This window comes from Pantoea sp. RSPAM1 (assembly GCF_038816185.1).
Classification (GTDB): Bacteria; Pseudomonadota; Gammaproteobacteria; order Enterobacterales; family Enterobacteriaceae; genus Pantoea; species Pantoea ananatis.
This window is the reverse complement of the sequence record NZ_CP046137.1, coordinates 4,083,893-4,141,563: the sequence shown is the minus strand read 5'-3', so window position 1 is coordinate 4,141,563 and position 57,671 is coordinate 4,083,893. Positions and strand designations below refer to the sequence as shown.

54 protein-coding genes, 2 tRNA genes and 1 pseudogene (2 of these 57 running past the window's edge) are annotated in these 57,671 nt (G+C 53.5%); 35 read left to right on the top strand and 22 right to left on the bottom strand.

Annotation, left to right across the window (positions count from 1 at the left end):
• The 3 genes from degS to zapG form a co-directional block, all read right to left on the bottom strand.
• Positions 1-855, bottom strand: partial view of an outer membrane-stress sensor serine endopeptidase DegS gene (gene degS, locus GKC68_RS19865; RefSeq protein ID WP_247101236.1) — the 5' portion only. It extends 207 nt beyond the left edge of the window; only the first 855 of its 1,062 coding nucleotides appear in the window; its start codon is at positions 853-855; the stop codon falls past the left edge of the window.
• Between the two features lie 89 nt (positions 856-944).
• A complete protein-coding gene (gene degQ / locus GKC68_RS19860) occupies positions 945-2,327 on the bottom strand; it encodes a serine endoprotease DegQ (RefSeq protein ID WP_047714756.1) in 1,383 nt (460 codons plus the stop codon).
• Between the two features lie 109 nt (positions 2,328-2,436).
• A complete protein-coding gene (gene zapG, locus GKC68_RS19855; RefSeq protein WP_006121720.1) occupies positions 2,437-2,838 on the bottom strand; it encodes a Z-ring associated protein ZapG in 402 nt (133 codons plus the stop codon).
• Positions 2,839-3,015: 177 nt separating this feature from the next.
• Here zapG and zapE point away from each other — a divergent pair, with 177 nt between their 5' ends.
• The 5 genes from zapE (at position 3,016) to sspB (ending at position 6,652) form a co-directional block, all read left to right on the top strand.
• Complete coding sequence (gene zapE, locus GKC68_RS19850; protein ID WP_047714755.1) at positions 3,016-4,143, top strand: cell division protein ZapE; 1,128 nt, start codon at positions 3,016-3,018, stop codon at positions 4,141-4,143.
• Positions 4,144-4,368: 225 nt separating this feature from the next.
• Entirely contained in the window at positions 4,369-4,797 is a 429-nt protein-coding gene (gene rplM / locus GKC68_RS19845) for a 50S ribosomal protein L13 (protein ID WP_006121722.1), read from the top strand.
• Positions 4,798-4,812: 15 nt separating this feature from the next.
• On the top strand, positions 4,813-5,205 hold the full coding sequence (gene rpsI, locus GKC68_RS19840; RefSeq protein WP_006121723.1) for a 30S ribosomal protein S9: 393 nt from the start codon (positions 4,813-4,815) through the stop codon (positions 5,203-5,205).
• A gap of 316 nt (positions 5,206-5,521) precedes the next feature.
• Positions 5,522-6,163, top strand: a complete 642-nt coding sequence (gene sspA / locus GKC68_RS19835; protein ID WP_013024313.1) for a stringent starvation protein SspA — start codon at positions 5,522-5,524, stop codon at positions 6,161-6,163.
• A gap of 3 nt (positions 6,164-6,166) precedes the next feature.
• Positions 6,167-6,652: a ClpXP protease specificity-enhancing factor gene (gene sspB, locus GKC68_RS19830; protein ID WP_028723623.1), complete on the top strand. Its 486-nt coding sequence runs from the start codon at positions 6,167-6,169 to the stop codon at positions 6,650-6,652.
• Between the two features lie 112 nt (positions 6,653-6,764).
• On the opposite strand, the gene GKC68_RS19825 is transcribed toward sspB, so the two are convergent.
• Both GKC68_RS19825 and GKC68_RS19820 read right to left on the bottom strand, forming a co-directional pair.
• Positions 6,765-8,522 carry a sulfite reductase subunit alpha gene (locus GKC68_RS19825; protein WP_028723624.1) on the bottom strand — a complete coding sequence of 586 codons (1,758 nt, stop codon included), beginning with the start codon at positions 8,520-8,522 and terminating at the stop codon, positions 6,765-6,767.
• A 177-nt stretch (positions 8,523-8,699) separates the two neighbouring features.
• Positions 8,700-14,231 carry a glutamate synthase-related protein gene (locus GKC68_RS19820; protein ID WP_342656447.1) on the bottom strand — a complete coding sequence of 1,844 codons (5,532 nt, stop codon included), beginning with the start codon at positions 14,229-14,231 and terminating at the stop codon, positions 8,700-8,702.
• 563 nt (positions 14,232-14,794) lie between these two features.
• Between GKC68_RS19820 and GKC68_RS19815 the strand changes: the two genes are divergently transcribed.
• From GKC68_RS19815 to mtgA, 3 genes and pseudogenes are all read left to right on the top strand, one after another.
• Positions 14,795-15,031 (top strand): hypothetical protein, encoded by a 237-nt coding sequence (locus tag GKC68_RS19815; protein ID WP_155276922.1) that lies wholly within the window; start codon positions 14,795-14,797, stop codon positions 15,029-15,031.
• A 90-nt stretch (positions 15,032-15,121) separates the two neighbouring features.
• A pseudogene (gene arcB / locus GKC68_RS19810) lies at positions 15,122-17,541 on the top strand (aerobic respiration two-component sensor histidine kinase ArcB).
• Between the two features lie 796 nt (positions 17,542-18,337).
• Entirely contained in the window at positions 18,338-19,057 is a 720-nt protein-coding gene (gene mtgA / locus GKC68_RS19805) for a monofunctional biosynthetic peptidoglycan transglycosylase (protein WP_342656446.1), read from the top strand.
• 2 nt (positions 19,058-19,059) lie between these two features.
• Here mtgA and npr read toward each other — a convergent pair whose 3' ends face one another.
• The 11 genes from npr to GKC68_RS19750 form a co-directional block, all read right to left on the bottom strand.
• Complete coding sequence (gene npr / locus GKC68_RS19800) at positions 19,060-19,332, bottom strand: PTS phosphocarrier protein NPr (RefSeq protein WP_028723629.1); 273 nt, start codon at positions 19,330-19,332, stop codon at positions 19,060-19,062.
• Positions 19,329-20,183: an RNase adapter RapZ gene (rapZ, locus tag GKC68_RS19795; protein WP_342656445.1), complete on the bottom strand. Its 855-nt coding sequence runs from the start codon at positions 20,181-20,183 to the stop codon at positions 19,329-19,331. Before rapZ ends, npr begins: the two co-directional genes overlap by 4 nt.
• 49 nt (positions 20,184-20,232) lie before the next feature.
• Positions 20,233-20,712 carry a PTS IIA-like nitrogen regulatory protein PtsN gene (ptsN, locus tag GKC68_RS19790; RefSeq protein WP_013024321.1) on the bottom strand — a complete coding sequence of 160 codons (480 nt, stop codon included), beginning with the start codon at positions 20,710-20,712 and terminating at the stop codon, positions 20,233-20,235.
• 152 nt (positions 20,713-20,864) lie between these two features.
• Positions 20,865-21,152: a ribosome hibernation promoting factor gene (hpf, locus tag GKC68_RS19785; RefSeq protein WP_028723630.1), complete on the bottom strand. Its 288-nt coding sequence runs from the start codon at positions 21,150-21,152 to the stop codon at positions 20,865-20,867.
• 21 nt (positions 21,153-21,173) lie between these two features.
• A complete protein-coding gene (rpoN, locus tag GKC68_RS19780; protein ID WP_047714832.1) occupies positions 21,174-22,610 on the bottom strand; it encodes an RNA polymerase factor sigma-54 in 1,437 nt (478 codons plus the stop codon).
• A gap of 48 nt (positions 22,611-22,658) precedes the next feature.
• Complete coding sequence (gene lptB, locus GKC68_RS19775; RefSeq protein ID WP_013024324.1) at positions 22,659-23,384, bottom strand: LPS export ABC transporter ATP-binding protein; 726 nt, start codon at positions 23,382-23,384, stop codon at positions 22,659-22,661.
• A gap of 5 nt (positions 23,385-23,389) precedes the next feature.
• Complete coding sequence (gene lptA, locus GKC68_RS19770) at positions 23,390-23,944, bottom strand: lipopolysaccharide ABC transporter substrate-binding protein LptA (RefSeq protein ID WP_028723632.1); 555 nt, start codon at positions 23,942-23,944, stop codon at positions 23,390-23,392.
• Positions 23,913-24,494, bottom strand: a complete 582-nt coding sequence (gene lptC / locus GKC68_RS19765) for an LPS export ABC transporter periplasmic protein LptC (protein WP_014606755.1) — start codon at positions 24,492-24,494, stop codon at positions 23,913-23,915. The genes lptA and lptC overlap by 32 nt, the downstream gene beginning before the upstream one ends.
• The gene (gene kdsC / locus GKC68_RS19760) at positions 24,491-25,057 is read right to left on the bottom strand and encodes a 3-deoxy-manno-octulosonate-8-phosphatase KdsC (protein WP_028723633.1); all 567 of its coding nucleotides are present in this window, start codon (positions 25,055-25,057) and stop codon (positions 24,491-24,493) included. The genes lptC and kdsC overlap by 4 nt, the downstream gene beginning before the upstream one ends.
• 13 nt (positions 25,058-25,070) lie before the next feature.
• Positions 25,071-26,057, bottom strand: a complete 987-nt coding sequence (gene kdsD / locus GKC68_RS19755; protein WP_047714830.1) for an arabinose-5-phosphate isomerase KdsD — start codon at positions 26,055-26,057, stop codon at positions 25,071-25,073.
• Positions 26,058-26,073: 16 nt separating this feature from the next.
• On the bottom strand, positions 26,074-27,054 hold the full coding sequence (locus GKC68_RS19750) for a calcium/sodium antiporter (RefSeq protein ID WP_028723635.1): 981 nt from the start codon (positions 27,052-27,054) through the stop codon (positions 26,074-26,076).
• Positions 27,055-27,265: 211 nt separating this feature from the next.
• Here GKC68_RS19750 and mlaF point away from each other — a divergent pair, with 211 nt between their 5' ends.
• From mlaF to murA, 7 genes are all read left to right on the top strand, one after another.
• On the top strand, positions 27,266-28,081 hold the full coding sequence (gene mlaF, locus GKC68_RS19745) for a phospholipid ABC transporter ATP-binding protein MlaF (RefSeq protein WP_028723636.1): 816 nt from the start codon (positions 27,266-27,268) through the stop codon (positions 28,079-28,081).
• 4 nt (positions 28,082-28,085) lie between these two features.
• Positions 28,086-28,868 (top strand): lipid asymmetry maintenance ABC transporter permease subunit MlaE, encoded by a 783-nt coding sequence (gene mlaE, locus GKC68_RS19740; RefSeq protein ID WP_028723637.1) that lies wholly within the window; start codon positions 28,086-28,088, stop codon positions 28,866-28,868.
• Between the two features lie 4 nt (positions 28,869-28,872).
• Positions 28,873-29,427: an outer membrane lipid asymmetry maintenance protein MlaD gene (mlaD, locus tag GKC68_RS19735; RefSeq protein WP_047714837.1), complete on the top strand. Its 555-nt coding sequence runs from the start codon at positions 28,873-28,875 to the stop codon at positions 29,425-29,427.
• A gap of 16 nt (positions 29,428-29,443) precedes the next feature.
• Positions 29,444-30,076, top strand: a complete 633-nt coding sequence (mlaC, locus tag GKC68_RS19730) for a phospholipid-binding protein MlaC (protein ID WP_028723639.1) — start codon at positions 29,444-29,446, stop codon at positions 30,074-30,076.
• The gene (gene mlaB, locus GKC68_RS19725; RefSeq protein WP_028723640.1) at positions 30,076-30,372 is read left to right on the top strand and encodes a lipid asymmetry maintenance protein MlaB; all 297 of its coding nucleotides are present in this window, start codon (positions 30,076-30,078) and stop codon (positions 30,370-30,372) included. Before mlaC ends, mlaB begins: the two co-directional genes overlap by 1 nt.
• 122 nt (positions 30,373-30,494) lie before the next feature.
• Complete coding sequence (gene ibaG / locus GKC68_RS19720; protein WP_010251880.1) at positions 30,495-30,752, top strand: BolA family iron metabolism protein IbaG; 258 nt, start codon at positions 30,495-30,497, stop codon at positions 30,750-30,752.
• A gap of 64 nt (positions 30,753-30,816) precedes the next feature.
• Complete coding sequence (gene murA, locus GKC68_RS19715; RefSeq protein ID WP_028723641.1) at positions 30,817-32,076, top strand: UDP-N-acetylglucosamine 1-carboxyvinyltransferase; 1,260 nt, start codon at positions 30,817-30,819, stop codon at positions 32,074-32,076.
• Between the two features lie 73 nt (positions 32,077-32,149).
• Here the strand turns inward: murA and GKC68_RS19710 are convergent, their stop codons facing one another.
• Together GKC68_RS19710 and ispB are read right to left on the bottom strand one after the other, a co-directional pair.
• Entirely contained in the window at positions 32,150-32,431 is a 282-nt protein-coding gene (locus GKC68_RS19710) for a helix-turn-helix transcriptional regulator (RefSeq protein ID WP_013024337.1), read from the bottom strand.
• Positions 32,432-32,663: 232 nt separating this feature from the next.
• Positions 32,664-33,635 carry an octaprenyl diphosphate synthase gene (ispB, locus tag GKC68_RS19705; protein WP_013024338.1) on the bottom strand — a complete coding sequence of 324 codons (972 nt, stop codon included), beginning with the start codon at positions 33,633-33,635 and terminating at the stop codon, positions 32,664-32,666.
• Between the two features lie 255 nt (positions 33,636-33,890).
• Between ispB and rplU the strand changes: the two genes are divergently transcribed.
• From rplU to cgtA, 3 genes are all read left to right on the top strand, one after another.
• Positions 33,891-34,202 carry a 50S ribosomal protein L21 gene (gene rplU / locus GKC68_RS19700; RefSeq protein ID WP_013024339.1) on the top strand — a complete coding sequence of 104 codons (312 nt, stop codon included), beginning with the start codon at positions 33,891-33,893 and terminating at the stop codon, positions 34,200-34,202.
• A 15-nt stretch (positions 34,203-34,217) separates the two neighbouring features.
• Complete coding sequence (rpmA, locus tag GKC68_RS19695) at positions 34,218-34,475, top strand: 50S ribosomal protein L27 (RefSeq protein ID WP_006121751.1); 258 nt, start codon at positions 34,218-34,220, stop codon at positions 34,473-34,475.
• Between the two features lie 241 nt (positions 34,476-34,716).
• Entirely contained in the window at positions 34,717-35,889 is a 1,173-nt protein-coding gene (gene cgtA, locus GKC68_RS19690) for an Obg family GTPase CgtA (protein ID WP_047714828.1), read from the top strand.
• A gap of 47 nt (positions 35,890-35,936) precedes the next feature.
• Here the strand turns inward: cgtA and GKC68_RS19685 are convergent, their stop codons facing one another.
• Together GKC68_RS19685 and dacB are read right to left on the bottom strand one after the other, a co-directional pair.
• Positions 35,937-36,362, bottom strand: a complete 426-nt coding sequence (locus tag GKC68_RS19685) for a hotdog fold thioesterase (RefSeq protein ID WP_342656444.1) — start codon at positions 36,360-36,362, stop codon at positions 35,937-35,939.
• A 476-nt stretch (positions 36,363-36,838) separates the two neighbouring features.
• Positions 36,839-38,272 carry a serine-type D-Ala-D-Ala carboxypeptidase gene (gene dacB / locus GKC68_RS19680; RefSeq protein ID WP_047714836.1) on the bottom strand — a complete coding sequence of 478 codons (1,434 nt, stop codon included), beginning with the start codon at positions 38,270-38,272 and terminating at the stop codon, positions 36,839-36,841.
• Positions 38,273-38,518: 246 nt separating this feature from the next.
• Between dacB and greA the strand changes: the two genes are divergently transcribed.
• Positions 38,519-38,995 carry a transcription elongation factor GreA gene (gene greA / locus GKC68_RS19675; protein WP_006121754.1) on the top strand — a complete coding sequence of 159 codons (477 nt, stop codon included), beginning with the start codon at positions 38,519-38,521 and terminating at the stop codon, positions 38,993-38,995.
• A 106-nt stretch (positions 38,996-39,101) separates the two neighbouring features.
• Here greA and yhbY read toward each other — a convergent pair whose 3' ends face one another.
• Positions 39,102-39,395 carry a ribosome assembly RNA-binding protein YhbY gene (yhbY, locus tag GKC68_RS19670; protein ID WP_013024345.1) on the bottom strand — a complete coding sequence of 98 codons (294 nt, stop codon included), beginning with the start codon at positions 39,393-39,395 and terminating at the stop codon, positions 39,102-39,104.
• 126 nt (positions 39,396-39,521) lie between these two features.
• On the opposite strand from yhbY, the gene rlmE reads away from it, so the two are divergent.
• From rlmE to GKC68_RS19590, 16 genes are all read left to right on the top strand, one after another.
• Complete coding sequence (gene rlmE / locus GKC68_RS19665) at positions 39,522-40,151, top strand: 23S rRNA (uridine(2552)-2'-O)-methyltransferase RlmE (RefSeq protein ID WP_014595159.1); 630 nt, start codon at positions 39,522-39,524, stop codon at positions 40,149-40,151.
• A gap of 113 nt (positions 40,152-40,264) precedes the next feature.
• Positions 40,265-42,196 (top strand): ATP-dependent zinc metalloprotease FtsH, encoded by a 1,932-nt coding sequence (ftsH, locus tag GKC68_RS19660; RefSeq protein WP_015701098.1) that lies wholly within the window; start codon positions 40,265-40,267, stop codon positions 42,194-42,196.
• Between the two features lie 80 nt (positions 42,197-42,276).
• On the top strand, positions 42,277-43,110 hold the full coding sequence (gene folP / locus GKC68_RS19655) for a dihydropteroate synthase (protein WP_028723646.1): 834 nt from the start codon (positions 42,277-42,279) through the stop codon (positions 43,108-43,110).
• Between the two features lie 6 nt (positions 43,111-43,116).
• Positions 43,117-44,451: a phosphoglucosamine mutase gene (glmM, locus tag GKC68_RS19650; RefSeq protein ID WP_014606750.1), complete on the top strand. Its 1,335-nt coding sequence runs from the start codon at positions 43,117-43,119 to the stop codon at positions 44,449-44,451.
• 218 nt (positions 44,452-44,669) lie between these two features.
• Positions 44,670-45,005: a preprotein translocase subunit SecG gene (secG, locus tag GKC68_RS19645; protein ID WP_014606749.1), complete on the top strand. Its 336-nt coding sequence runs from the start codon at positions 44,670-44,672 to the stop codon at positions 45,003-45,005.
• A gap of 56 nt (positions 45,006-45,061) precedes the next feature.
• Positions 45,062-45,148, top strand: a tRNA-Leu gene (locus GKC68_RS19640).
• 59 nt (positions 45,149-45,207) lie between these two features.
• Positions 45,208-45,284, top strand: a tRNA-Met gene (locus GKC68_RS19635).
• A 211-nt stretch (positions 45,285-45,495) separates the two neighbouring features.
• Entirely contained in the window at positions 45,496-45,948 is a 453-nt protein-coding gene (gene rimP, locus GKC68_RS19630) for a ribosome maturation factor RimP (RefSeq protein ID WP_006121761.1), read from the top strand.
• A 24-nt stretch (positions 45,949-45,972) separates the two neighbouring features.
• On the top strand, positions 45,973-47,460 hold the full coding sequence (gene nusA, locus GKC68_RS19625) for a transcription termination factor NusA (RefSeq protein ID WP_028723647.1): 1,488 nt from the start codon (positions 45,973-45,975) through the stop codon (positions 47,458-47,460).
• A gap of 17 nt (positions 47,461-47,477) precedes the next feature.
• Positions 47,478-50,162, top strand: a complete 2,685-nt coding sequence (gene infB / locus GKC68_RS19620) for a translation initiation factor IF-2 (protein ID WP_028723648.1) — start codon at positions 47,478-47,480, stop codon at positions 50,160-50,162.
• Between the two features lie 65 nt (positions 50,163-50,227).
• On the top strand, positions 50,228-50,635 hold the full coding sequence (gene rbfA / locus GKC68_RS19615) for a 30S ribosome-binding factor RbfA (RefSeq protein WP_028723649.1): 408 nt from the start codon (positions 50,228-50,230) through the stop codon (positions 50,633-50,635).
• Positions 50,635-51,579 (top strand): tRNA pseudouridine(55) synthase TruB, encoded by a 945-nt coding sequence (truB, locus tag GKC68_RS19610; RefSeq protein ID WP_206115452.1) that lies wholly within the window; start codon positions 50,635-50,637, stop codon positions 51,577-51,579. Before rbfA ends, truB begins: the two co-directional genes overlap by 1 nt.
• Before the next feature lie 123 nt (positions 51,580-51,702).
• On the top strand, positions 51,703-51,972 hold the full coding sequence (rpsO, locus tag GKC68_RS19605) for a 30S ribosomal protein S15 (RefSeq protein WP_006121766.1): 270 nt from the start codon (positions 51,703-51,705) through the stop codon (positions 51,970-51,972).
• Between the two features lie 306 nt (positions 51,973-52,278).
• Positions 52,279-54,408 carry a polyribonucleotide nucleotidyltransferase gene (gene pnp, locus GKC68_RS19600; protein ID WP_028723651.1) on the top strand — a complete coding sequence of 710 codons (2,130 nt, stop codon included), beginning with the start codon at positions 52,279-52,281 and terminating at the stop codon, positions 54,406-54,408.
• Between the two features lie 129 nt (positions 54,409-54,537).
• Positions 54,538-55,422: a lipoprotein NlpI gene (nlpI, locus tag GKC68_RS19595; protein WP_013024357.1), complete on the top strand. Its 885-nt coding sequence runs from the start codon at positions 54,538-54,540 to the stop codon at positions 55,420-55,422.
• A 177-nt stretch (positions 55,423-55,599) separates the two neighbouring features.
• A complete protein-coding gene (locus GKC68_RS19590) occupies positions 55,600-57,480 on the top strand; it encodes a DEAD/DEAH family ATP-dependent RNA helicase (RefSeq protein WP_028723652.1) in 1,881 nt (626 codons plus the stop codon).
• Between the two features lie 91 nt (positions 57,481-57,571).
• Here the strand turns inward: GKC68_RS19590 and GKC68_RS19585 are convergent, their stop codons facing one another.
• Positions 57,572-57,671, bottom strand: the end of a protein-coding gene (locus GKC68_RS19585; RefSeq protein ID WP_028723071.1) for a luciferase-like monooxygenase. The gene runs 911 nt beyond the window's last position; only the last 100 of its 1,011 coding nucleotides appear in the window; the start codon falls outside the window, past its right edge — the gene reads right to left on this strand; it ends in the stop codon at positions 57,572-57,574.

Here is a 57,671-nt window from a genome sequence, read left to right as displayed (position 1 = left end):
CGTCACCACGCTGACGATAATGCCCTGAACCCGATCAAGACTGTTGCCCTGGCCGTGAAGCGGCGGCACTTCGCGGGCGGTAATGCCGATATAGCCGCGAATGACCCGACCATCACGGATGAGCTTATCCATAATTTTGGATGCCAGCGCGGTAGGGATAGCAAAACCAATGCCTTCGGGCGTTTCGCCATCGCTGCTTTTATCAAACGTCAGAGTATTGATGCCCATGAGTTCGCCCAGCGAGTTAATCAGTGCGCCACCGGAGTTCCCCTGATTAATTGATGCATCCGTTTGCAGGAAGTTCTGGCGGCCTGACGAGCTGAGTCCGACGCGGCCCGTTGCGCTGATAATGCCCTGCGTGACCGTTTGTCCCAGGTTATAGGGGTTGCCGATGGCCATCACCACATCGCCAATGTGTGCGACGCGTTTGGGATTAATCGGGATAACCGGCAGGTTTGACGCGGTAATTTTTAGCACGGCCAAATCGGTCATGGCATCCGAACCCACCAGCGTGGCTTCAAAAAAACGGCCATCCTGCAGGGCGACGATGATCTGATCGGCATTATTGATAACGTGCTTGTTGGTCAGGATATAACCCCGGTTATTCATAATCACGCCTGAGCCCAGCGTGGTAATACCGCGGTTGTTGTTCCCATGCGCGCTGCGGTTGTAAACATTCACAACCGCAGGCACGGCGCGCCTCACCCCTTGATTAAAGCCAAAGGGCGTTTCATCGTTAATGTCATTTTGACTATACAGGGCAGCACCGCCCAAACGCAGTGCGGGCAGCGCTGCGAGCAAGATGCCCGCAACAATCAGTCCCAACACCACTGAACGCAAGAGTTTAAGAAACATGGTGTTAAATCACGTCAGGGGAGAACGTTGGGGAGAATAACATGAGAGCGGCGGACACACACGTGCTTGTGTCCGCCATCGTGCGGGGTTTATCTCAATAACAGATAGATACTTTCCTCACCACGAACCACATTCAGCGCCATCACCGGCGGTTTGGCTTCCAGCACTTTGCGCATTTCGGCAATATTCTGAATTCGCGTGCGGTTAACGCCAACGATCACGTCATCTTTTTGCAGGCCGACCTGTTCAGCCGGGGTGCCTTTTTCGATGGCATCAATCTTCACGCCTTTATCACCGGTTTTGGTCTGACCATCGCTCAGGGTCGCGCCCTGCAGGGCGGGAGAAAGCAGCTGTGCGCTGGCCGTCGTCTGGGCGCTTTGCTCAAGGGTGACATCAACACTCACCGGTTTACCTTCACGCAGCAGGCCAAGCTTCACTTTCTCACCCGGCGCCGTCGTGCCGATCTTCACCCGCAGTTCTGCGAAGCTGGTAATCGGTTTATCATTGACTGAAACAATGATATCGCCCGACTTGATACCGGCTTTTTGCGCCGCTGACTGCGGCAGCACTTCAGAAACGAACGCGCCGCGCTGGGCGTCAACGTTAAACGCTTTTGCGATGTCTGCGGTCATCTCGGTACCTTTGATACCCAACTGACCCCGTTTGACTTCGCCGTACTTAATCAACTGGTCGGCCAGGTTCATGGCCATATCGCTCGGAATCGCAAAGCCAATGCCGATATTGCCGCCACTGGAGGCCAGAATGGCGGTATTAATCCCGATCAGCTCGCCGTTCAAATTAACCAGCGCGCCGCCTGAGTTACCCCGGTTAATGGCGGCATCGGTCTGGATAAAGTTTTCCAGCCCTTCGAGATTCAGGCCGCTGCGGCCCAGTGCCGAAATAATTCCGGAGGTCGCTGTCTGGCCAAGGCCAAAAGGATTACCGATGGCCACGGCAAAATCACCGACTTTAAGCTGATCAGAATCCGCGACTTTTATCTGCGTCAGGTTTTTCGCGCCCTGAATCTGTATCAGGGCAATATCGGTCTGCTCATCGTGACCAATCAGTTTGGCATCATATTCGCTGCCATCGCCGAGCTGGACGTTGATCTTATCCGCGCCGTTGACCACGTGGTTATTGGTCAGAACATAGCCTTTGGCGGCATCAATGATGACACCGGACCCCAGCCCCTCAAAGGGTTGAGGCTGGCTTGGGGCGCCACCGGGCAACTGGCCAAAGAAACGCTTAAGCGGCTCGGGAATATCCTGTGTCTGGGCCTGGGCATCAGACTGGGTGCCTTCAACGTGCACGCTGACCACAGCAGGCAACACTTTTTCCAGCATCGGTGCCAGGCTGGGAAGCGGCTGGCTCTGGATCTGTGCAGGTAGCGTCGCCATCGCGCCGGGCGCAGCGGCAAGACTCATTCCAATGCTCAAGGCTAATGCGCTTAACAGTCGTGCTTGTTTTTTCATTGTTATAACGCTCTCGCTGCAAAAAAGGGGGGAGTAAATCAATGAGACAGCCGTTTGCGGCCGGGGTTCGCAAAAACAGCGGGCACAGCGTCACTGTGCCCGATCATGCTTAGTCGCGGACGGCGCGTTCACCACGCAGTAAGCCAGAGGCGCCTTCAGAGTAATCACGCGGCATTTGCACCGGTGCCTGATCGTTATCCGCTTCGGCTTCGGTCAGTTGCCATGCAAAGGGGTTTTTGTCCCCAGGCATGTTCGGCAGCAGGTCGTTGGACCCTTTCGCCATGTGTTGATAGAGCTGACGGTAATCACGCGCCATGTTATCCAGCAGCTCTGCGCTCTGCGCAAAGTGGTTGGTCAGTTCTTCGCGATAATCTGCCAGCTCGGCTTTCGTCTTATCCAGTTCGTACTGCATGCTGCGCTGCTCGCGCAGCTTCCGGTTGCCAAAACGCATGGCGACTGCGCCGACAATAATACCTACCACTAAACCAATTAGCCCGTATTCCCAGGTCATAATGACTCCCGTGTTATTTCCGTTGTTCCGTAGGGCGTTGCACCACTTAATAATAGTCACTATACCCGTTAATCTTATGGATGTGGAACTCTGGAGCGCCATGCCTTAGTGTAGAGCGGCCTTTTTTTCGACAAACGACGTTTGAATAAGACAAAATTCAGGGACACTGAGCGAACCATGCAAACCTCATCTCCGCTTGCCCGCTATGAGCAGGCGCTATCACAGGGCGATTTCAAGCCCGACGACGTACAGCGTGAAGCGATTACCCGCTTAGATGCTATCCAGCAAGGGCTGATCGCGCGTCAGCACTCCACCGATCTCCCCTCGCAAGGGCTGTTAGGTCGTCTGTCGAAGCTGATGGGAAAAGAAAAGTCGCAGCCCAAAGCGCCCGTCCGTGGCTTGTATATGTGGGGCGGCGTTGGACGGGGTAAAACCTGGGTCATGGATCTGTTTTTTCAGTCTATTCCTGGCGACCGCAAACTGCGCTTACACTTTCACCGTTTCATGCTGCGCGTGCATGAAGAGCTGACCGAACTGCAGGGGCACAGCGATCCGTTACTGATCATCGCCGACCGCTTTAAAGCAGAAACCGATATTCTCTGTTTTGATGAGTTTTTTGTGTCTGACATCACGGATGCCATGCTGCTGGGCACGCTGATGGAAGCCCTGTTTGCGCGCGGCATCAGCCTGGTTGCGACCTCGAATATTCCGCCTGATAACTTGTACAAAAATGGCCTGCAGCGTGCGCGTTTTCTGCCCGCCATCGAGCAGATTAAGCAGCACTGTGAGGTCATGAATGTCGATGCGGGCATTGATTACCGTCTGCGTACGCTGACGTCCGCGCATTTGTGGACGTTTCCTCTGGGGCCGGAAACCTACGCCGAGATGGACCGCATGTTCCTGGCATTGTCAGGCGAAAAGCGCAACAGCGCACCGGTGCTGGAGATCAATCACCGTAAAATGCCGACCCTGGGCGTGGCAGAAGGGGTGATTGCGATTGATTTTAAAACCCTGTGTGGAGAAGGGCGCAGCCAGCATGATTATATTGAGCTGTCACGCCGCTTTCACAGCGTCCTGCTGTTCGATGTGCCGGTCATGATCTACAAAACGGAAGATCAGGCGCGGCGTTTTCTGGCGTTGGTGGATGAGTTTTACGAGCGCCATGTCAAACTGGTTGTCGCGGCAGAAACCTCCTTGTTCGAAATTTATCAGGGCACGCGCCTGAAATTTGAATATCAGCGCTGTCTGTCCCGTTTGCAGGAAATGCAGAGCGAAGAGTACCTGCGGCTGGCGCATTTACCGTAAGATTCCGGGTAATAAATGAAAATAGGGTTCGATTTTTGTAATCGACTTCTCTATAATCTTGCGACCCCACGTTACAGCACAGGATTTTTTTCCCAAATCCTCTGCGTTCCGGTAACGCTATCCGAAGGGGTGGCTTGCTGGTCAAAATGGTCGTGTGAGCCTCATTCGTTTACTTAAGCGTTTGGGATTTCACCAACGTGTAACTTAATTTGGGTAAGCTTTTCGATGAAAACTTTTACAGCTAAACCAGAAACCGTCCAACGTGACTGGTATGTTGTTGACGCAACTGGCAAAACCTTGGGTCGCCTGGCGACTGAACTGGCGCGCCGTCTGCGTGGTAAGCATAAAGCGGAATACACTCCGCACGTTGATACTGGTGATTACATCATCGTTCTGAACGCTGAGAAAGTTGCTGTCACCGGCAACAAGCGTTCTGACAAGATTTACTATCACCACACTGGTCACATCGGTGGTATCAAACAGGCGACCTTTGAAGAGATGATTGCTCGCCGTCCTGAGCGCGTGATTGAGATCGCGGTTAAAGGCATGCTGCCGAAGGGCCCGCTGGGTCGTGCTATGTACCGTAAACTGAAAGTTTACGCAGGTAACGAGCACAACCATGCGGCACAGCAACCGCAAGTTCTTGACATTTAATCGGGATTAAAGGCAATGGCTGAAACTCAAAACTACGGCACTGGTCGCCGCAAAAGCTCATCCGCACGCGTCTTCATCAAGCCGGGTAGCGGTAACATCGTAATCAACCAACGCTCTCTGGAGCAGTATTTCGGTCGCGAGACTGCACGCATGGTCGTGCGTCAGCCTCTGGAACTGGTTGATATGGTTGGTAAACTGGACCTGTACATCACCGTTAAAGGTGGTGGTATCTCTGGTCAGGCAGGCGCGATCCGTCATGGTATCACCCGCGCGCTGATGGAGTATGATGAGTCACTGCGTGGCGAACTGCGTAAAGCAGGCTTCGTTACTCGTGATGCTCGTCAGGTTGAACGTAAGAAAGTCGGCCTGCGTAAAGCACGTCGTCGTCCTCAGTTCTCCAAGCGTTAATTGTTGCTGCTTCGGCAGACACAGTTGGCACAAAAAACCCGCTCCGGCGGGTTTTTTATTTTTATTTTCAGGTCATCCTGTCCTGTAAAACCACAATACTGTTCGCATTTTACCCGCAAAAATGCATTCCCCCACCCACAAGCTGCCTAAAATCTGGTAAACTCTGTGTCACTTTGCGCCCGCAAGCTGGCGCGTTATGCGCCTGGCATTCGTCGGGGGTGGTTAGCGCGGATTGCGAGCGAGTTCTATGAGCAGGTGAGTCGCCGTGTGGTTGGCCATTCGCAGTAACTTTTTGTGAACAAACTGGGAGGTTTTCATGGCTGTCGCTGCCAACAAACGTTCGGTAATGACGCTGTTTTCTGGTCCTACTGACATTTTTAGCCATCAGGTACGTATTGTGCTTGCCGAGAAAGGTGTCAGCGTAGAGATCGAGCAGGTCGAAATGGATAACCTGCCGCAGGATCTGATTGACCTCAATCCGTACCGCACTGTGCCGACGCTGGTAGATCGCGAACTGACGCTGTACGAATCACGCATCATCATGGAATATCTGGATGAGCGTTTTCCCCACCCACCCTTGATGCCTGTCTATCCGGTTGCACGTGGCGAAAGCCGTTTAATGATGCACCGTATTGAGCAAGACTGGTACAGCCTGATGAGAAAGGTTGAGAACAGTAGCGGTCAGGAAGCTGAGGCGGCGCGTAAGCAGCTGCGTGAAGAGCTGCTGGCTATCGCTCCTCTGTTTGGGCGTACGCCATTCTTTATGAGCGACGAGTTCAGCCTGGTAGACTGCTATCTGGCTCCGCTGTTGTGGCGTTTACCGTCAATGGGGATCGATCTGCTCGGGTCGGGCTCTAAAGAGCTGAAAGGCTACATGAACCGCGTATTTGAGCGTGACTCCTTCCTTGCTTCACTGACTGAAGCTGAACGTGAAATGCGCCTGCAAGCCCGGGGCTAATGTATGGAAATGTCACAACTCACAGCCCGCCGACCTTATTTGCTGCGTGCTTTTTATGACTGGTTACTGGATAACCAGCTTACACCGCATCTGGTCGTCGACATCAACCTGCCTGGCGTCCAGGTTCCACTGGAATATGCCCGCGATGGTCAGATCGTACTGAACATTGCGCCGCGTGCCGTGGGCAACCTTGAACTGGGCAACGACGAAGTCTCGTTTAACGCACGTTTTGGTGGCGTTCCACGTCAGGTGAACGTCCCAATGGCGGCCGTACTCGCCATCTATGCGCGTGAAAACGGCGCAGGCACGATGTTTGAACCTGAACCGGCCTATGAAGGCGGCACACAGGACTATGCTGAGAATCAGGAAGAGACGGTCATGTCAGTGATTGACGGCGACCGCCCTGATGATGCCAGCGATGACGATAATTCACCGGATGACGATCCCCCGCCACGTGGTGGCCGTCCCGCACTGCGCGTGGTGAAGTAACACAGAATACCCGTCACCTGACGGGTATTTTTTTGCCTGTCTGCCAGCCGGTAACAGGCATAAAAAATCCGGGAACACAGGTTGCCCGGATTTTTGCTTTCTGCCACAGCGATCAGTAAACGTCGCGCAGGTAGCGTTTCTCTTTCTTCAGCTGATCGATGTAGTCAGCAGCCCGTTCACTGGAGAGCCCGCCAAACTGACGTACGATTTCATACAGCGCATTATCCACGTCTTTGGCCATGCGTGATGCATCACCACAGACGTAGAAATATCCACCTTCCTGCAGCCAGGCGTAGAGTTCTGCACCCTGTTCCAGCATCCGGTTTTGCACGTAGATTTTCTTGTCCTGATCGCGTGAGAACGCCAGATCGAGACGCGTGAGCAGACCGCTTTCCTGCCAGGCCGTCAGTTCTTCACGATAAATGAAGTCGTGTTCCTGATGCTGATCGCCAAAAAACAGCCAGTTTTTGCCCTGAGCGCCTGTTGCCTGACGCTCCTGCAAAAAGGCGCGGAACGGGGCGATACCGGTGCCGGGGCCGACCATAATCAGCGGGGCGTTGCCGTTTGCCGGCACGCGAAAGGCTTTGTTGGGTGAGATGAAGATCGCGGGCTTTTCACCACGGCGTACGCGCTCAGCCAGATAGGTAGAGCACACGCCGCTGCGGTTGCGGCCACCGCTGTGATAGCGCACTGAGGCGATGGTCAGGTGAACCTGATTCGGGTGCGCTTTTGAGCTGGACGAGATGGAGTAGGCGCGATGCTGCAACGGGCGCAGCAGGGCGACGAACTCGGGTACGCTCAGGTTACGCGTCAGTTCGAGCTGCAGCAGATCCAGCGTATCTTTGCCCCATAGCCAGACACCGAGCGCGTCTTTATCGTCGTGCTGAAGCACGTGACGCAGCTCCTGGTTGGTGGTGTTTTGGCCCACCCACTCGATCAGCTTGCGTGATGGCTCAGAAATTTCAAACTGGTAGGTCAGCAGATCGCCAAGACTTCTGTCGAAGCCAGGCACCGGCGTCTGATAATCGGCGTTCAGCTGTGTCAGCAGCAGGCTGACCAGCGACGGTTCGTTCACGGGGATCACACCCAGCGCATCGCCCGCTTCGTACTTCAGACCGCTGTCAGTCAGATCAAATTCGAAATGGCGAATGTCTTTCGCAGACTGCTCACTCGACAGGCGCTTGTTGGTGATGAGTGCTGCGGCATAGGGATTGGATTTGTTGCTGCCAGGAATAACCGGCGCTTCCGGAGCGCTCTCCAGCACCGTGCCGCTGCTGCCTGCGCTGCTGGCAAACTGGGGCATCGTGCTGTTAATCCACTCATTTGACGGCTCTTCGTAATCGATATCGCAGTCGATACGATCAACAACACGTTTGGCACCCAGCTGTTCCAGGCGCATATCCAGGAATTTACCTGCCTGACAGAATCCGTCATAGCCGGTATCGCCAATGGCCAGCACGGCGAAGTGCATCTGCTCCAGACGTGGCGCAGTGCTGGCGGAAATTGCGTCCCAAAACAGCTGGGCGTTGTCAGGCATTTCACCTTCACCGTAGGTCGAAGTGACAATCAACACGTGGCGCATGGTGGCGAACACGTCCAGATCCACATCGCCTAATGCCTGAACGACCGGCACCAGACCTTTGGCACGGGCTGATTTGGCGGCAGACTGCGCTAATGCCTCAGCGTTACCGGTCTGAGAACCATAAAGAATGTGCAGCTGGGTCGTTGTCGCAGCGGCGTTACCTGCGGCAGGCTGCTGTTTGTCTTCTAAGACCAACAAACGGGAGTGCAGGCCAGCCAGAAAGCCCGCCAGCCAGTATTTCTGATCACCATTAAAAGGTGCATCTTCAGGAATATATGGAATTTTCATGGATACCTTTACTCAATCCCGCTCTTACCGTCATGCGTCGCGCTATCGCCAGTGTGGTTGTATCCGTCCTCTCAGTGACAGCCTGCCACAGAGAGGAGCGGGGTTGACCTACGCCCGGTACCGCGAACACATCCGGTTAATCATGATTAAACACAGTTCAGTTTACAGTCATGGCTGTCAGGCCAGTTTGCCTACCGCCGCCGCAATTTCAGGTAATGCCGCACGCGCAAACAACTCTTCAAAATCAGGCAGGCGACCGAGAATGTCACGGTTGCAGGCATCCTGATACATGATCCAGCCGTAAGTGGCCAGGCTGTCCATTGAGCGGATATTACGTTGCGTCAGTGCCGCTTTGTAATCGGACATGCGTTTTGAACCGATCAGGCTGGCCAACTCGCTGTCGCTATAGCTTTCAATCGCTGCTCGCGCATGGCGTTGCAGCTTACTCACCAGTGAAAAGTCTTCGGTCATCAGCAAATTACGCACTGCTTTCTCGACGGCAGGATCCTCAACAGGGGTCCCTTTTGGTAATTTGCCGAGGGCCAGCTGCTGCGCGAAGCTCAATACGGTGTAGTTGTTAAGTAACACAAACATTTCTACCGTATCCGTCGCGCCATAAGCGGGCACGGCACCATCAGCAATGGTTTTTCCTTCGCGCCACGCGGCTTTGAATTTCGCCACCTGGTGCGCTGCCAGGGCCGTTGAGAGTTCTTCCAGCAAATCTTTACGGGATTTCGCTTTCAGGATCTCACCGCCATCCTGATACAGCAGCAGGGAGCGCGGCATCACATAGACGAAGTGCTGACACTCGGTTTCCCAGTGCTCCAGCAGCCAGGCGGCACGCGGAGACTGCGTGGCCTCCAGGTGCCAGTTCAGCATGGTCAGAACCGCCTGCTTGTGAATCTGTGCCAGCTCATCCGGGTCAGCGATTGAGCCAAACAGCACGGAGTCGCCCGCCGCATGGCTCGCCAGTGAACCATAGGGATCGTACTGATAAGCAAAGCCGCCGCTCATGCCGTTACCAAAGCCTTTACCAAAGGTCCCCAGGTTCAGCACCGCACCGTTAGTCATGTATTCGCAGCAGAAGTCACCGACGCCTTCCACCACCGCAGTGGCACCGGAGTTACGCACCGCGAAGCGATCGCCGGCCTGGCCCTGAACGAACAGACGGCCGCCGGTGGCGCCAAACAGAGCGAAGTTGCCGATCAGAACGTTGCCATCGCTGTCCTGCGCGCCGCCGCCCGGTGAGAGCACGACCAGTTCGCCGCCGCACTGACCTTTGCCAACGCCGTCATTGCAGGTACCACGATGCTGCATCAGCATGCCATCATTACAGAAAGCCCCGAAGGACTGACCTGCTGAACCGGTCGTGCTGATTTGCACGGTGGCCGGGGCCAGATAGCGACGACCGCGATCGTCCTGCAGCACGGCGGGCATCGCCTGCAATTGCGCTGCTGTCAGCGTGTGATTCAGCATGCGCTCAATATCGATCGCTAACTGACCGCCAACGCTTTTATTGCGGTTGTTCAGAACGACATCGTGACCTAACTGCAGTGCGGTTTTGCCCTCTGTCACCAGCTGCTGGTTGAGTTCTTCCACCCAGACATCATCCAGCTCAAAATCTTTTTCCAGATAAACCGGCTTGTCGATTTTCAGTTCCGGCACGACGGTGAGCATGGCACGCAGGTCCAGCTTACCGACTTCCAACGGGTGGTCCATTAAATGGAGCAGATCGGCGCGGCCACGGGCTTCACGCAGCGAGCGCAGGCCCATGCGTGCCAGAATTTCGCGCACTTCATGCGCCACGTTCAGGAAGTACTGCGCCAGCTGGCGTGGATCGCCATCAAAAGCTTCGGCGTTAGTGGTTAATCCCGCCGGGCATTTAACGTTACAGTTCTTCGCCATTACGCACTTCAGCATCATCAGCGCGGTGGTACCAAACTCAAAGCTGTCGCCGCCCAGCAGTGCGGATTTCACCACGTCGCTGCCGGTTTGCTGTGCGCCTGAGCAACGCAGCAGGACTTTGTCGCGCAGGCCGTTTGCACACAGCGCCTGGTGGACTTCGGCGATACCGATTTCGGCAACGCGTCCGGTATATTTCAGGCTGGTGACCGAGGCAGCGCCTGTACCACCCGTGTTTCCGGCGACGTTGATGACGTCAGCACCGGCTTTCGCCACGCCCACGGCAATGGTGCCAATCCCTTCAGAGGACACCAGCTTCACAATGACGCGCACGCGGGCCGCTTTACAGTCGTGAATCAGCTGCGCCAAATCCTCGATAGAGTAGGTATCGTGGTGCGGCGGCGGGGAAACCAGCTCAACGCCTGGCGTGCCGCCGCGCGCGGCGGCAATCTCTACAGTAACTTTTGCCGCCGGAAGCTGGCCGCCTTCACCGGGCTTGGCGCCCTGGCCGATTTTGATCTCCAGCTCTTCCAGCATTGGATCGGCCAGGTATGCCGCCCAGACGCCGAAGCGGCCTGACGCCAGCTGTTTGATGCGGGACGCCCGGATGGTGCCGTGACGGGAGTAGTGCTCACCGCCTTCTCCACAGTTACTCATGCCCCCGACCATGTTGGTGCCATGCGCGACGGCTTCATGCGCCGGTGCGACCAGCGCACCGTGACTCATCGCGCCAGACGCGAAAGTGCGGGTAATTTCGCTCGCGGGCTGAATATCGCTCAACGGCAGCGACGGCAGCGCCGTGAAAATGCGTGACAGGTAGTCCGACGCTTTGCCGCTGGCGGTGACTTTCAGGCCGCCAGCAACCACTTCTGCGGTTTCAATCTCGTCGTTAAAACGGGCTTTCAGCGCACGTGACAGGTTGAGCAGGCGTTCACTTTCTGGTTTCAGTCCGGCAATGGCATCGGTCAGACGCAACATAAAGGCATTCTGGCTGCCCTCAATGGCGTCACAGACCAGGCCGCGGGTGGCAAAACCATTGTTAGTCAGCGAGTAGCGACCCAGCTTACGCCGGAATTCGGCCTCACTGTCGATATGGGTGAGATCCGCCGGGAAGGCCAGAATATCGCGCAGCGCGGCTGGGCGGCGCTTGCGCTCTTCGTACATCAGGCTGGAGAACTGACGATAATCGGCCGTAATGGCAAAATCATTCATCACCTCATCCGGGATGCGCTCAAAGCTGCTGTCTTTAAATGTCTCCGGCTTGATGCCAAAGGCATTGTCCAGACGGGCCAGCGTCATCAGACGAATAAAGTTATCCTCTTCACGCGCTTTGTCCGCGAAGCGAATCGGCTCTTCCGTCATATCAATAAAGGTGCGTACGGCAATGGTGCCGTACGAGTGGCCTGCGCCCTCCGCACGTTCTTTAAACAGGCCTAACAGCGGCACTTCAGACTCGCCCTGAATTTTCAGTGCGCTCTGATGCCAGTCCACCGCCATTTGAGCGATGGTGGCAAAGCCCGCGCCGCCCACAGGCGTTTTGATGTTTGGAAAATACTTTCTCAGTACCGGATCATCGGTATTCAGGAAGTTAGGCTCGAAGAACTCGCCGCTGCTGTAGCTCTCAACGGTACACAGCCCCACTTTACCCATGGTTTTCATCAGGGCTTTTTCGGCCGCTTTAGCGTAGCGTTTAAAGGCTTTGTTGCCTTCTTCGCCTTCACCAAATTTTTCCTCAGCACGCATTTGCACGCCGAGCGGATAAACGGCTGACGCGCCAAAGCCCAGCGTAGCCGCAATATGGTGAGAAGAGATGATCTGTCCGCTCTCCACCACCAGCGACACATCCAGGCGTAAACCTTCCTGTACCAGACGCTGGTTAACGGCAGAAATGACCAGCAGCATGGGCAATGCGGCCTGGGTCGAAGAGATATGGCGATCGGTCAGTACGGCAATGCCGCCCTCTGAGCGGGCAAAATCCACTACCTGCTGTGCCAGATCGTCAATTGCTTTTTCCAGCGCGCTGGCGTTCGCTGTTCGGCTTAGCAGATCTTTGCCGGTGACCGGCTCGTAAAGCATTTCGAAGCGAGCGTAAGGGGCCACGTTTTGCTCGCGCAGTTGCAGCATGTCCAGATGGGTCAGAATCGGGGTTGGCACAATGATCTGCCGACCTTTACTGCGGCCCAGATGCGGTTTAGCGCCCAGCGCCACGCGCAGCGTCATGCCATCCGCTTCGCGAATGGAGTCCAGCGGTGGATTGGTCACCTGGGCAAAGCGCTGCGAGAAGTAGTGCGCCATGCCGCCTTCATGATCGGAGAGGCCGTTAATCGCATTGCCGTAACCCATCGCAGAGATTTTCTCGGCGCCGGTGTTCAGCATCGGATCCATCATGAACTTAAAGCTTTCCTGGTTGTAATAGTACGCCACGAAGCGCTGATAGGTTTTCAGATCGCCGCGATAGCGCAGGGGAGAACCCTGTTGTTCAGCAGGAATAACCGGCAGCTCTCGTAAATCGACACGCGACTTGCCGAGCAAGGCCGCATAGTCTTTTTCAGCAGCCAGCTTCTCCAGCGCCTGGTGCGTGGTGTAACTGCGCTTTTCGCGATGGTCAAAATACAGCATGCCGCCGGCTTCAATACGGCCACGGCGCAGCACGCTTTCAGGGGGAAAGGCAATTTGTCCCGCTTCGGACATGGCACCGATGTATTCCGCCGTTTCGATTGAACGCAGCGGACGCAGCCCCAGGCGATCAAGACGCGCACCGATCACCTCGCCGTTACCAAAGATTAAGGCGGCCGGGCCATCGTTTTTCTCTTCGTAGAGCGAAAAGTATTCCAGCATGTCGCGCACGGCAGGGGAGAGCGCCGTATCGTTTTCCCAGGCAGGCGGCATCATCGACACCACCGCGGTGATCAGGTCCAGATCGTCTTCCATCAGGCGGCTGTGAATGCTCTGATCCAGTCGCGAACTGTCTGACTGGCCTTTTGGACGCACAATGGTTTTGCCACGGGCGGAAGCCAACGCAGATTCGGCGATGCGGTTTTTACGGTCGGTATTCAGCTCACCGTTGTGGGCCATCAACCGGAAAGGCTGTGCCATGGTGGTGTGCGGATCGGTATTGGTTGAGAAGCGAGTATGGAAAAACAGTCCGCGTACGTGATGATCGGGATCGGTCAGATCTTTGAAGTAAGGGATCACTTCATTCGAATTCAGGCGCGCTTTAAAGACCTGGGTGCGCGACGACAATGACAGTGGATATAACCCGCCAAATTCGGTTTGGGTAAAGGCTTGTGCCTCGATCGTCAGCAGGGCGCGATAAATCAGTTTTTCGAAATCGCTTTGATTACTGATGTCCTGAGGTGCGGCAAAAATCCACTGCACAATGGGAAGCTGGAACTGCATGGCAGCCGGGCGCGTGACGCTGTTATCCAGCGGCATTTCACGCTTCAGGATAACTGGCAGATTAAAGCGATTTAGCGTTTCTTCGACTAAACGTTCGGCATTGGCGCGCAGTTCCGTATCTTTCGGCACGAAGAAGTTACCCACACCAAAGCGACCGGCCTCAAGGGCCTGGCCGGTAATCTTACGGAAAAAATGCAGGGAAAGATCGACGTTAACCCCGGCGCCATCACCCACGCCTTCGGCGGACATACCGCCACGGTGGGGAACCGTACAGAGTGCGCTATGCGCCATGCGCAGAATTTCATGAGTCTGCTCGCCGTCCTTACGGGTAATGAAACCTACACCACAGCTGTCACTTCCTGCTGCTGGGTCATACAAGCCATAGGAATCAGGTTTTTTACTGGACATTGAGGGTCTCCTTAAAACTGCTTTAGACATTACCTGCATTGTTTCAGGCACTGAGTTCAACTGCACATTTCCCAGCGCAAATTCTTTCATTTCCGCGCCTGACAGCCTGCGCGATTGGGTATTACGCACTTTTCATCGCCGGGAAAAAGGTCCCTTGAGGCGTTACGCTTGATTTTTCCGTTCTCGAAAGGAGATGACTCAAACCATGTGGGCGTCATGTTGCATAGATATGCCGTGACACGTATCCATCATGAAAGCTTTCAGCGGAATTCCAACTTATCGGGAAAGCGAATCGAGGTCAAATAGTGATACTGACACAGTTTAATCCCGTTTTTGTGTCCTTAACTAAATGAATTTATTATTTTTTTATGTCTAAACTGTGTCAGTTTGCCATTCAGGTATCGGGGATGAAATGTGAACTGTATCACTGTGCAGAAGGCGTGAAATCACTGAAGTATGCTGGCGATAAGGGACTAAACAGCATCAAATGCTGCTGCAGGCAGTGTAAGCACAGGATGTATCTGTTTTTCTTATAGCACCAAATTTGAATGAATAAGGGCATCGTGATTAGCAAAATTAATCACACCAGTTTGCTTAAAACTGCAATTTATATGAATGAGTATGCATGGAAAGCAGGGCGTTGCGACAATATGAGGTCATTTGGCGGAAAAGCAGAGGCAAAAATAGCCCGCCTTGCAAACTGGCGGTCTTACAGATTCATTGAGTTAGCACAATTAGTCAAGGGTTTTAGCATTAAGGGGCTGAACGTCGGCGAAGAGACCGGCTTTTGCACCTTATAAGTGCATCCGCGCGGCGATCTTACCTTATGCACTGCGACGACAGCGAAATAAATACGCTATCATGTGGCTGTTCTCATCCAGGGAGTGTTTATGAAACAGATTCGCCTGCTGGCGCAATATTATGTTGATTTAATGGTCAAGCTTGGCCTGATACGTTTCTCGCTGCTGCTGGCCTCCGCGCTGGTCGTGCTGGCGATGATTGTGCAGATGGCGGTCACCATGGTATTGCGTGGCCATGTCGAAAGTATCGATATGGTGCGCTCGGTCTTTTTTGGCCTCTTAATCACGCCCTGGGCGGTCTACTTCCTTTCTGTGGTGGTTGACCAGCTGGAAGAGTCACGTCAGCGTCTGGCAAGGCTGGTGGATAAGCTTGAAGAGATGCGCACGCGCGATCTCGAACTCAATCAGCAGATGAAAGAGACCATCTCACAGCTTAATAATGAAATCGCCGATCGTAAAAAAGCCGAGGAGGCACGTGAGCAGGTGATGGCGAAGCTGCGTGAAGAGGTGGCGCGCCGCGAGCAGGCGCAAATTGAGCTGGAGCAACAGTCTTCCTTTCTGCGTTCGTTCCTGGATGCCTCACCGGATCTGGTCTTTTACCGCAATATCGACAAACAGTTTTCGGGCTGTAACCGGGCCATGGAACTGCTAACCGGCAAAAGTGAAAAACAGCTTATTGGTCTGACGCCTCGCGACATCTATGACAACGATACGGCCACCAAGGTACTGGAGACCGACGAAAAAGTCTTCCGACATAACGTCTCGCTGACCTATGAGCAGTGGCTGCAGTATCCCGATGGCCGCAAAGCCTGTTTTGAGATCCGGAAAGTGCCCTATTATGACCGCGTGGGTAAGCGCAGTGGGCTGATGGGCTTCGGACGCGATATCACCGAGCGTAAACGCTACCAGGACGCGCTGGAGAGTGCCAGCCGGGAGAAGACCACCTTTATCTCAACGATCAGCCACGAGCTTCGTACGCCGCTTAACGGCATTGTCGGGCTAAGTCGCATCTTACTGGATACCGATCTGAACCAGGAGCAGCTCAAGTACCTGAAAACGATCCACGTTTCCGCGATTACGTTGGGCAACATTTTCAATGACGTCATTGAAGTCGATAAGATCGAACGCCGCAAGGTTCAGTTGGATAACCAGCCGGTCGACTTCACCAGTTTCCTGGCCGATCTGGAAAATCTCTCAGGCCTGCTGGCTCAGCCAAAGGGGTTGAAGTTTGTCATGGCGCCGCAACTCCCGCTGCCGCATAAGATCTCGACTGATGGCACGCGCCTGCGGCAGATTCTGTGGAATCTGATTGGTAACGCGGTGAAATTCACCCAACAGGGAGAGATCGTCGTACGCGTCGCGTACGAGCAGGATGAAACGCTGCGTTTTGAGGTTCAGGACTCAGGGCAGGGGATTCGCGAGGAAGAGCAGGATAAAATTTTTGCGATGTATTATCAGGTTACCGATCAACACGGCGGGAAGCCGGCAACCGGAACCGGTATTGGTCTGGCCGTATCACGCCGTTTGGCACAGGCCATGGGCGGGGATATCAGCGTAAACAGCGCACCGGGGCAGGGTTCCTGCTTTACCGTTGTGATAAAAGCGCCACGCATTGCAGAAGAAGTGGAAGATGAAGGCGTGGACGACTCGCTTCCGCTCCCGGCTTTGCACGTCCTGCTGGTGGAAGATATTGAGCTAAATGTCGTGGTGGCACGCTCGGTACTGGAAAAACTCGGATGCAGCGTAGAAGTGGCGATGACCGGCAAGGCGGCACTGGAGATGTTTGATCCGCTTGAGTTTGATCTGGTGCTGTTAGATATCCAGCTGCCGGACATGACCGGGATGGATGTGTCACGCGCCATCCGTCAGCAGTATCCAGACGCTAACCTGCCGCCGTTGGTTGCGTTGACGGCCAACGTGCTGAAAGACAAAAAAGAGTACTTCGACGCGGGCATGGACGACGTGCTCAGTAAGCCGCTTGCCGTGCCCGCGTTAACGGCCATCATTAAAAAGTTTTGGGACTATCAGTCTGAGAGCGATGTGCAGCCGGCTATGTTCGTTGATCACAGTAAAACCGATGCAATACTGGACGTTCCTATGCTCGAACAATATCTGGATCTGGTGGGGCCGAAGCTGATTACGCAAAGCCTGACGATGTTTGAACAGATGATGCCGGGTTATCTTGAGGTGCTGGATTCCAACATGATGGCGCGTGACCAAAAGGGCATTGCTGAGGAAGGGCATAAAATCAAGGGGGCAGCAGGCTCGGTAGGGTTACAGCATCTTCAGCAGGTGGCAAAGCAGATTCAAAGCCCTGAACTACCGGCATGGTGGGACAACGTTGGCGAATGGGTCGAAGAACTAAAGCGTGAATGGCAACACGATGTGCAGGTACTGCGCGAGTGGGTTGCTGAAAAACAGCGTTGATACAAAAAAATGACCCCAGCCGAGGCCGGGGTGCGCTAATACTGCGCCAACACCAGGGAAAAAGACGCTGCTGCTATGCTTAATGTTATTCATGCAACAGCGGGGTATTGGTTAACACTTGCAACACCTTAGCAAATTCGAATTACCTTGTGACAAGATTCATTAAAATTTGTGATGTTGAACCGCGTTTAAATACAGGAAACATTAATTCGACAACATAGTCAAGCAATGAATCAGTTTTACCGTCACATTGGTTTTTTTTTAAGCAAATCTTCTGTTTTTTGTACGCGCTTAACCCAAATTTGTTAACAAAACCCGTGTTGCGCGCGTTAACTAAAATTTTTTGCCGTCTCTTGCGAATAAAACATGTATAAGCTTATGATAATAAAGAATAATGAAGAAAGCAGGTTGATTGGACCCAAAACGTTTCGGGTCGCCGGATCTTACCTCATCATCAAAAGGTTTTGCCTATAGAATGTCTTTTATAATTCGGCAAAAACATAGCGTTAAAATAACGCTGTGTGATAAATAAATCCCTTGGTAAGGTCACTGAGTGAACGTTTTAGCAGCAGGTGCAGTGAGGGATTTTTACAGCCTGCAGGATTATATATAAGTTTTATGAAACATTGAGCTAAGGGATTGTCACAAATTGGTATCTTCTTTCCAGCATCGTGAGCGTCTTACAAAAAAGATGGAACCGATTCCTTACGCGTGGAAGTAATTGAACTCATTCAAACTATTGTTGCATACAGAATGCATTTTCTTTGTTTTGTTATAAACGTTGCACAATGTAGCAGCGCATTTGTCAGCACAAAAGTGTACGCCGGGCAGTGGTCACGCCTGAAATTAATTAACACATAAAAATCTTGAGACGAGCGCATGAGTAAGCATAAAGGGAACCTGTGGCGGCGCGTGAAGCCTGTAGTGATGCGCATAGTATTTATTTGGCTGGGGCTATGGCTGGCGGGCATTCTGCTCTTTTCGTTCATTCCTGTCCCCTTTTCCGCCGTGATGGCAGAGCGTCAGGTAGGTGCCTGGTTCAGGGGCGATTTTAGCTACGTTTCTCATTCTGACTGGGTAGGCGCAGATGAAATTTCACCCTGGATGAAACTGGCCGTCATCGCTTCTGAAGATCAACACTTCCCCGACCATTGGGGGTTCGACGTGGCGGCAATCCGGTCCGTACTGGACGACAGTGACAGCCGGATGCGCGGAGCATCCACGCTGTCACAGCAAACGGCAAAAAATCTGTTTTTATGGGATGGACGGAGTTGGGTGCGTAAAGGACTGGAGGCGGGATTAACCGTCGGGCTGGAAACCGTATGGACCAAACGGAGGATCCTGACGGTTTATCTGAATATCGCGGAGTTTGGCAAAGGCACATTCGGGGTAGAGGCGGCTTCACGCCGCTTCTTTCATAAACCTGCCAGCCGGTTAACGTTGTCCGAAGCGGCGCTGCTGGCTGCTGTCTTGCCCAATCCGCTGCGCTTTCGCGCAGACGCACCTTCAGACTATGTCCGTCAACGCCAGCAGTGGATTCTGCGCCAGATGCGTCAGTTGGGTGGCGAAGGCTTCCTGCAGCGCAATCACCTGAACTGACGTTAGTCTTCGTCGAATCCGGCTTCAAACAGTTCAATGACGGCGGCCAGGGCTTCCGTTTCCTGTGGGCCGCTGACTTCGATCTCGATATGACCGCCTTTGGCCGAATCCAGCATCAGCAACGCGATTACGCTGCTGGCTTCGGCCTCTGTCCCGCTCTCGTTACGTAACAGCACTTCGGCATCGAAACTCTGTACCAGTTCAAACAGCTTCATAGCAGGACGTGCATGCATGCCCAGCTTATTTCTGATTTCCACGGTTTGCTTAACGGTCATGATTTACGTTTTTCCAGCGTGCGATGACGAGACTGTACATTTTTACCCCGGGAGCGGAAATAGTCAGCCAGCTGTTCGGCAATATACACGGAGCGATGTTTGCCGCCAGTACAGCCAATCGCCACGGTAAGATAGCTACGGTTGTTGGTTTCCAGCATCGGCAACCAGAGTTCCAGATAGCTACGCGTCTGATAAATAAAGTTATGGACTTCAGTATGGCGATCGAGGAACGCGGCTACGGGCCTGTCCAGACCGGTCATGGGACGTAACTTGGGATCCCAGTGTGGATTAGGCAAAAAGCGCACGTCGAAAACGTAATCGGCATCAATGGGAATGCCGTGCTTGAAGCCAAACGATTCGAACACCATGGTCAGCTCACGCTCACGTTTACCCAGCAAGCGGGTACGCAGCATCTCGGCCAGTTCGTGTACCGACATCTCTGAAGTATCAATAATCAGATCGGCACGGGAACGCAGCGGTTCAAGCAGGTCGCTCTCTTCGTCAATTGCGCTTTCCAGCGACAGATCCTTGCTGGATAACGGATGGAGACGGCGCGTATCACTGTAGCGGCGGATCAACGTGTTGCGATCGGCATCAAGAAACAGCAACTGCGGTGAGAATGCTGAAGGCAAACTGCTGAGCGCCGTCTCAAAAATCTCAGGAGATTCGGGCATATTGCGTACGTCAATACTCACGGCCGCAGAGATATTGCGCTCGACCAGTGATTCAGCCAGTTGAGGCAACAGCACCACTGGCAGATTATCAACGCAGTAAAAACCCATGTCTTCCAGCGCGCGAAGCGCCACTGACTTTCCCGAGCCTGACCGACCGCTGACGATCATCAGCACCATGACCTTCTCTCCCGTTTTAAAGCCGGTTTACACCGGTAAATCACGCGCTTTATTGCTCTGTTTGTGCTTCGGTAATAATGGCATACAGTTCTTCATCGCTCTGCGCGGCACGCAGGCGGCGGCAAACCGTTTTATCCGCCAGTCGTTTTGCCACTAACGACAGCGTGTGTAAATGGGTTTTACACTGGTCAGCCGGCACCAGTAGCGCAAAAAGCAGATCGACAGGCTGATTATCCACGGCATCAAAGGCGATGGGTTGTTCCAGGCTGATAAAGACGCCCACGGCCCGTAAGGTATCTTCCTCCAGCTTGCCGTGAGGGATCGCGATACCGTTACCGATACCGGTGCTCCCCATGCGCTCACGGGTCAGGATCGCTTCAAACAGCGTTTGATGCGGCAGGTTGAGCTGCTTAGCGGCCAGTTCGCTGATAATCTCCAGCGCCCGTTTTTTGCTTTGGCAGTGTACGCTACTGCGGGTGCAGTCTGGCGAAAGCACCGTGCTCAGTTCCAGTGTTAAATCATTGTTCATTGTCGTTTCACTTGCGAGTTCACATAGCCATCAACCCGGTACGCAAAAATCACGTCGCGGAATAATGGCGCTGGCACAGATGACAAAACGGGGCGGTTAATCCGCCCCATCCTTTCAGCTTTGCGCCCCGGGCGCGCCTGCCAGCGTGAAGGTTAGTGTTTTTTTAGCTTGTCTTTATATTTGGTCAGTTGACGGGTCAACTTGTCAATCAATCCGTCAATCGCCGCATACATATCTTCCGCTTCAGATGTGGCGTGCAGCTCGCCACCGTTGACGTGCAGGGTTGCATCAGCAATCTGCGTCACTTTCTCAACTTTCAGGACAACATACACCTGATTGATATGATCAAAGTAATGTTCCAGTTTGGCAAATTTCGTTGTCACGAACTCACGCAGGGGGTCGGTGATTTCAACATTTTGCCCGGTAAGGTTCAGCTGCATAGGTCTTCCTTCTCATTTCTGTCAAACCAGCTGTTTACGCTGATTTGAAGGCGGTATGGATAAAGACTCGCGGTACTTAGCGACGGTTCGACGTGCCACTATTATCCCTTGATCAGATAACATTGAGGTCAGTTTACTGTCACTCAAGGGCTTGGCGGGGTTTTCCGCCGAAATTAATTTTTTCACCAGCGCACGAATAGCGGTAGATGACGCTTCTCCGCCACCTTCAGTATTAACATGACTGGAGAAAAAATACTTCAGTTCAAAAATGCCACGCGGGCTGTGAAGGTATTTTTGCGTGGTCACGCGAGAAATCGTCGATTCATGCATGTCCACCGCCTGGGCAATATCGGCCAGCACCATAGGACGCATAAACTCTTCACCCTGGTCAAAAAAGGCCTGTTGCTGTTCCACAATACAGCGGGAGACTTTTAATAATGTCTCGTTACGGCTTTCAAGGCTTTTAATCAGCCAGCGGGCTTCCTGCAAATTACTGCGAATAAACTGACTGTCGCTGTCGTTGCGTCCGGCTCCGCCCATGGCGGCATATTGCTGGTTGATCTTCAACCTGGGCAGGCTGTCGGTATTCAGTTCGACCGTCCAGCGCGTCGTCACTTTACGTACCAGCACATCGGGAATCACGTATTCAGGTTCACCGGTGTTAATCGACTGACCCGGACGCGGATCGAGCGACTGAATCAGCAGCATCGCCTCTTTCAGTACGTCTTCTTTCAGACGCGTCACGCGCATCAGGCTGCGGAAATCGTGGTTCGCCAGCAAGTCGAGATGGCTGCTAACGATCAATTTTGCTTCCGCCAGCATCGGCGTTTCAGGCGCATACTGCGACAGCTGCACCAGCAAGCAGTCGCGCAAATCACGCGCGCCGACGCCGACAGGATCAAAACGCTGAACGCGCTTTAACACGGCTTCGACTTCGTCGATTTCCAGCTCATCGTTACCAATACTGTCGAGAATCTCTTCAAGTGAAACAGTAAGATAACCGGTGTCATCAATGGCATCGACGATGGAGGTCGCAATGGCACGATCGTTATCGCTGAAGGGCGTTAACTCAACCTGCCACATAAGATAGTCCTGCAGTGACTGTGTGGTTTCGCCCTGATAAATCGGCAGCTCGTCATCCTGATAATCCGTACCGGTTCCTGAAGGCGTGCCAGCGGTGTAAATCTCGTCCCACGTGGCGTCAAGCGGCAGCTCTTCAGGCATATCCTTTTGTTCCAGCGCTTCTCGGGTATCCAGTCCCGCTTCGCCTTCCTGGTACGCTTTCGCGTCTATTTCTTCGTGCTGTTCGGTTTGCTCAAGCAGGGGGTTACTTTCCAGCGCCAGCTGTAACTCTTGCTGAAGTTCGAGCGTAGAGAGCTGCAGCAGACGTATCGCCTGCTGCAGTTGTGGGGTCATCGCCAGTTGTTGGCTGAGCCTGAGTTGCAAACCTTGCTTCATAGACAGGATGGATATTCCCGGGTAAACATCAGTATTAACGACACCTTATCAGAGTCTGAACTCTTCACCCAAATAAACCCGTTTAACTTGCTCATCTGCAAGGACTTCATTTGGCGTACCATGCGCAATCAGGTTCCCCTGACTGACGATATAGGCACGCTCACAGACCGCCAGCGTTTCACGCACGTTGTGGTCGGTGATGAGAACACCAAGGCCACTGTCACGCAGGTGTTCAATGATTTTTTTGATGTCGATAACGGAAATCGGGTCGACCCCGGCAAAGGGTTCATCCAGCAGGATAAATTTCGGATTAGCGGCCAGCGCACGCGCAATCTCAACGCGACGGCGCTCACCGCCCGACAGCGATTGCCCCATATTGTCGCGCAGATGCGCAATATGAAACTCTTCCATCAGTTCGTTAGCCCGATCCTGTCGCTGCTCTTCAGTTAAGTCATCACGAATTTGCAGGACCGCCATCAGGTTGTCATAAACGCTCAGGCGACGAAAGATGGAGGCTTCCTGCGGCAGATAGCCAATGCCGCGGCGCGCACGCGCATGAAGCGGCAGGATGCTGATATCTTCGTCATCAATAATGATGCGTCCCGCATCGCGCGGAACAATGCCTACTACCATGTAAAAGGTGGTCGTTTTACCCGCACCGTTTGGACCCAGCAGCCCGACGATTTCACCGGACTTTACCTGCAGGCTGACGTCTTCAACCACGCGGCGGCCTTTATAAGCCTTTGCCAGGTTTTCTGCGATTAATGTGGCCATAGTGATCAGTTACTCTTTTTTTCGCTGTTGGTTGACGCGGGCTTATCCTGCAACTGCGACGGCACCAACACGGTCGTTACGCGCTTGCTCTGGCCCTGGCTGTAAGCCTGCATTTTTTGCTCTTTGACCAGATAGGTGATGCGGTCGCCTTTGATGTTGCTGTCCAGTTGCTCAATGTAAGCGTTGCCGGTCAGCTCAACAAAGTCATTGGCAAGCTCATAATGCAGTTTGGACGCATGACCCTGAACCGGCTTGCCGTTGTCTTGCATCTGGTAAAAGGTGGCAGGATTACCGTAAGCATCCACGATGGTTTTTTTACTGTCGCCGCCCGGACGTGTAACCACCACTTTATCCGCAGTAATTTTGATCGATCCCTGGGTGACAATAACATTACCGGTGAAGGTCGCGACATTGCCTTGCAGATCCAGAGCCTGATTCTCAGAGTCGATATTGACGGGTTTGTCCGAGTCACCGGTCAGGGCCAGAGCAGGCAGGCTGGTTGCAAGCAGCAGACTGGCCAGTAATAACTTAATGCGGTTTTTGTTCATTTTGAATTTCATAAGAAGTTTTGACCTTTTCGATTAACTCGGCGTTCTTTGTCCGTAAATTACCGCGCATTTTCATACCGGTAGAGTTAAAACTGCGGCCATATAACGTCACCTGGTCGTCAGAGGCGACGTCCTGTGTGACAAGATTGACCTGAGCGTTATCCGTTTTAATTCTCTCAAGCTCAGAATCTGGAGCCAGAGCATTCAGCTCAACATGGCCGTACAGATACAGCATACGGTCTTTGGTAAGCTTTGCTTTATCTGAACGTACCGTCCAGGTCGGCATTTTATTTTCGTCATAGGTGGTCATCACCGGATTATCAAACCAGCTTATTCCGCTGTCTTCGTAGTAGGTGACTTTGTCCGATATCAGCTTATAAGCCAGCCCGCCTTGCGGGTTATAGACTACGGTATGCGAATTGGCACTGGTGTAGGTTGGCGTTTGATCATTATTCGCTACCGGCGCGCTGTTGTCGCCATCCCGGTTAGTGAAATTCCAGCCAATAAGCACCAGCGCAATCAAGGCCAGACCCAACGTTATCCAACGCCTGCTTTTACTCATACTGATTGCCCTTTGGCATCCTCGAATTTATTTTGCGCCATTAAGATGAGATCGCACAGCTCCCGCACCGCACCGCGCCCACCAGCAATACGTGTAACGTAATTCGCGCGCGTCAATAGCAATGGATGGGCATCGGCGACAGCCACGCTTAACCCGACTTTCGCCATCACTGGCCAGTCAATCAGATCGTCGCCAATATAGGCGACCTGATCGTCAGAGAGCGACAGTGTATCCAGAAGTTCACCATAGGCCAAAAGCTTATCTGATTGCCCCTGATAAAGGTGGCGAATTCCGAGCGTTTTACAGCGGTCTTCCAGTAATTTGGCTGTGCGGCCGGTAATAATAGCCACTTCGACGTCAGAGGTCAGCAGGCAGCGAACGCCATAGCCATCGCGCACGTTAAAGGTTTTCAGCTCTTCGCCGCTGTTCCCCATATAAATCAGGCCATCCGACATCACACCGTCAACGTCGCAGATCAGCAGGCGAATTTTACTGGCGCGCGCCATCACATCTGAACTGACCGGGCCGTAGCACGTTTCTAAAGGGGCATTTTCCGACTGCATTATGTCTTCCTGTTTACACTACGCCAGCGCGCAGCATGTCATGCATATGTACCACACCCAACAGACGGTCGTCATCGGCCACCAGCAGGGAAGTAATGTTTTTGGTTTGCATCAAATTCAGCGCATCCACCGCCAGCACGTTAGGCCGCACGCGAATGCCGCCCCGGGTCATGACTTCAGCGATAGTGGCGTGTTGAAAATCAATGCCCATATCAAAGATGCGGCGCAGGTCACCATCGGTAAAGATGCCTTCGATCTTCATCAGATCGTCCACGATAACCGTCAGGCCGAGATTTTTACGGGTAATTTCCAGCAGGGCATCACGCAAGGAGGCATCGCGAGTGACGTGCGGGAGTTCATCCCCGCTGTGCATAATGTCGCTGACGTGTAGCAGCAGCTTCCGGCCCAGCGCACCGCCCGGATGGGACAAGGCAAAGTCTTCTGGCGTAAAGCCGCGGGCTTCCAGCAGGGAAACGGCCAGCGCATCGCCCATGACCAGCGTTGCGGTTGTGCTGGTGGTGGGGGCCAGGCCGAGCGGACAGGCCTCCTGTGGGACTTTCACGCACAGGTGGATATCTGCGGCGCGGGCCATGGTGCTTTCAGGACGGCTTGTCATACAGATCAACGGAATCTTTTGGCGTTTCATTACCGGTATCAGCGCCAAAATCTCACTGGATTCGCCACTGTTAGATATTGCGATGACGACATCATCTTTACCTACCATGCCAAGATCGCCATGGCTGGCCTCAGCGGGATGCACAAAGAACGCTGGCGTGCCGGTACTGGCAAAGGTGGCCGCCATTTTTTTGCCGATATGGCCTGACTTGCCCATCCCCATGACCACCACTTTTCCCTGACAGGCATAAATCAGCGCGCAGGCGTCGGCGAAAGCTTCATTAATATATTGATCAAGCTGCTCCAGGCCTTCGCGCTCGATGCGTAATACCGTTTTACCGGCTTTCTGAAAATCAAAATTTACCGTTGGTTGCTGATATGACATGGCGAATCTGTCCTTGTTAGCCGTCCATAAACGCCGGCTGTAGCCACAGCAGCGTTACCCAGACGAAGAAACCACAGAGTAAAAGCGAACCCGCCGTACGGCCAACCCGGCGGCGACGCAGCAGACAAAGCATGGCGAAAAGCACGCTGACACCAAGCATTATCCAGTAATCGCGCGCAAATGCGTGATAGTCTACGCTGCCGGGATGAATCAGGGCCGGCAGACCCAAAACGATAGCCAGATTATAAATATTGGCACCAATCAGGTTGCCGATAGCGATATCATCTTCACCTTTTAGCGCGCCCGCGATGACCGTTGCCAGCTCTGGCAGACTGGTGCCGACGGCAATGAGCGTTAGCCCCATGACCAACTCGCTGACGCCAAAGTAATCCGCAAATACGGTCGCGTTATCGATCACCATGTGCGTCGACATGGGCAGGATAATCAGTGCGACGGCCAGCCAGAGAAAGGCGACGGTATTTCCGCTCTCTTCGCGCGGCAGTTCGGCTAATTGTTCGCGCGTTAAGGTATCGTTATTGTCCATCTCTGCTTTGCGCGCGATGCGGATGGTCACTATCAGATAAATCGCGGCGATAGCAATCAGTGCAAGGCCATCCAGGCGACTAAGATAGTTATCAAATAACATGATGCCGCTCAGTAGTGAGACCAGCACCATCAGCGGCAGTTCACGGCGTATTAAATTGGAATGGATGCTTAGGGGATGCAGCAAGGCCGCGCCACCGAGAATCAAAAGAATGTTGGTGATGTTTGAGCCAAGCGCGGTGCCCACCGCCAGATCCATCTGTCCGTACTGCGCAGCCGAGAAAGAGAGAATGATCTCCGGGAGCGAGGTGCCGATACTGACGACGGTCATGCCGATGATCAAGGGCGGGATGCCAAAGGATCGACAAAGTATTGCAGCACTAAACACCAGACGATCGGCACCATAAGCCAGTAAAAGCAGTCCGATAATTAGCAGTGCGGTAGCGACGAACATGAAAAATCCTTGCTTAAACCCCTGTCGGCTCGCCTTCAGGTTCTTTGTGACAAAACAGGCGCTGATTTTGACCGTCTGAACGGCAAAAGTAAATTTTATGACCGTTTTCGCCAAATCTTTGTATTAAGTTTCTGTAAAGCTATCGTGCGTTTAGCTTTAACAGGCTACCATCGTACCCTATGTTGACGCCCGATCCGTAATAGAGGTGATAATGATCCAACAAAAAACGAACCTGGTTGAGGTTCGTGGCGTGAGTTTTTCACGTGGCGATCGCAAAATTTTCGACGATATTTCGCTGACGGTGCCCAAAGGGAAAGTGACGGCGATTATGGGGCCGTCGGGGATCGGGAAAACAACGCTGCTACGCTTAATTGGCGGGCAACTGCAACCTGACAGCGGTGAGATCTGGTTTCGGGATGAGAACATTCCGACATTGTCGCGCACAAAGTTGTATGAAGCGCGTAAAAAGATGAGCATGTTGTTTCAGTCTGGTGCACTGTTTACCGACTTAACGGTATATGAAAACGTGGCCTGGCCGCTGCGTGAACATACCCGGCTGCCCGCGCCGATTTTACACAGTACCGTACTTATGAAGCTGGAAGCCGTGGGGCTACGCGGTGCTGCTCAGCTGAAGCCTGCGGAGTTGTCAGGCGGGATGGCCCGCAGGGTTGCGCTGGCGCGCGCGATTGCGCTTGAGCCTGAACTCATTATGTTCGATGAACCCTTTGTGGGGCAGGATCCCATAACGATGGGCGTGCTGGTTAAGCTGATTGATGAACTGAATCATGCGCTGGGCCTGACCTGTATCGTGGTTTCCCACGATGTGCCCGAAGTGTTGAGTATTGCCGATTACGCCTACATCGTGGCAGGACAAAAAATTATTGCGCACGGCACGACGCCAGATCTGCGTACTAACAACGATCCCCGTGTGCGCCAGTTTATTGACGGCATTGCGGATGGGCCAGTGCCGTTTCGTTTTCCGGCGGGCGACTATTTGGCCGACTTAACCGGCTCAGGGAGAATCTAAGCTGATGTTGTTGAAAGCACTGGCGTCGTTAGGACGCCGGGGAATAGGAACCTGCGCCAGCTTTGGGCGTGCCGGTTTAATGCTTTTTCATGCGCTGGTCGGTAAGCCCGCGTTCCGTAAACACTTTCCGCTGCTGATAAAACAGCTTTACAGCATTGGCGTACTGTCTCTGGTCATCATTGTCGTCTCCGGTCTGTTTATTGGCATGGTGCTGGGCCTCCAGGGTTATCTGGTGTTAACCACCTATGGTGCAGAAACCAGTCTGGGCATGCTGGTGGCGCTGTCGCTGCTGCGTGAACTGGGGCCGGTTGTGACGGCGCTGCTGTTTGCAGGTCGCGCAGGATCGGCCTTAACGGCAGAGATCGGGCTGATGAAAGCCACCGAGCAACTTTCCAGTATGGAGATGATGGCGGTTGATCCCCTGCGGCGGGTTGTTTCGCCGCGCTTTTGGGCGGGTTTTATCAGCATGCCGCTGCTGGCGTTAATCTTTACTGCGGTAGGGATTACGGGCGGCGCGCTGGTCGGCGTGAGCTGGAAAGGGATTGACGCCGGCTTCTTCTGGTCGGCGATGCAAAACGCCGTCGATTTTCGTAGCGATGTGGTCAACTGCATCATTAAAAGCGCTGTGTTTGCCGTCACTGTCACCTGGATTGCATTGTTCAACGGTTACGATGCCATCCCGACCTCTGAAGGAATTAGCCGCGCCACGACGCGCACCGTGGTGCATGCATCACTGGCGGTGCTCGGTTTAGATTTTGTGCTGACAGCACTGATGTTTGGGAATTGATGCGATGCAAAGCAAAAAAAGCGAAATTTGGGTTGGCGTGTTTATGATCATGGCAATGATTGCCGTGTTGTTCCTCTGCCTGCGCGTGGCGGATCTTAAATCTCTTGGCACAGAACCTACCTGGAAACTGTATGCCACCTTCGATAACATCGGCGGCCTGAAAGCCAGCTCACCTGTAAAAATCGGCGGGGTTGTGATTGGTCGGGTGACCGATATTTCACTTGAACCGAAAACCTTACTGCCGCGCGTCACAATGGATATCAGTGATAAATATGCCAACCAGATTCCGGATACCAGTTCGCTGGCAATCCGTACTCAGGGGTTACTGGGCGAGCAGTTTCTGTCATTAAATATCGGCTTTGACGATCCTGAGCTAGGATCGTCAATGCTGAATGACGGCGGGACGATTCGCGATACCAAGTCGGCGATGGTGCTGGAAGATCTGATTGGCCAGTTCCTGTATAAAAGCGGCGACAATAAAGGTAACCAGCAAACCAGTGACAGTAAGGACGCGCAGGGCGGCGAGATGGCCGCACCGGCAGCAGCGGCTCAACCTTAAATAGAGGGATAACATGATGTTTAAACGTTTTCTGATGATCGCCATGCTGGTCATTGCGCCATTCGCGGCGACAGCGGCTGACCAAAGTAATCCTTATACCTTGATGAATGAAGCGGCTAACAAAACGTTTACCCGCCTGAAAAGCGAACAAGCGAAAATCAAGCAGGATCCCAACTATCTGCGTGACATTGTCCGGCAGGAACTGCTGCCGTATGTGCAGATTAAATACGCGGGTGCATTAGTACTGGGCCGCTTCTATCGCGATGCCACGCCGGCCCAACGCGAAGCCTATTTTAAGGCTTTTGGTGATTATCTGGCCCAGGCTTATGGTCAGGCGTTAGCGCTGTATCACGGCCAGACTTACCAGATCGAACCGCCAAAACCGCTGGGCGATTCCAATATTATCGCGATCCGCGTGACGATCATCGATCCTCAGGGCCGCCCGCCTGTGCGTCTGGATTTCCAGTGGCGTAAAAACAGTCAGACCGGTAACTGGCAGGCGTTTGATATGATCGCTGAAGGCGTGAGTATGATCACCACCAAACAGAATGAGTGGGGCGATCTGCTGCGTACCAAGGGGATCGATGCGCTGACCGCTCAGCTGGAAGCCTCAGCGAAACAGCCTATCACCCTGGATCAAAATAAATAATGCAGCCCTCACTGAACTGGTCTCGCGAGGCGAACACACTGCGGCTGGAGGGCGAGCTGGATCGTGACACGCTGCTCAGCCTCTGGGAGCAGCGTGAAGCGCTGGTTAACGCGGTTGAACTGATCGATGTTTCTGCCCTGCAAAGGGTGGATTCATCGGGACTTGCGCTGCTGGTTCACCTGCGGGAGATTAGCTCGCAGCAGGGAGGGTCGCTGCGCTTTGTGGGAATCGGCGACAAATTGCAGTCGCTGGTCACCCTTTACAACCTGCAACAAATTATTGTTTCTGCGGATTAAAGCGCCTGAAATGGCCTTTCTCGTCAAAGCCCCGGTCCCGTACAGGGGCTTTTGCGTATTTAAGAATCAGGCACTTTCCTCTACTATGTCAGCCTTATTATTATTAAGTGAAGTTAAGAGCAATGGAAAACAGTGAGATTCAGGCCGTGCTGATGGCAGCGCTGCCCTTAGATGAAGTTCATGTCATGAGCAATGATGGCAGCCATTTCCAGGTTATCGCCGTGGGTGAGCTGTTTGGTGAGTTAAGCCGCGTGAAGAAGCAGCAGGCTGTCTATGCGCCGCTGATGGAATTTATTGCGGACAACCGTATTCATGCCGTCTCCATCAAAACTTACACGCCTGCAGAGTGGGCGCGTGACCGTAAACTCAACGGTTTTTGATTCCCTTCGGGGCTGCTCACCTGAGCGTGACCGTTTTATAGCCAGTTAATTGAGAACCGTGTTAATGGATAAATTTCGTGTGCAAGGCCCCACCCGCTTAAGTGGTGAAGTCACCATTTCCGGCGCGAAAAACGCCGCACTGCCCATTCTGTTTGCTGCTTTGCTGGCTGAAGAGCCGGTAGAGATCACGAATGTGCCAAAGCTGCGTGACATCGACACCACCATGAAGCTGTTGACGCAATTGGGTGCCAAGGTTGAGCGCAACGGTTCTGTACACGTTGATGCCAGCGGTGTAGACGTTTTTTGTGCGCCTTACGAACTGGTGAAAACCATGCGTGCCTCAATCTGGGCGCTGGGTCCGCTGGTGGCGCGTTTTGGTCAGGGCGAAGTTTCACTGCCGGGCGGCTGCGCCATTGGTGCGCGTCCGGTTGACCTGCACATTACGGGCCTTGAGCAGTTAGGTGCAGAGATCAAGCTGGAAGAAGGTTATGTCAAAGCCTCGGTTAACGGACGCCTGAAGGGCGCGCTGATCGTGATGGACAAAGTCAGCGTAGGCGCGACCGTCACCATCATGAGCGCAGCGACGCTGGCCACCGGCACTACCGTGATTGAGAATGCGGCGCGCGAACCTGAAATCGTTGATACCGCCAACTTCCTCAACACCCTGGGCGCCAAAATCAGCGGTGCCGGTACCGATAAAATTACTATCGAAGGCGTCGAGCGCCTGGGCGGCGGCGTTTACCGTGTACTGCCCGATCGCATTGAAACCGGCACCTTCCTGGTTGCGGCAGCCATCTCCGGCGGTAAAGTCATCTGCCGCAATGCACAGCCCGATACGTTGGATGCGGTGCTCGCGAAGCTGCGCGAAGCAGGAGCAGACATCGAAATCGGAGAAGACTGGATCAGCCTGGATATGCACGGCAAGCGCCCTAAGGCGGTTAACGTGCGTACGGCTCCGCATCCGGGATTCCCGACCGATATGCAGGCCCAGTTTACCTTGCTGAATCTGGTGGCTGAAGGAACGGGATTGATTACCGAGACCATCTTCGAAAACCGCTTTATGCATATTCCTGAGCTGATTCGTATGGGCGCGCATGCAGAAATTGAGAGCAATACTGCAATCTGTCACGGTGTAGAAACGTTGTCAGGTGCGCAGGTGATGGCAACGGATCTTCGTGCCTCGGCCAGTCTGGTCCTGGCAGGCTGTATCGCGGAAGGAACAACGCTGGTTGATCGTATTTACCATATTGACCGTGGCTACGAGCATATCGAAGATAAGCTCAAAGCGATGGGGGCAAATATCGAGCGCATCAGCGGCGAATAATCTTGCGGCATGATGCTAATGAAACCAGCCTTATCACAAGGCTGGTTTTTTTTCGGCTACCGATCGCGTTACGCTAACTTTTGGTCTCGTTGTGAGTCGGTCGCACACGCTTTTTGCGATCCAGCAGACAATGGGTTTCGGGATCGTAATAACGACTTGGCCATATCTCTGACGGATGGACATTGATCGCATCGGCAATCAGCCATTCGCCTTTAGGCCAGGGGCGCGAAAGCGCGTTGGCCAGGGTTGATGAACTTAATCCCGACTGACGTGAAAGCGCCGCCAGCGTGGTGCCACGTTTACGAAGTGCGGCAATGATATCGGCGGGATGCCAGTCCTCTGTCCTGCTCTGCATAACTTTTTCTCCTTGTCCTTGTCAGTGCGTAACGCGCGAGTGATGCTGACTTGTCTACATCCTATCTGGAAAGTTGCTGAGTTTTATATCAGCAAGTTTCCATAAGATTCCAGTAATATTTAGGCAAGCAGACAGAACTGAGCGGCCTGACGCAAAAGGAGTGTAACGCGTGAAAGAAGAGGGAAGAGCGGAGAGGGTAACGGAGCCGGGGTGGCTCCGTCAGGAACAGAAATCAGAAATCACGTTGGACTGACATATGCGCCAGCGCTTCCAGGGCGGAACGCCACGGGGTTTCTGGCAGAATCTGCAAGGCTGCAATAGCTTTATCGGCCTCTTGCTCCGCACGCTGACGCGTCCATTCCAGTGAGCCACACTGGTTCATCGCTTCCAGTACCGGCGCCAGCAAATGGCGACCGTTGCCCTGTTCGATCGCATCACGGATCATTTTCGCCTGTTCAGGCGAACCATGGTTCATGGCGTGAAGCAGTGGCAGTGTCGGTTTACCTTCGCTGAGATCATCGCCGGTGTTTTTACCCAGGGTTTCCCCGTCGGCACTGTAATCAAGTAAATCGTCAATTAACTGGAAAGCGGTTCCCAGATAGCGCCCGTAATCCTGTAGGGCTTTTTCCTGCGCTGGCGTTGCCTCCGCTAAAATCGCCGAGGCCTGAGAGGCGGCTTCGAATAAGCGCGCTGTTTTGCTGTAGATCACCCGCATATAGCTCTCTTCTGTGATGTCAGGATCGTTGACATTCATCAGCTGGAGCACTTCCCCTTCCGCGATAACGTTCACCGCTTCAGACATTAGCGCCAGAATACGCAGCGATCCCATGCTGGTCATCATCTGGAAGGCACGAGTATAAATAAAATCACCGACCAGCACGCTGGCTGCGTTACCAAATGCAGCGTTCGCGGTGGCCTTGCCACGGCGCATATCGGATTCATCCACGACATCGTCATGCAATAGCGTGGCGGTGTGGATAAATTCGATCAGCGCCGCGTTGGTAACATGTAAATCGCCCTGATAACCCATGGCGCGCGCCGACAGCACGGCAATCATGGGGCGAATGCGTTTACCGCCGCCACTGATGATGTAATAACCCAGCTGGTTGATGAGCGAGACATCTGAATTCAGCTGGTCGAGTATGGTCTGGTTAACGGCAGCCATGTCCTGTGCGGTTAATTCGTTAATCTGTTCTAAGTTCATTCGTCTTTTCAGCTATGACTCGTTTCTTTGCCATGGTAAGCGGTTTTACCCAGCCAGCGTTCAGTAATCTGTTACTGATTGTACTTGAATTTTCAGGTTGAGAAACGTTTGCATTGAGCCTGTGTTTTTTTTCTGCAAGAGTGTGCAAAGTGCTCTTGTCTTCTGTTTGAGTTTTGCGTAGAATTCGCGCCCTATTGTGAATATTTAGCGCGCCGCCTGATGAACTGAAAGGCAAGCGCAGAAGCGGAGTTTTATATGTACGCGGTTTTCCAAAGTGGTGGTAAACAACACCGAGTAAGCGAAGGTCAGACCGTTCGCCTGGAAAAGCTGGACATCGCAACCGGTGAAACCATCGAGTTTGACCAGGTTCTGATGATTGCAAATGGCGAAGACGTGAAAATCGGCGCGCCACTGGTTTCAGGCGGTGTGATCAAGGCAGAAGTTGTTGCTCATGGTCGTGGCGAGAAAATTAAGATCGTTAAGTTTCGTCGTCGTAAGCACTACCGTAAGCAAGCTGGCCATCGCCAGTGGTTCACTGATGTGAAAATCACTGGTATCACGGCGTAAGAGGAGATCTGACAAATGGCACATAAAAAGGCTGGTGGTTCGACTCGAAATGGTCGTGACTCCAATGCAAAACGTCTGGGTGTAAAACGTTTCGGTGGTGAATCTGTTCTGGCAGGTAGCATCATCGTTCGTCAGCGTGGTACTAAATTCCACGCCGGTAACAACGTAGGTTGTGGTCGTGACCACACCCTGTTTGCTACCGCAGACGGCAAAGTAAAATTCGAAGTTAAAGGTCCGAACAACCGTAAATACATCAGCATCGTTGCTGAGTAAGGTTGTCGTGACGCAGACGGTTAACGTCTGAACGCACGAATTAAAGGCCCCGCAACGCTTGCGGGGCTTTTTACATTCTGTGACCCCTTGCCCGACAGGCGACATCGCCTGAATATTTGCTGTACACTTTATGTACACGCTGGCGTCAGTCAGTTTAGATTTATCCGCCGCTGGTCGCGCAGAAGACCCTGGCGGACCCGTCTGCAGCGTATTGCAGACGATTGTGTGACGGAGAAAGAAAATGAAGTTTGTAGATGAAGCGACAATTTTGGTCGTCGCAGGTGATGGCGGTAATGGCTGTGTCAGTTTCCGCCGTGAAAAATATATCCCGAAAGGCGGCCCGGACGGCGGTGATGGCGGTGACGGCGGCGACGTATTCTTAGTGGCTGACGAAAACCTTAACACCTTGATCGATTATCGTTTCGAAAAATCTTTCCGCGCTGAGCGTGGTCAGAATGGACAGAGTCGCGACTGTACCGGTAAACGCGGCAAAGATATCACCGTTAAAGTGCCGGTAGGAACCCGTGTTATCGACCAGGGAACCGGTGAGACCCTGGGTGATATGACGCGTCACCAGCAGACCCTGATGGTGGCAAAAGGCGGCTGGCACGGTCTGGGAAATACCCGCTTTAAATCCTCGGTAAACCGCAGTCCGCGTCAAAAAACCATGGGTACGCCCGGTGAGAAACGCGACCTGCAGCTGGAACTGATGCTGTTGGCGGACGTGGGCATGCTGGGCTTACCGAATGCCGGTAAATCCACGTTTATCCGTGCAGTTTCTGCGGCGAAGCCGAAAGTCGCTGACTATCCGTTTACTACCCTGGTGCCAAGCCTTGGCGTGGTGCGTATGGATAGCGAGCAGAGCTTTGTGGTGGCCGATATCCCCGGTCTGATTGAAGGCGCAGCCGAGGGCGCAGGTTTAGGTATTCGCTTCCTGAAGCACCTGGAACGCTGCCGCGTGCTGCTGCACCTTATCGACATTGCGCCCATTGACGAGAGCGATCCGGTTGAGAACGCCCGTATTATTTTGGCTGAGCTGGAGAAATACAGCGATAAGCTGTTTAACAAGCCGCGCTGGCTGGTATTTAACAAAGTCGATCTTATTGATGAAGAAGAAGCTCAGGCGCGTGCAAAAGCCATTGCTGAGGCGCTGGGTTGGGAAGATAAATACTATCTTATCTCTGCCGCCAGCCGTCAGGGCGTAACCGACCTGTGCTGGGACGTCATGAGTTTTATCAACGCCAATCCGAAAGAAGCTGACGTTGAAGAAAAACAGCCGGAGAAAGTGGAGTTCATGTGGGACGATTACCACAAAGAAGCCATTGAAACCGCGGCGGTTGAAGAAGATGAAGAGTGGGATGACGATTGGGATGAAGATGACGACGAAGGCGTCGAAATCATCTACCAGCGCTAGACCGCTTATGACTGCCCCCTTTCCACCGGAACGGGGGCAGATTTCTTTCAGGGCTGCGCCAGCACCGCAACGGTAAACCGTGCGCGACAGCATAATTTATCCTGATCGTGACGAATCCTACTCTGCCACGTCTGGTTCCGCTTCCCCACATCCAGCGGACGACAGATACCGCGCACCCGCCCACCTGAAACGGCCCGATGATGGCTGGCATTTACTTCGATGCCCGCCACGCGGCAGCCATCCTCTGATGCCAGATAACCCGCCACAGAGTCCGGGGTTTCGGCTAACACTACTGAGGCACTGCCGTGCAGCTGGCCAAAGGGCTGCCGAGTGCGGCTGTCTACTGGCATGGCGGTTTCAGGATAGGCATCACCCACTGCGGTAAAAATGATGTCTACATGCACTATCAGCGTATGCGTGCTCTGCGCATTGGGCGCATCCAGACAGACCACGCGTTTCCAGAGCGTTGACATTGTCAGGCGCCCCAGGGCTGCGTCATCGCCTTCCACACGACGATGTCACGTGACGTAACGCAGAGGCGAAAGAATTAGCGTAGTGATAACCGCCCACGGCTGTCCTGTTTTACATCAGCATGGCATCTCAAGGGTAAAAGAAAGGTGTTCACTGGGCCGGGCGACAGGACGTTGCCGCCTCTGCCTGCGATCCCCGTTAGCGTCCCTGAATCCGGGAGGGGTCGGTTAAGAAAATTTATGCGATTACCCAGAGTGCCAGCGTGAGGCGGGGCGCAGATAACCCACTAAACAAGTGCCGATTCCGCGAGAGCCGGGCATAAGAAAAGCCATGCGGCCAGTGGTGATGCGACCTGGTGCACAGGCGAAGCTATCCTGAACAGGTTGTTGCGCGCCTGAAGCCGAGGCGTTACCCCTGACTTTTTGGCGATAATAAAAAAAAGCAGCAGGTGCTCGCCCGCTGCTCTTCATCACATAAATCAGTAATTCTTATTAATATCGCGATAGAGCCGGCTTTCAAACCGCACCAGCGGAATACGGCGTGTGCGCTGATCCTGCGGTGGAACCGCATAGCCAGAAAGAAACTGCACAAACGCCACGCGTGCCCCACTGGAGGTGGTGATAAAGCCTGCAAGGTTATATACGCCTTGCAGTGAACCGGTTTTTGCCGAGACCTTGCCATCCAGACCGGCTTCGTGCAGGCCGCCACGGTACTGCAGCGTACCATCGTGTCCGGCCAGCGGCAGCATCGAAATATAATCCAGTTTGCTGTCGTTCTGCGCAATATATTGCAGCACCTGCATCATGGTGGCGGGGGAGATCAGATCGTGACGTGACAGGCCCGAGCCATCCACCTGGATGCTGTTACCCAAATCAATATTGGCTTTTTCACGCAGGATGCGGCGAACCGCATCTGACCCTGCGCGGAAGGTGCCCGGTACGTTGAAGTAATGATGACCAATGGTGCGGAACACCGTGTCGGCAATCATATTGTCGGACTTCTTCAGCATCATATGCAGCAGCGTATGCAGCGGCGCTGACTGTGTTGATGCCAGCACGGTGCCCGGTTCGGTCACCTGCGTCTGACGCAGCAGATGGCCGCTGTAATCAATACCGGCGGAACGCAGTTCGGCTTTCAGGATTTCGCCTGCCCAGGCCGCGCCATCCTGAACCGCAAAGGCTAAAGGAAGCGGATCGCTACGCTGACGCATACAGCCGGTTAAGGTGTAGCGGTTCAGCTCGCCTGGCACCACGTCCAGCTCGCAGTATTGTCCCTCGCCGCTGTTGCGCCCAATCGTTCGCACCTGGCTTAACATGTGAGCCGGGTAGTAGGACGCAATACGGATAAAGGCATTTTCGCCCGGTTTGTCGGCACTGTAGAGTGAAACCGAAAAGCAGTTTTTATCCACAATCGCCGCCGCCGGCGGTGCGCTAAAGCACTGGGTCATGTCATTCCACGGCCAGCCAGGCGCCGCATCATGGCTGGCAAACACCGAGGTATCGATGACCAGATTACCTTTGATGTGGGTGATGCCTTGTTTTTTTAACGCCGCGACCATATTCCGCAGATCCTGACGACCCAACGTGGGATCGCCAGCAAACCGGGCAACTAAATCACCATTAAGCGTGCCATCGACCAGCGCGCCCTTGGTTTCAAAGGTGGTTTGAAAACGGTAATCACCGCCCAGTTCCAGCAATGCCGCCAGTGCGGTGATCACTTTCATGGTACTGGCGGGAAGTGCCATCTGTTTCCCGTGGTAATCGATAATTGGCGTGGATGCGCCCACTTTTTGCACCAGCAAAGCCAGATTGGCACCATCTGGCAGATATTGCATGTATTCATCAACTGGCGCTGCTTGTGCCTGCAGCATAAAAGCACAGGTTAATCCGGTAACAAGTCGTGAAAATCGCATAATCTCGCGGCAACTGACAGGTGAAGGCGACAATACTACGTCCCTGGACGGTGGAAAGTAAACGATGACCCGCAGGGAACTCTGGGTTAAAATACGTATCAAATTGCAAAACCTTTTCTGGCCTGGAACACTTTCCGGGTCAGTCTTCTTTTATTTGCAAAACGAGGTCTTGCGCCGCAGAACGCTTTTTTCTGCAGTCACCGGTCAGGATGCACCGTGAAACAGGAATGATGACGAGGAGCTAAAATGAACCAGATTCCGATGACGTTAAGAGGCGCTGAAAGGCTGCGCGAAGAGCTGCATGAGCTGAAAACGGTGAAGCGCCCGCGCATTATTGCCTCCATCGCGGAGGCCCGCGAGCACGGCGATTTGAAAGAGAACGCCGAATACCACGCCGCGCGTGAAGAACAGGGGTTCTGTGAGGGACGCATTCAGGAGATTGAAGCCAAACTCTCTAATGCGCAGGTCATTGACGTCACTCAGATGCCGAAAACCGGCCGCGTGATTTTTGGCGCAACGGTGACCGTGTTGAACGTGGACACGGATGAAGAGTTTACCTATCGCATCGTGGGTGATGATGAAGCAGATTTTAAACAGAATTTGATTTCTGTTAACTCGCCGATGGCCCGGGGCCTGGTGGGGAAAGAAGCCGATGACGTGGCGATTATCAAAACGCCAGGCGGCGATGTCGAGTACGAAATCCTGAAGGTGGAGTACATCTGACAGGGTGCAATTGTCTGAAAAGCATTGCCGTACAGTGTAAAGAAAGGAAAAAGGCCGCGCTGCGGCCTTTTATCCCATGTAAGAGCATGGCACTTTCTTTGCCCACTTAGCGTGGCAGAGAAATTTTGCTCTCTTTAGCGGGGCGATACAGCACCAGCGTTTTGCCAATGACCTGAACGTTGCTGGCACGGGTTTCACGCACGATAGCTTCAACGATCAGCTGCCTGGTTTCACGTTCTTCAGAGGCAATTTTCACCTTGATCAATTCGTGATGTTCCAGCGCGTGTTCAATCTCAGCCAGCACACCTTCGGTCAGGCCATTGCCTCCGAGCATGACGACTGGCTTGAGCGGATGGGCGAGGCCTTTGAGGTGCTGTTTTTGTTTGGTACTTAGATTCATCGTATTATTTACTTACTCGGGGATTGAAAACGGTTCATTCTACCGCCATCTCGGGTATATCGCCAAATCGACGCAGCCTATCGCGTGCAGATTTATCGCTACGATGACGATTTAGTTGGAAATTTTATGACCGGTAAAAAGCGTTCAGCCAGCTCCAGCCGCTGGCTACAGGAACACTTTAGCGATAAATACGTGCTCCAGGCACAGAAAAAAGGGTTGCGTTCGCGCGCCTGGTTTAAACTTGATGAAATCCAACAGGGTGACAAGCTTTTCAAACCCGGGATGACCGTGGTAGATCTGGGTGCTGCCCCCGGTGGCTGGTCGCAATATGTGGTACAGCAAATTGGGTCCAAAGGTCGCGTCATCGCTTGTGATATTCTGCCGATGGATCCTATTGTTGGTGTCGATTTCCTTCAAGGTGATTTTCGTGAAGAATCGGTGATCAAAGCGTTACTTGAACGTGTGGGCGAGCAGAAGGTCCAGGTCGTCATGTCGGATATGGCACCGAATATGAGTGGTACACCTGCCGTAGATATTCCCCGGTCGATGTATTTGGTTGAGCTGGCGTTGGATATGTGCCGTGATATTTTGGCTCCCGGCGGCAGTTTTGTTGTGAAAGTGTTCCAGGGAGATGGCTTTGATGAATACCTGCGGGAAATTCGCTCCCTGTTTACGAAAGTGAAAATACGTAAGCCTGACGCTTCACGTTCACGTTCACGTGAAGTTTATATTGTGGCGACTGGGCGCAAACTGTAACTGACGTAATGGATAACACGGCATTCCTGCTGCGATTCCATGTACGAAGGATCTATAGTACCCTACGCTATCTGTTAACACCGTTGTAATATGAGGTTAATCCCTTGAGTGACATGGCGAAAAACCTGATTCTCTGGCTAGTCATCGCGGTCGTACTGATGTCGGTCTTCCAGAGCTTTGGGCCCAGCGAGTCGAATGGCCGTAGGGTTGATTATTCAACCTTCCTGTCGGAAGTGAACCAGGATCAGGTCCGCGAGGCACGTATTAACGGGCGTGAAATTAACGTTATCAAAAAAGACAGCAATAAATACACCACTTACATTCCTGTCAATGACCCCAAGTTACTCGATAACCTGTTGACCAAGAACGTCAAAGTGGTTGGTGAACCACCTGAAGAGCCGAGCCTGCTGGCATCTATCTTCATTTCATGGTTCCCAATGTTACTGCTGATTGGTGTGTGGATTTTCTTCATGCGTCAAATGCAGGGCGGCGGTGGCAAAGGCGCGATGTCCTTTGGTAAAAGCAAAGCCCGTATGTTGACGGAAGATCAGATTAAAACCACTTTTGCTGACGTTGCAGGCTGCGACGAAGCGAAAGAGGAAGTCGGTGAGCTGGTTGAATACCTGCGTGAGCCGAGCCGCTTTCAGAAGCTCGGCGGTAAAATTCCGAAAGGCGTGCTGATGGTTGGCCCGCCGGGTACCGGTAAAACCTTGCTGGCAAAAGCGATTGCCGGTGAAGCGAAAGTGCCATTCTTTACCATTTCGGGCTCTGACTTTGTTGAAATGTTCGTCGGTGTCGGTGCATCTCGTGTGCGCGATATGTTTGAACAGGCCAAGAAGGCGGCACCGTGCATTATCTTTATCGATGAAATCGATGCGGTCGGTCGTCAGCGTGGTGCCGGTTTAGGTGGCGGTCACGATGAACGTGAACAAACCCTGAACCAGATGCTGGTTGAGATGGACGGTTTTGAAGGCAACGAAGGCATCATCGTGATTGCCGCAACCAACCGTCCAGACGTGCTTGACCCCGCGTTGCTGCGTCCGGGCCGCTTTGACCGTCAGGTTGTTGTTGGCTTGCCAGACGTGCGTGGCCGTGAGCAGATCCTGAAAGTGCACATGCGCCGCGTGCCATTAGCAACGGATATTGACGCGGCAATCATTGCGCGCGGTACGCCGGGCTTCTCAGGTGCCGATTTGGCTAACCTGGTCAACGAAGCCGCGCTGTTTGCTGCCCGCAGCAACAAGCGTGTTGTATCGATGGTTGAATTCGAAAAAGCCAAAGACAAGATCATGATGGGCGCAGAGCGCCGCTCCATGGTGATGACGGAAGCGCAGAAAGAGTCCACGGCTTATCACGAAGCCGGTCACGCCATTATTGGTCGCCTGGTGCCGGAGCACGATCCGGTGCATAAAGTGACCATTATCCCGCGCGGTCGTGCATTAGGTGTGACTTTCTTCCTGCCTGAAGGCGATGCCATTAGCGCCAGCCGTCAGAAACTGGAAAGTCAGATTTCGACCCTGTACGGTGGTCGTCTGGCAGAAGAAATCATCTACGGTGTTGAGCATGTCTCAACCGGCGCATCAAACGACATCAAAGTGGCGACTAACCTGGCACGTAACATGGTGACCCAGTGGGGCTTCTCTGAAAAACTCGGTCCGTTACTGTATGCAGAAGAAGACGGTGAAGTGTTCCTCGGCCGTTCTGTGGCGAAAGCCAAGCATATGTCAGATGAAACCGCGCGTATTATCGATCAGGAAGTCAAACACCTGATTGATACAAACTACCAGCGTGCGCGTCAGATTCTGGGTGAAAACATGGATATCCTTCATGCGATGAAAGATGCGCTGATGAAGTACGAAACCATTGACGCACCGCAGATTGACGACCTGATGGCACGCCGTGAAGTGCGTCCGCCTGCGGGCTGGGAAGATCCCGGCACCAGCAGTAATTCTGACAACAATGGCACGCCAAAGGCACCGCGTCCGGTCGATGAACCGCGTACGCCAAATCCAGGCAACACCATGTCAGAACAGTTCGACAAATAAGACTTCACGTCTTTTAATAAAACCCCGGCTGGTCCGGGGTTTTTTACATCTATACATTGCACTACAAGGAGTAGATCACCATGAAATTGTTCGCCCGTGATTCCCATCTCGATTTGTCATTTCCACATGTGATGGGCATTCTTAACGTCACGCCGGACTCTTTTTCGGATGGTGGTAAACACAATGCGTTAGTGGATGCACTCACACATACCAACGAAATGGTGAATGCCGGCGCAACCATCATTGACGTGGGTGGCGAGTCTACACGTCCCGGCGCGGATGAGGTCAGCGTTGAGGAAGAACTTGAGCGGGTCATCCCCGTGGTGGAAGCCATCGCACAGCGCTTTGAAGTCTGGATCTCAGTGGATACCTCAAAGGCAGATGTGATCACTGAAGCCGCCAGAGTGGGGGCGCATATCATCAATGACGTGCGCTCGCTGTCTGAACCAGGCGCGCTCGCCGCGGCGGCGGCAACGGGATTACCGGTTTGCCTGATGCATATGCAGGGCGAGCCACGTACCATGCAGCAGGCACCGGCCTATCAAGATATTGTCAGCGAAGTGGATGCTTACTTCGTTGAGCAACTTGCCCGCTGCGAGGCGGCCGGAATAAAAAAAGAGAATCTGCTGCTCGACCCGGGCTTCGGTTTCGGTAAGAATCTCAGCCACAATTATGAACTGTTGGCTCGACTCAGCGAATTTCACCATTTTGGTCTGCCGCTGCTGGTTGGCATGTCACGGAAATCAATGATCGGCCAGCTGCTGAATGTCGGGCCTGGCCAGCGTCTGACGGGCAGCCTGGCCTGTGCGGTAATCGCCGCCATGCAGGGAGCCCGCATTATTCGCGTTCATGATGTAAAAGAAACGGTCGAGGCGATGCGGGTGGTCGAGGCGACACAAAGAGCTAAAGGATGATAGAGCATGAGTAATCGTAAATATTTTGGTACAGATGGCATTCGCGGCAAAGTGGGAGAGTCTCCGATTACCCCTGATTTTGTGTTAAAGCTCGGCTGGGCCGCGGGCAAAGTGCTGGCGCGCCACGGCTCAAAAAAAATCATTATCGGCAAAGATACCCGCATTTCGGGCTATATGCTGGAATCTGCACTGGAGGCAGGACTGGCCGCCGCAGGGCTGTCAGCGGCGTTTACCGGCCCAATGCCGACGCCTGCCATTGCCTATCTGACCCGCACGTTTCGCGCTGAGGCCGGTATTGTTATTTCCGCCTCACATAACCCGTTTGACGACAACGGCATTAAGTTCTTCTCAGCCGAAGGCACCAAGCTACCTGATGATGTCGAAGAAGCGATTGAACTGGAAATGGAAAAGCCGCTGACCTGTGTGGAATCATCCCTGCTGGGGCGCGCCAGCCGAATTGTGGATGCCGCCGGCCGTTACATTGAGTTTTGTAAGGGTACCTTCCCAAGTGAGCTGAGCCTGAGTGGCCTGAAAATTGTGGTGGACTGTGCAAATGGCGCCACCTACCACATCGCGCCGAATGTCCTGCGTGAGCTGGGCGCAACGGTGATTGCTGTTGGTGTACAACCTGATGGCATGAACATCAACAAAGAGTGCGGTGCGACCGATCTGAAAATGCTGCAGCAGCGCGTTCTGGCCGAGAAGGCGGACATCGGCCTGGCCTATGATGGCGATGGCGATCGCATCATGATGGTCGACCACTTGGGCGAGAAGGTCGATGGCGATCAGATTCTGTATATCATTGCCCGTGAAGGCCTGCGTCAGGGGCAACTGCGCGGCGGCGTTGTCGGCACGCTGATGAGTAATATGGGGCTGGAACTGGCGCTGAAGCAGTTGGGCATTCCTTTTGTGCGGGCGAAAGTGGGTGACCGCTATGTGCTCGAAAAATTACAGGAAAAAGGCTGGCGGCTCGGCGCTGAAAACTCAGGCCACGTGATTCTGCTGGATAAAATCGCTACCGGTGATGGGATTGTAGCAAGTTTGCAAGTGCTTACTGCGATGGTGCGCAATCACATGAGCCTGCATGACCTGTGTACAGGGATGAAGATGCTGCCTCAGGTGCTGGTCAACGTGCGCTTTACGGGTGAACACGATCCTCTCGAAAGCGAAACAGTGAAAACCGTGGCGCAGGACGTGGAGAAAACCCTGGCCGGCCGTGGGCGCGTGTTGCTGCGTAAATCCGGTACGGAGCCGTTAATCCGCGTGATGGTAGAAGGCGAGGATGCAGCCCAGGTCACGGCGCTGGCCAACCAAATTGCGGATGCGGTGAAAGCGGTCTGATGCAGGTGACAGGCCGGGACGGCGTGCTGTTCCTGCCTGTAAAATCATCGTAATGGCGCTTTTTTCTGCAATCAGCCTGCGACAGCTAAATTGCACTTGCAGAGGTATGCGCCATTGGTTAGTATTCACACCCGCTTCTGATGGGTGATGAACATACCCCCCGTCATATTGGTTGAAGCTTTAACTGTGCGGATTACGCGCAAGGAAACAGGTTGATTATGTACGAAGCTCTGTTAGTTGTTTTCCTTATTGTAGCGATTGGCCTTGTCGGTCTTATTATGCTGCAGCAAGGCAAAGGCGCTGATATGGGAGCATCATTCGGTGCAGGCGCGTCTGGCACGCTGTTTGGTTCTAACGGGTCGGGTAACTTTATGACTCGCATGACCGCAGTACTGGCGACGCTGTTTTTCGTGATTAGCCTGATTCTGGGTAACCTGAACAGTAATAAGACGTCCAAAGGAAGCGAGTGGGAAAACCTCACTGCGCCAGCTCAGTCTCAACAGCAGACTCAGCCAGCTAAACCGGCTACGCCGGGCAATGATATCCCGCACTAATAGCAGCAAAATAGCGTCAGACAAAAGCGGCAGAACAGCGTCGCAGTCAGTGCAGTACCGAGGTGGTGAAATTGGTAGACACGCTACCTTGAGGTGGTAGTGCTCGAAAGGGCTTACGGGTTCAAGTCCCGTCCTCGGTACCAAATCTTAGTATTACTTGCATTTTATGCATGTTCGGCGTAATATTCGCCACGTTTTCGGACGCGGGGTGGAGCAGCCTGGTAGCTCGTCGGGCTCATAACCCGAAGGTCGTCGGTTCAAATCCGGCCCCCGCAACCACTTTCCCTTAGAGTTCTTTTTCAAATATACTGTATGCATCGACGGGCGCATAAGCAGCGAGTTTTGAAAAAAATTCTTTTGGATGGGCGTCCGGGCCGCAATGCGGCATACAGGGTCCAGTGATAAAAAGCCCCGACTATTCGGGGTTTTTTGTTATTAGCGAATCGTAATACTGGGCTATAGGCCCTTTTTTTATGTCTTGGGGGTGGGCTTGTCCACATTAGAGCAAAAATTGACAGAGTTGGTATCTGCTCCGGTAGAAGCGCTCGGCTACGAACTGGTCGGAATTGAATTCGTTCGTGGTCGCACATCAACCCTGCGCATCTATATTGATAGTGAAGATGGCATCAATGTTGACGATTGCGCGGACGTCAGCCACCAGGTGAGTGCGGTGATGGATGTGGAAGATCCCATCACGGTGCCTTACCACCTTGAAGTGTCCTCACCGGGGCTCGATCGTCCTCTGTTCACTGCAGAACATTATGCACGCTTTACCGGCGATGAGGTGAGCCTGGTGCTGCGTATGGCCGTTCAAAACCGCCGTAAATGGCAGGGAATCATCAAATCTGTTGAGGGCGAGATGATAACGGTAAACGTTGAGGGTAACGACGAGGTGTTCGCGCTGAGTAATATTCAGAAAGCGAACCTGGTCCCCCACTTTTAAAAGTCCGGATTGAGGCTAACCAGGATGAACAAAGAGATCTTAGCTGTTGTAGAAGCCGTTTCTAACGAAAAAGCCCTGCCGCGTGAGAAAATCTTCGAAGCGCTGGAGAGCGCGCTGGCGACTGCGACCAAGAAAAAGTACGAGCAGGAAATTGACGTACGCGTCAGCATCGACCGTAAAAGCGGCGACTTCGACACGTTCCGCCGTTGGGAAATCGTAGAACAGGTTACGCAGCCTACGCGCGAAATAACGCTTGATGCGGCGCGCTACGAAGACGAATCTCTCAATCTGGGCGACTACGTAGAAGACCAGATTGAATCTGTTACGTTTGACCGTATCACGACGCAGACCGCGAAGCAGGTTATCGTACAAAAAGTCCGCGAAGCCGAACGTGCGATGGTGGTAGACCAGTTCCGCGAGCAGGAAGGCGAAATCATCACGGGTGTGGTGAAAAAAGTTAACCGCGACAACATCTCGCTGGACCTGGGCAATAATGCTGAAGCCGTGATCCTGCGTGAAGACATGCTGCCACGTGAAAACTTCCGCCCGGGCGACCGTATCCGCGGCGTTTTGTACGCCGTGCGTCCTGAAGCACGCGGCGCGCAGCTGTTTGTGACGCGTTCTAAACCTGAAATGCTGATCGAACTGTTCCGCATTGAGGTGCCAGAAATTGGCGAAGAAGTGCTTGAAATTAAAGCCGCTGCCCGCGATCCGGGTTCGCGTGCCAAAATTGCAGTTAAAACCAATGACAAACGTATCGATCCCGTCGGTGCCTGTGTGGGTATGCGCGGTGCGCGTGTTCAGGCAGTGTCCAGTGAGCTGGGCGGCGAGCGCATCGATATCGTGCTGTGGGACGATAACCCGGCACAGTTTGTGATTAACGCCATGGCTCCGGCCGATGTGGCGTCAATCGTGGTTGATGAAGATAACCACACGATGGATATCGCTGTTGAGGCTGGCAATCTGGCCCAGGCGATCGGCCGTAATGGCCAAAACGTGCGTCTGGCTTCACAGCTGAGTGGCTGGGAGCTGAACGTGATGACCGTCGATGATCTGCAGGCCAAGCATCAGGCTGAAGCCCATGCGGCGATCGATATGTTCACTAAACATCTCGACATCGACGAAGAGTTCGCCACCATTCTGGTGGAAGAGGGCTTCTCAACGTTGGAAGAACTGGCCTATGTGCCAATCAACGAGCTGTTGGAAATCGACGGCCTCGACGAAGAGACCATTGAAGCCCTGCGTGAACGAGCAAAAAATGCGTTAACCACCCTGGCACTGGCAAAAGAAGAGAGCCTGGGTAACCAGGAACCTGCAGAAGACCTCCTGAATCTTGAAGGTCTGGATCGTGCACTGGCTTTCCGTCTGGCATCGAAAGGCGTTTGCACGCTGGAAGATCTCGCCGAGCAAGGTGTTGACGACCTGACGGATATTGAAGGGCTGACTGATGAGCAAGCTGGCGCGCTGATTATGGCCGCACGCAATATCTGCTGGTTCGGCGATGACGCGTAATAACAGGAAGGAACAGCATGACAGATGTAACCGTAAAATCGCTGGCAGCAGAAATTCAGACTTCGGTCGATCGCCTGGTACAGCAGTTTGCTGATGCGGGGATCCCAAAGTCTGAAAATGATGCGGTGACCCAGCACGAGAAAGAAACCTTACTGTCTCACCTGAAGCATGGTCAGGCCGGTTCAGGCAAACTGACATTGCAGCGCAAAACGCGTAGCACCTTGAATATTCCTGGCACCGGGGGTAAAAGTAAGTCGGTGCAAATCGAAGTCCGCAAAAAGCGTACGTACGTGAAAGGTGATGCAGAGTCTGAGCAAGCTCAGGCAGAAGCGGAAGCTGAGGCACAGCGTGAAGCGGAAGAGCAGGCGCAACGCGAGGCCGCTGAACAAGCGCGTCGTGAAGCGGAACAGAAAGCGCAACGTGAAGCCGAAGAGAAAGCCAGGCGCGAAGCCGCTGAAAAGGCCAAGCGTGCAGCAGCGGAAAATGAGAAAGTGACTAATCAACCTACCGACGAAGTGACCAAGGCCGCCCAGTCCGATAAAGCACGTCGTGAAGCGGAAGCCGCCGAACTGAAGCGTAAAGCGGAAGAAGAAGCGCGCCGTAAGCTGGAAGAGGCTGCCCGCCTCGCCGCGGAAGAAGCCCGTCGTTTAGCCGAAGAAAAAGCGGCTGAATGGGAAAAGCCGGAAGAAGAGGATAAGGGCGACTACCACGTTACCACCTCTACGCATGCCCGCCAGGCAGAAGACGAGAACGATCGTCAGGTCGAAGCTGGCCGTGCCCGTACGCGCAGTGCGAAAGCCGCGCGTCCGGTTAAGAAAGGCAACAAGCATTCTGAAGCCAAAACCGATCGCGAAGAAGCCCGTGCGCAGGTTCGTGGCGGTAAAGGCGGTAAGCATCGCAAGCCAAGCGCGCTGCAGCAGGGCTTCAACAAGCCTGCTCAGGCCGTTAACCGCGACGTGGTGATTGGCGAAACCATCACCGTTGCTGAACTGGCTAACAAAATGGCCGTTAAAGGTTCTCTGGTCATTAAAGCGATGATGAAGATGGGCGCCATGGCGACCATCAACCAGGTTATCGACCAGGAAACCGCACAGCTGGTTGCCGAAGAAATGGGCCACAAAGTGACCCTTCGTCGTGAAAACGAGCTGGAAGAAGCGGTAATGGACGATCGTGATACCGATGCAGCGCAGGAAGCGCGTGCGCCGGTCGTGACCATTATGGGCCACGTTGACCACGGTAAAACCTCACTGCTGGATTACATCCGCTCGACCAAAATCGCCTCTGGCGAAGCGGGCGGGATTACACAGCACATCGGTGCATACCACGTCGAAACTGATAACGGCATGATCACCTTCCTGGATACCCCGGGCCACGCCGCGTTTACCGCGATGCGTGCACGTGGTGCGCAGGCAACGGATATCGTTATCCTCGTCGTTGCGGCTGATGATGGCGTGATGCCACAGACGATCGAAGCAATTCAGCACGCCAAAGCCGCCAAAGTGCCGGTTGTGGTTGCCGTGAACAAGTGCGATAAGCCAGAAGCCGATCCGGATCGTGTTAAGAACGAACTGACCCAGTACGGAATTATTCCGGAAGAGTGGGGCGGCGAAAACATGTTCGTTAACGTCTCTGCGAAAGCCGGTACCGGCATTGACGACCTGCTGAACGCGATTCTGCTGCAGGCTGAAGTGCTTGAACTGACGGCTATCCGTGCCGGTATGGCCAGCGGCGTTGTCATCGAATCGTTCCTCGACAAAGGTCGTGGTCCGGTTGCGACCGTTCTGGTACGTGAAGGTACGCTAAACAAAGGCGATATCGTTCTGTGTGGCTTTGAATACGGCCGCGTGCGTGCGATGCGTGACGAACTGGGTCGCGAAGTGATGGAAGCGGGTCCGTCTATCCCGGTTGAGATCCTCGGCTTGTCCGGTGTTCCGGCGGCAGGTGATGAAGCGACCGTGGTGCGTGACGAGAAGAAAGCCCGTGAAGTGGCACTGTATCGTCAGGGCAAATTCCGCGAAGTGAAACTGGCACGTCAGCAGAAATCTAAGCTGGAAAACATGTTTGCGAACATGACCGAAGGCGAAGTGTCCGAACTGAATATCGTGCTGAAAGCCGACGTACAGGGTTCTGTGGAAGCGATCTCCGACTCCTTACTGAAACTCTCCACCGACGAAGTGAAGGTGAAGATTGTCGGTTCAGGCGTAGGTGGGATCACCGAAACCGACGCGACACTGGCTGCCGCATCTAACGCGATTATCCTTGGCTTTAACGTCCGTGCCGATGCGTCCGCGCGTCGCGTCATCGATGCTGAAAGCCTGGATCTGCGCTACTACTCCGTCATCTATAACCTGATTGACGAAGTGAAAGCTGCGATGAGCGGTATGCTGGCACCTGAGTACAAACAGCAGATTATCGGTCTGGCTGAAGTGCGTGACGTGTTCAAATCGCCGAAATTTGGTGCAATCGCAGGTTGTATGGTGACGGAAGGCAACATCAAGCGTCACAACCCAATCCGTGTACTGCGCGATAACGTGGTGATTTACGAAGGTGAACTGGAATCACTGCGTCGCTTTAAAGATGACGTGAACGAAGTGCGTAATGGCATGGAGTGCGGTATCGGCGTGAAGAACTATAATGACGTTCGTGTCGGCGATATGATCGAAGTCTTCGAAGTGATTGAAGTTAAACGCACCATCGCTTAAGTCCTGGCGTTGATGATGCAATTTGGGAGGCCGCTGGCCTCCCGAATTATTTGGGAGATATAAAAATGGCGAAAGAATTTGGCCGTCCGCAGCGTGTATCACAGGAGCTGCAAAAAGAGATTGCGATGATCCTGCAGCGTGAGATCAAAGATCCACGTCTTGGCATGATGGTGACCGTTTCTGGCGTTGAGGTATCTCGTGACCTCGCGTATGCCAAAGTGTTTGTCACCTTCCTCAATGATAAAGATGAAGAAGCCGTCAAAAATGGCCTGAAAGCCTTAAAAGAAGCCTCTGGCTATATCCGCACGCTGCTGGGCAAAGCCATGCGCCTGCGTATCGTGCCGGAGCTGACTTTCTTCTACGACAACTCGTTGATCGAAGGGATGCGCATGTCGAACCTCGTCACCAACGTGGTGAAAAAAGACGTTGAGCGTCGTGGTCCTGACGCCACGGACGATGACGAGGAGGCGTAATGAGTCGTCCTCGTCGTCGCGGACGCGACGTCCATGGCGTTTTGTTGCTGGACAAGCCACAAGGCATGTCATCCAATGATGTCCTGCAAAAGGTTAAGCGCATTTTTAATGCTAACCGTGCAGGCCATACTGGTGCACTTGATCCGCTGGCGACGGGCATGTTGCCAATCTGCCTGGGTGAAGCCACCAAGTTCTCGCAATATTTACTGGATTCCGATAAGCGTTATCGTGTGATTGCCCGCCTGGGTGAGCGCACCGATACCTCCGATGCGGATGGCAATCTGGTGCAAACGCGTCCGGTGACCTTTACGCAGTCAGACCTTGAAGCCGCACTGAACGGTTTTCGTGGTGACATCATGCAGGTGCCTTCGATGTTTTCAGCACTGAAACATCAGGGCCGGAAACTGTATGAATATGCGCGCGAAGGCATCACGATCGAACGTGAGCCCCGACCGATTACCGTATATGAATTGCAGTTTATTCGCTGGCAGGGCAATGAACTCGAGCTGGAAATTCACTGCTCGAAAGGCACCTACATTCGTACCATCATTGACGATCTGGGCGAGAAGCTTGGCTGCGGTGCGCATGTCATCATGTTGCGCCGATTACAGGTGGCACGCTATCCCTTTGAAAGAATGGTCACGCTTGATCAACTGCAGACACTGCAGGCAAACGCCAGCGCATCAGGTGAGGATCTGACGTTACAGCTTGATCCGCTGTTGCTGCCGATGGACAGTCCGGCTGCGGATTTTCCAGCGGTCAACCTGTCATCGGATGTGGCAGCCTACTTTAAGCAGGGCCAGCCTGTGCACGCCAGTCAGGCACCCAATCAGGGCCTGGTTCGCGTCACCGAAGGCGAAGAAGGCAAATTTATCGGTATGGCAGAAGTTGCCGACGATGGCCGGATTGCACCACGGCGTTTAGTGGTGGAATATCAGGATTAAGTTGTGCGCTTTACGCGTTGGGCATTTGCGTTGCCCTCTGGCGAAGAGTAGAATAGCGCGGCTTTAAAGCGGGATGCTGAATTAGAGATCGGCGCCCATACATTCATTTAACTGGAGTTTATTATGTCTCTAAGCGTAGAAGCTAAAGCAGAGATCGTTGCTAAATATGGTCGTGGTGCTAACGACAGCGGTTCAACTGAAGTTCAGGTTGCACTGTTGACCGCGCAGATCAGCCATCTGCAGGGCCACTTCTCTGAGCACAAGAAAGACCACCACAGCCGCCGCGGTCTGCTGCGCATGGTATCTCAGCGCCGTAAGCTGCTGGACTACCTGAAGCGTAAAGACGTTGCACGCTACAGCAGCCTGATCGAAAGCCTCGGTCTGCGTCGCTAAGTCTTAAAATCGGATCGTCAGGGAGGCCGCTTATGTGTGCTAAAAACCATCTGGCGATCGGATTTGTGCGAGTTTCATGAAAAGGGGGCCTTTATGGCCCCTTTTTTCGAGCAATGCGCAGCAATCCTGAGCAAACTCATGTATTGTTGTTGGGTGTGATCTTTGTTTGCAGAGGTTCGCGCGGCTAATGAGAGGCTTTTACCGCAGGGGCGGTTAAGGGTTGTCATTAGTCGCGAGGATGCAACGGAGATCGGTAATTAATGGCAGGCTCACTATAGCACTGCCCCGATGTTAAGGACTTTGATTTTGCTTAATCCGATCGTACGCAAATTCCAATATGGTCAACATACCGTCACGCTGGAAACCGGCATGATGGCTCGCCAGGCGACAGCCGCGGTCATGGTGAGCATGGACGACACTGCCGTCTTCGTTACCGTTGTTGGTCAGAAAAAAACCAAGCCAGGCCAGGACTTCTTCCCCCTGACCGTTAACTATCAGGAGCGTACTTACGCTGCTGGTCGTATCCCGGGCAGCTTCTTCCGTCGTGAAGGTCGCCCAAGCGAAGGCGAAACCCTGATTTCACGTCTGATTGACCGTCCAGTGCGTCCGCTGTTCCCGGAAGGTTTTGTCAACGAAGTGCAGGTTATTGCGACCGTTGTTTCAGTTAACCCCCAGGTTCACCCGGACATCGTTGCCATGATCGGTGCGTCTGCAGCCCTGGCGCTGTCAGGTCTGCCTTTCAACGGCCCTATCGGTGCGGCACGCGTCGGTTATATCAACGACCAGTACGTGCTGAACCCAACGGCTGACGAATTGAAAACCTCCCGTCTGGATCTGGTGGTTGCCGGTACACAGAACGCCGTTCTGATGGTGGAATCTGAAGCGGAAATCCTGTCTGAAGAGCAGATGCTGGGTGCGGTGGTGTTTGGCCACGATCAGCAGCAGGTCGTGATTGAAAACATCAACTCACTGGTTGCCGAAGCGGGCAAACCGCGTTGGGACTGGCAGCCAGAGCCGGCAAATACTGCACTGATTTCACGGGTTGCGGCGCTGGCCGAAACCCGTATCAGCGATGCATACCGTATTACTGATAAGCAAGAGCGTTACACTCAGGTTGGCGTCATTAAAGACGAAACCATTGCTGCGCTACTGGCGGAAGACGAATCACTGGATGCGGCCGAAATCGGCGACATCGTTCACAGCCTGGAGAAGACGGTTGTTCGCACCCGTATCCTGAACGGCGAGCCACGTATTGATGGCCGTGAAAAAGACATGATCCGTGGCCTGGACGTGCGTACGGGCGTTCTGCCACGTACTCATGGTTCAGCCCTGTTCACCCGTGGTGAAACGCAGGCGCTGGTGACCGCAACGCTGGGTACTACCCGCGATGCGCAGAACCTGGATGAGCTGATGGGTGAGCGTACCGACAGCTTCCTGTTCCACTACAACTTCCCTCCGTACTCAGTGGGTGAAACCGGTATGGTAGGCTCGCCTAAGCGTCGTGAAATTGGTCACGGTCGTCTGGCGAAGCGCGGCGTGCTGGCCGTGATGCCAAAAGTGGAAGAGTTCCCTTACACCGTTCGTGTGGTATCTGAAATCACCGAATCAAACGGTTCATCGTCCATGGCGTCAGTCTGCGGTGCTTCTCTGGCACTGATGGACGCAGGTGTACCAATCAAAGCCTCTGTTGCCGGTATCGCGATGGGCCTGGTCAAAGAAGACGACAAGTTTGTTGTTCTGTCTGACATTCTGGGTGATGAAGATCACCTGGGTGACATGGACTTTAAAGTGGCCGGTAGCCGTGATGGTATTACCGCACTGCAGATGGACATCAAAATTGAAGGCATCACCCGCGAGATCATGCAGGTAGCACTGAATCAGGCCAAAGGTGCACGTCTGCACATTCTGGGCGTGATGGAACAGGCTATCAGCACCCCGCGTCAGGAAATCTCTGAGTTCGCCCCGCGCATTTACACCATCAAGATCAGTTCAGACAAGATCAAAGATGTGATTGGTAAAGGCGGTTCGGTTATCCGTGCGCTGACCGAAGAAACCGGCACCACTATCGAGATCGAAGATGACGGTACGGTGAAAATCGCAGCGACTGATGGTCTGAAAGCGAAAGAAGCCATTCGTCGTATCGAAGAGATCACTGCAGAAATCGAAGTGGGCCGTATCTACAGCGGTAAAGTGACCCGCATCGTCGATTTCGGTGCCTTCGTCGCTATCGGCGGGGGTAAAGAAGGTCTGGTGCACATTTCACAAATCGCGGACAAGCGCGTTGAGAAAGTGACGGACTACCTGCAGATGGGTCAGGAAGTTCCGGTGAAGGTGATGGAAGTTGATCGCCAAGGCCGTGTACGTCTGAGCATCAAAGAAGCGACAGAAACCAAGCCTGAAGCTGTTGCAGCTGAGAGCGCACCTGACGCTGAATAAGTCGTTCCTGATTTGCCTCTCCTTGCCTGGCAGGGAGAGGCTTTTGTGTCATCGCGAGGGCAGGAATCCTTGTGCACAGCAGGCGGATGACAGGACGGTTGTCCCAATGTTTGTATTCGGGAGTGGGAAATGAAGCCTTTTTTGCGCTGGTGTTTTGTTGCGACAGCTTTGACGCTGGCAGGATGCAGCAACTCCAATTGGCGTAAGAACGAAGTTCTTGCAGTACCTTTACAGCCCACACTGCAGCAGGAAGTGATTCTGGCTCGCATGGAACAAATTCTTGCCAGTCGAGCCCTTACCGATGATGAACGCGCACAGCTGTTATATGAGCGCGGAGTGTTGTATGATAGTTTGGGTCTGAGGGCATTAGCGCGGAACGATTTTTCGCAAGCGCTGTCTATAAGACCAGATATGCCAGAAGTATTTAACTATCTTGGTATATACTTAACGCAGGCGGGCAACTTTGATGCCGCCTATGAAGCGTTTGATTCTGTACTTGAGCTTGATCCAACTTACAACTATGCGCATTTAAATCGTGGTATCGCCCTCTATTACGGCGGTCGATACAAGTTAGCGCAAGATGATCTGCTGGCGTTTTATCAAGACGATCCTAACGATCCTTTCCGCAGCTTGTGGCTCTACCTGGTTGAAAGCAGGATGGATGCTGACAAAGCGAAAGTGGCGCTCAAGCAGCGTTACGATAAAGCGGTTAAGGACCAATGGGGATGGAATATTGTCGAGTTCTACCTGGGCGACATCAGCGAAGCAACACTGATGGAACGTCTTAAGGCGGACGCAACGGATAACACCTCGCTCGCTGAACATCTCAGTGAAACCAACTTCTATTTAGGTAAGTATTACCTAAGTCTGGGGGAGAAGGACAACGCAGAAGCGTTGTTCAAACTGGCGGTTGCCAACAACGTGAATAACTTTGTTGAACACCGATACGCATTGTTGGAACTGGCGCAACTCGGCCAGGCACAAGACGATTTATCAGAATCTGACCAGCAATAGCTGACGAACTTTTTTGCCTGTAAAACCTGTCAAGTCATCATCTTCAGGGATGAGGGCTTTTCTGTTCGTCAAAACTTCTAATTTGAGCCGGTTCACACTTTTTGATGAAAATGACTGAAAGTTTTCACGACGAGTTATGTAGACTGGCCGCCGCAATCAACGAGGCACGTGTACTACATGACTGATATTCAAACCACTTTTGCAGACCTTGGCCTGAACGCCGACATCCTTGAATCACTGAATGGTATGGGCTACGTAAAGCCTTCCCCAATCCAGGCTGAGTGTATTCCTCACCTGCTGGCGGGCCGTGACGTGTTAGGTATGGCGCAGACCGGGAGTGGTAAAACGGCAGCGTTCTCTCTGCCGCTGTTAAACAACATTGATCCTACTATTAAAGCACCACAAATTTTGGTGCTGGCACCGACCCGCGAACTGGCGGTTCAGGTTGCTGAAGCGATGACCGAATTTTCCAAACACATGCGCGGTCTGAACGTGGTTGCCCTTTACGGCGGCCAGCGTTATGACGTGCAGCTGCGCGCCCTGCGCCAGGGTCCACAGGTTGTCGTAGGTACCCCAGGCCGTCTGCTGGATCACCTGAAACGTGGCACGTTAGATTTGTCTAACCTGCGTGGTCTGGTGCTGGACGAAGCTGATGAAATGTTACGCATGGGCTTCATCGAAGACGTTGAAACCATCATGGCGCAGATCCCGGAAGGTCATCAGACCGCACTGTTCTCTGCCACCATGCCAGAGGCGATTCGTCGCATTACCAAGCGTTTCATGAAAGATCCGCAGGAAGTGCGCATTCAGTCGAGCCTGACTACGCGCCCAGACATCAGCCAGAGTTACTGGACGGCTTACGGCCGTAAAACTGACGCACTGGTTCGCTTCCTTGAAGCAGAAGACTTCGATGCTGCGATCATTTTCGTGCGGACTAAAAACGCTACGCTGGAAGTGGCTGAAGCGCTGGAGCGCAGCGGTTACAACAGTGCGGCACTGAACGGCGATATGAACCAGGCACTGCGTGAGCAGACGCTGGAGCGCCTGAAAGATGGTCGTCTGGATATCCTGATTGCTACCGACGTTGCGGCCCGTGGCCTGGACGTTGAGCGTATCAGCCTGGTGGTTAACTACGATATTCCGATGGACGCAGAATCTTACGTTCACCGTATCGGCCGTACCGGTCGTGCGGGTCGTGCAGGTCGCGCACTGCTGTTCGTAGAGAACCGCGAGCGTCGTCTGCTGCGTAATATCGAACGTACCATGAAGCTGACCATTCCAGAAGTTGAACTGCCAAACGCAGAACTGCTGGGTCAGCGTCGTCTGGCTAAGTTTGCCGCGAAAGTGCAGCAGCAGCTGGAAAGCAGCGATCTGGAACAGTATCGTGCACTGCTGGCGAAGATGCAGCCTGAAGAAGAGCTGGATATCGAAACGCTGGCTGCTGCCCTGCTGAAAATGGCACAGGGTGAACGTCCGCTGATCGTACCTGCTGACGCACCGCGTCCTCCTCGCCGCGAATTCCGTGAGCGTGATGACCGTCGCGACAGCCGTGATTCACGTGGCCCACGTGAAAGCCGTGATGGCGATCGTCCACGTCGCGAGCGTCGTGATGTTGGCGACATGCAGCTTTATCGTATTGAAGTGGGCCGTGATGACGGTGTTGAAGTCCGTCATATCGTTGGCGCGATCGCTAACGAAGGCGACATTAGCAGCCGTTACATCGGTAACATCAAACTGTTTGGTACGCACTCGACGATCGAACTGCCGAAAGGCATGCCGGGCGATGTCCTGCAGCACTTTACCCGTACGCGTATTCTCAACAAACCGATGAATATGCAGCTGCTGGGTGATGCACAGCCGCACGAAGGTGGCCGTGGTGAGCGTCGTTCAGGTGCTGGCGAGCGCCGTGGTCCGCGTCCTGAAGGTCAGGGCCAGCGTCGTTTCTCTTCTGAGCGCCGTGAAGGTGGTCGTGAAGGCGGACGCAGCTTTAACCGCGAAGGCGGTCGTGGTCCACGTCGTGAAGACGGTGCTGCCGCACCACGTCGTCGTGACGCGTAAGCGAGCTAAATTGTCGTAATAAAAAGGGAAGCCTGCGGGCTTCCCTTTTTTTGTGCTGCTTCTGGCTTATCCCAGAAGGGCGATTGCTGCTTTACAGGCTGCGGGCAGCGTCCATCGCCAGCTTAAACGAGTGCAGACGGGCTTGGGTATCGTAAATCTGCCCGTTAACCATGATCTCATCCGCCTGGGTT

Bases quoted from the DNA above. Each gene is read 5' to 3' on its own strand.
- GKC68_RS19820 (WP_342656447.1), bottom strand. From the start codon at position 14,231: ATGTCCAGTAAAAAACCTGATTCCTATGGCTTGTATGACCCAGCAGCA.
- kdsD (WP_047714830.1), bottom strand. From the start codon at position 26,057: ATGTCATATCAGCAACCAACGGTAAATTTTGATTTTCAGAAAGCCGGT.
- hpf (WP_028723630.1), bottom strand. From the start codon at position 21,152: ATGCAGCTGAACCTTACCGGGCAAAATGTTGAAATCACCGACCCCCTG.
- dacB (WP_047714836.1), bottom strand. From the start codon at position 38,272: ATGCGATTTTCACGACTTGTTACCGGATTAACCTGTGCTTTTATGCTG.
- ibaG (WP_010251880.1), top strand. From the start codon at position 30,495: ATGGAAAACAGTGAGATTCAGGCCGTGCTGATGGCAGCGCTGCCCTTA.
- sspB (WP_028723623.1), top strand. From the start codon at position 6,167: ATGGAAATGTCACAACTCACAGCCCGCCGACCTTATTTGCTGCGTGCT.
- greA (WP_006121754.1), top strand. From the start codon at position 38,519: ATGAACCAGATTCCGATGACGTTAAGAGGCGCTGAAAGGCTGCGCGAA.
- rlmE (WP_014595159.1), top strand. From the start codon at position 39,522: ATGACCGGTAAAAAGCGTTCAGCCAGCTCCAGCCGCTGGCTACAGGAA.
- folP (WP_028723646.1), top strand. From the start codon at position 42,277: ATGAAATTGTTCGCCCGTGATTCCCATCTCGATTTGTCATTTCCACAT.
- yhbY (WP_013024345.1), bottom strand. From the start codon at position 39,395: ATGAATCTAAGTACCAAACAAAAACAGCACCTCAAAGGCCTCGCCCAT.
- rpmA (WP_006121751.1), top strand. From the start codon at position 34,218: ATGGCACATAAAAAGGCTGGTGGTTCGACTCGAAATGGTCGTGACTCC.
- rpsO (WP_006121766.1), top strand. From the start codon at position 51,703: ATGTCTCTAAGCGTAGAAGCTAAAGCAGAGATCGTTGCTAAATATGGT.
- zapG (WP_006121720.1), bottom strand. From the start codon at position 2,838: ATGACCTGGGAATACGGGCTAATTGGTTTAGTGGTAGGTATTATTGTC.
- npr (WP_028723629.1), bottom strand. From the start codon at position 19,332: ATGACCGTTAAGCAAACCGTGGAAATCAGAAATAAGCTGGGCATGCAT.
- glmM (WP_014606750.1), top strand. From the start codon at position 43,117: ATGAGTAATCGTAAATATTTTGGTACAGATGGCATTCGCGGCAAAGTG.
- mlaE (WP_028723637.1), top strand. From the start codon at position 28,086: ATGTTGTTGAAAGCACTGGCGTCGTTAGGACGCCGGGGAATAGGAACC.
- infB (WP_028723648.1), top strand. From the start codon at position 47,478: ATGACAGATGTAACCGTAAAATCGCTGGCAGCAGAAATTCAGACTTCG.
- mtgA (WP_342656446.1), top strand. From the start codon at position 18,338: ATGAGTAAGCATAAAGGGAACCTGTGGCGGCGCGTGAAGCCTGTAGTG.
- rpoN (WP_047714832.1), bottom strand. From the start codon at position 22,610: ATGAAGCAAGGTTTGCAACTCAGGCTCAGCCAACAACTGGCGATGACC.
- mlaB (WP_028723640.1), top strand. From the start codon at position 30,076: ATGCAGCCCTCACTGAACTGGTCTCGCGAGGCGAACACACTGCGGCTG.
- nlpI (WP_013024357.1), top strand. From the start codon at position 54,538: ATGAAGCCTTTTTTGCGCTGGTGTTTTGTTGCGACAGCTTTGACGCTG.
- truB (WP_206115452.1), top strand. From the start codon at position 50,635: ATGAGTCGTCCTCGTCGTCGCGGACGCGACGTCCATGGCGTTTTGTTG.
- degQ (WP_047714756.1), bottom strand. From the start codon at position 2,327: ATGAAAAAACAAGCACGACTGTTAAGCGCATTAGCCTTGAGCATTGGA.
- sspA (WP_013024313.1), top strand. From the start codon at position 5,522: ATGGCTGTCGCTGCCAACAAACGTTCGGTAATGACGCTGTTTTCTGGT.
- secG (WP_014606749.1), top strand. From the start codon at position 44,670: ATGTACGAAGCTCTGTTAGTTGTTTTCCTTATTGTAGCGATTGGCCTT.
- ispB (WP_013024338.1), bottom strand. From the start codon at position 33,635: ATGAACTTAGAACAGATTAACGAATTAACCGCACAGGACATGGCTGCC.
- rapZ (WP_342656445.1), bottom strand. From the start codon at position 20,183: ATGGTGCTGATGATCGTCAGCGGTCGGTCAGGCTCGGGAAAGTCAGTG.
- rplU (WP_013024339.1), top strand. From the start codon at position 33,891: ATGTACGCGGTTTTCCAAAGTGGTGGTAAACAACACCGAGTAAGCGAA.
- ftsH (WP_015701098.1), top strand. From the start codon at position 40,265: ATGGCGAAAAACCTGATTCTCTGGCTAGTCATCGCGGTCGTACTGATG.
- mlaF (WP_028723636.1), top strand. From the start codon at position 27,266: ATGATCCAACAAAAAACGAACCTGGTTGAGGTTCGTGGCGTGAGTTTT.
- GKC68_RS19590 (WP_028723652.1), top strand. From the start codon at position 55,600: ATGACTGATATTCAAACCACTTTTGCAGACCTTGGCCTGAACGCCGAC.
- rplM (WP_006121722.1), top strand. From the start codon at position 4,369: ATGAAAACTTTTACAGCTAAACCAGAAACCGTCCAACGTGACTGGTAT.
- lptA (WP_028723632.1), bottom strand. From the start codon at position 23,944: ATGAAATTCAAAATGAACAAAAACCGCATTAAGTTATTACTGGCCAGT.
- GKC68_RS19825 (WP_028723624.1), bottom strand. From the start codon at position 8,522: ATGAAAATTCCATATATTCCTGAAGATGCACCTTTTAATGGTGATCAG.
- GKC68_RS19685 (WP_342656444.1), bottom strand. From the start codon at position 36,362: ATGTCAACGCTCTGGAAACGCGTGGTCTGTCTGGATGCGCCCAATGCG.
- GKC68_RS19750 (WP_028723635.1), bottom strand. From the start codon at position 27,054: ATGTTCGTCGCTACCGCACTGCTAATTATCGGACTGCTTTTACTGGCT.
- mlaC (WP_028723639.1), top strand. From the start codon at position 29,444: ATGTTTAAACGTTTTCTGATGATCGCCATGCTGGTCATTGCGCCATTC.
- murA (WP_028723641.1), top strand. From the start codon at position 30,817: ATGGATAAATTTCGTGTGCAAGGCCCCACCCGCTTAAGTGGTGAAGTC.
- cgtA (WP_047714828.1), top strand. From the start codon at position 34,717: ATGAAGTTTGTAGATGAAGCGACAATTTTGGTCGTCGCAGGTGATGGC.
- rbfA (WP_028723649.1), top strand. From the start codon at position 50,228: ATGGCGAAAGAATTTGGCCGTCCGCAGCGTGTATCACAGGAGCTGCAA.
- nusA (WP_028723647.1), top strand. From the start codon at position 45,973: ATGAACAAAGAGATCTTAGCTGTTGTAGAAGCCGTTTCTAACGAAAAA.
- rpsI (WP_006121723.1), top strand. From the start codon at position 4,813: ATGGCTGAAACTCAAAACTACGGCACTGGTCGCCGCAAAAGCTCATCC.
- lptC (WP_014606755.1), bottom strand. From the start codon at position 24,494: ATGAGTAAAAGCAGGCGTTGGATAACGTTGGGTCTGGCCTTGATTGCG.
- lptB (WP_013024324.1), bottom strand. From the start codon at position 23,384: ATGGCCACATTAATCGCAGAAAACCTGGCAAAGGCTTATAAAGGCCGC.
- zapE (WP_047714755.1), top strand. From the start codon at position 3,016: ATGCAAACCTCATCTCCGCTTGCCCGCTATGAGCAGGCGCTATCACAG.
- ptsN (WP_013024321.1), bottom strand. From the start codon at position 20,712: ATGAACAATGATTTAACACTGGAACTGAGCACGGTGCTTTCGCCAGAC.
- GKC68_RS19710 (WP_013024337.1), bottom strand. From the start codon at position 32,431: ATGCAGAGCAGGACAGAGGACTGGCATCCCGCCGATATCATTGCCGCA.
- mlaD (WP_047714837.1), top strand. From the start codon at position 28,873: ATGCAAAGCAAAAAAAGCGAAATTTGGGTTGGCGTGTTTATGATCATG.
- kdsC (WP_028723633.1), bottom strand. From the start codon at position 25,057: ATGCAGTCGGAAAATGCCCCTTTAGAAACGTGCTACGGCCCGGTCAGT.